The following is a 57,671-nucleotide window of genomic DNA, read 5'->3' as shown; positions in this document are numbered from 1 at the left end:
CGATTTTCCAGGCACGGCTCCACCCCGTTCCCAAGTCTCCACGTGACTCTAACGTTCTTTTTGCCGCATCTGCATATTTTGCATCTTTATAGTAAGATATCTGATTACCCGGATAGAGAGCTATCAATTGAGAGAGATGCCGGTGGGGATTTCCTATGGTATCAAGTTTCTGACTATCTTCCCGCCATTCACGTATTTGTCCCCAGACACCTAGTGTGACACCATTGTCCAAGCGTTTCAACTTCTCCGACAGCTTCCCTACAAAATCTTCATCCATCGGAATACCTGCCCCTTGCAGGACACGTACAGCCTGCATGGTTTCACTGAAAAGTTGCCAAACCAATTGTTGTGCATATGCCACGCCATCTTCCCAAGGCCCATGTTCAGGCGACCACTCTGCCGGAGCAATCAGTATGCTGTCAGCCGTTAATTGAAGCCTGTCAAACCAATATTCACAGGTACTACGCATGACCGGATAGGCCACAGAACGCAGATAGTTGATATCTTGTGTATAAGCATAATGCTTCCACAGATGCATGCAGTACCACGCATTCGCAGGACGGTTGATATTCCAATCCATGTAACCGAATATATTGCTTTGCGTGTTTACAGTCCATCCTCTGAGTCCTTCACTTCGTGCCAATTGTTGCCAGCTACCACCCGGGCGAAGAGCTTCAGTGGCAATATACCGGATGAAAGGTTCGTGACATTCGGAAAGATTACAGACCTCAGCAGGCCAATAATTCATTTGTATATTGATGTTACTATGAATATCACATTCCCAAGGCGGAGCATTATCTCCATTCCATATCCCTTGCAGATTATTCGGCAAATTCATTCCACGAGACGAAGCGATCATCAGGTATCGTCCATATTGAAAATACAACATATCCAAATAAAGTTCTTCTTTATGCAGGCGTACCAGTTCATTTGTGGGAACAGAGGGTATTCCAGTTTTCATTTCAGTCTGCATTCCTGTCTTTACCCCTGTCTTTGCCGCTGTCTTCAAATCAAACCGGACGCGGTTGAAAAGAGATTTATAATCATTCAGGTGAGCGGATTTCAGTTGCTTATAACCTTTTGCAGATGCCCGTACGAGCCGGTCTGTCAGACGCTTATGCAATTGTCCGGAAGTTTCTCCCACATAGGTAACAGAAGATAAATCATAATTGGTCGCTGCCGTCAATAGGATAAGGACGGAATTGGCTCCATTCACACGTAGTTTATTGCTATCTGCCACCAAAGTGCCACCTTCATTAATGACCTTCAATTGAGCTTCATAAGATAATAAATCCAGTTTTCTACGGAACAGGATACCATCTTTGGTGACTTCTTGCCGGGTGTCCGGACGTCCGTCGGCAAGGCTGACGGAAAAATTAAGTTTCTTCCCGGCTTCCGGTGTACTAAGCATAATCACAATTACCTCATCGGGGCGACTGGCAAAATACTCCCGTAAATAATGCGTTCCGGCCGACGTATAACTCACTTTGCCTATAGCCTCATCCAAAGAAAGTTCACGACGATAATCCCGGACATCTTCCTGTCCGTCAAAATGAATCCATACATCACCAAATTTCTGATAAGCCCCACGAGTGGTAGTGCTCCCTGTCCACAAGGTCTTTTCGTTAAAGAGTATCTGTTCGCACTCTACACCTCCAAAGAACAAAGCTCCCAATTCTCCATTACCAATAGGCAAGGCAGAGGTCATCCAGTTTGTTGCGGGACGGTCATACCATAGTCGCATGGGAACAGTTTCTGCCTTTTGTTCAACGCCCGCAACTGGTCCGGCAAAAAGCAGAAACACACAAATACTCTTGATAAAATTTCTATTCAGTAACATAAGCTACATAACGATTACTACAACAACTTTATTTTATTCGCACACAATCCCCCTTACTGTAACCTCCGCAATAACTGCCGGTGACTTCTCTACAAACCGAATACGTACAAAGCGTGCATGAACCCCGGTATCTGGGAAGTCCACAGTAATATGCGGTTCTTTTCTCCTATTAGCCTGCTTGTCTGATACGACTGTCCAATATGTTTTATCTCCCGACACTTCAAGAACATAACGATATATGCTTTCTTTCGGAAATTGAACCTGAATATTCTTCAATTCAAGTTCTTTCTCCGTATCCAATATCCAAAAAGGAGCGAGATCATCTTTGGATGCCTGCCAATAGGTCTGCAAATTGCCGTCTGCCGCAAATCCCGCTACTTGATTTTCGTGATGACTACTGGCAAAAGTAGGATTGTTCCGACCGAACTCCTGTACCGCTTTCTCTTTCTTCTCCCTTACAAACCGTACATAAGAACGTTCTCCCACTTCAGGAGTCAGCCCTTTCTTATAATCTTCATTTCCTTGAAAAACAATCTCTATGCGTGCCGGCTTCAGTCCCGGAGAAGTGGCTTCGAGCACAGAAGTTCCCGCATAATAGGAACGAAAAGCAATAGCCGCTTTCCCGTCCATGATACGGATATCACTGTCCGGTTCGAAACGAATCATATTTCCCGTTGGAAATTCTCCCGGACCGGAAACAAGTCTCAGTTCTACCGCAGGGGAATTACTAACAGGATTTCCCGTTGCATTCAGAACCGTAACCATTAATTGCACATCATCCGTACCGTCAGTAAGGACATCATTAGTGCGAGATGCCTCTAATCGCAGTTGTGCAGGAGTACCTTCTCCCGCCCATTCCGGTGGTGTCACCCGGGCATATTCGTTCCGATACCAATACCAGGAGCGTTTGGGAATACGGAAATAGTCTACAATCCCCATCTTTCCCAATTGGCTGCCGGCAATGCTTCCATGATCAAAGCCACACCATATCGCTTGCCCGCTGCGCCACGGAGTTCCTTTCCATCCATCGTTCATTTGCAGATCGCCCCATCCAGGACTATATTCCCCCGGACGTTCGGCAGTTACACTGCCATATTCGGACACTACATTTGGAATGCCCGGATTTTGAAAATCCGGCTGCGTTGCTCCATCCCCGTTGTACCCTCCGATATCACCTATCTTATCTATTCTCTCATCTCCCAACGGGCGTTGCGCGCCCCCAATGGCTGCGGGACGTGACGGATCGAGCTGATGAGTCAAATCAACCATTCTCTTTAACAGGCGACGTACCCCTTTCATCGCCTCCGGTGCAGAAAAAAAGGCTTCGTTGCACATGCTCCACGCCACAATAGAAGGATGATTACGATGAATACGTATCATCTCCTCCAACTGCTGCAAAGCACTTGCCTCAAATGCTTGTTCATCTTTCCTGTCCACCGGATAAGCACTTGAGTCCCAGTAACCATCCGGTCTGAAACCTCCAATCCCCCAGAAAGGCGCTTCCGACCAAAATAACATACCTTCCTCATCACAGGCTTGCGAAAAAGCAGGTGCATGAGGATAATGCGAACCACGGATGAGATCAAAGCCAGCCTCTTTCATCAACAGAATATCCCGCCGCATGGCTGCTTCCGTCACGGCATCTCCCCAACCAGCCTGATCCTGATGTACATTTACTCCTCTAAAAAACAAGTGTTCTCCGTTCAGGAAGAAGCCTTTGTCGGCAGTCCACTCAAACCAACGGAACCCGAAAGGAGTTTCTACCCGGTCTATCAATGTCTGCCCCTGAAAGACTGAACTGACTACTCTATACAGATAAGGATGACGAGGATGCCATAAAGTAAGATGATTTATCGATTCAGTGGTTTGTTCAAGCTTCTTCGTTGAATCAGCTTCCACTTTCTCCTCATTCTCCACAGAAACAAGTGTTTGGCCCTCGGCATCTTTTACTTCCGTCAAAAGTTTGAATACCACCATTTTATCCGTTTTGTTACAGACATCCGTACAAACCCTGACCACCGAGGATTTACCTTGATTCGCCGCCAAATCCGGCGTCGTCACAAATGTACCGTACCAGTCAATATATACAGGCGACTTTCTCACCAGCCGGACATTACGGTATATACCTCCACTAAACACATGTTCACCTGCCCTGGGTGCCACATTCGCTTTCCAAATATTATTTACGCGTACGGCAATCACATTATTTCCCACATGGGCTGCTGAAGATATGTCAAAATAGAAACCTGTATAACCACCCGTATGTGCACCTGCCTTTTTCCCGTTCACAAAAACTTCCGCTTCCTGAAATACTCCGTCAAACTCCACGAAAAGCTGTTGTTTCAAATCTTTCGCAGTTAATTCAAAAGACTTCCTATACCAGCCATAGCCTGTATAAAAGTCTTTCGACATAAAATAAGGAATACTAAAGGAATGAGGTATTCCAACTGTCTCCCAGTTACTATCATCATAGTCCGTCCGTTCGGCACCTGTATAATCACCTCGCATATACTTCCAATTCCGGTTGAAATTGATACTCTGCCGGCATAGTTCGTCTGCCTGAACATCAGCACACAGGGTACCACATAATAAACACAGTAAAAAAAGAAGAATTAATCTCTCTTGTTTCATATCCAATTCCTATTATAATATTTTATCCAAATCCTATTATAAATACAGATGTCATCTCATTCCTTTATCCAACCCATATATTGGCAGTCCTGATACACACGCTCACTATCAACGGGATAAACCTTATCAATTAACAATACCCCCTCCAAATCATTCGCTACCCGAACCGACTTGTCACTGTTCGAGACAGGTAAATATTCCGAATGTTTATTGGAAACAGAACCTCCCAAAATCACTGTGCCCAATCGTTCTCTCAACTGCTTACGGAATTTCCGTACATACAAGGCGGACTCACTTTCTGAAAGATGGTTGAGATTCAAAGCTATCCCGATATTTCGCTCTCCTATCTCCCGTATCATTTTTATTTGTTTATCCACTGTATCCGCAATCCTGAACCGCGTGTTAGTCAGCAGCAACCGAACTCCCCTCTTCTCACCATATTCCGACAAATAACGAAAAGTCTTTTTCATCCCGTCATATACCTTTTGTGCAGGATACTTGTCACTTTCAACCGTTCCATGCGTCGTAAATAATGCCACACCTATTTGTAATTCCCCCATTTTATCCAGTATCCTCTTATAATAATCCATGCTTTTCTCATAATATTCGGGAACGGCATCACATAAAGTCAAGCCCGGGAAATGGTTTATCTCCTCTATGAAACTGACCACCATAGATATACCACGCTCATCAAGTAACTTCTTCTCTTCACGAAGTGCGTCTAATGAATAGTTTGCCAAGTATTCCGCGCTCACACAGACTCCGCCGAATGCGTCATAAAAGCAATCAATTCCGTCTATATCTTTAAGAATCCCTTTGGAATATCTGTCCAACGCCAGAATATGATTTCTATTATCGGGCAATACATACCGTTGCGACGATTGCTGTCCACCGGATATATTCTGTGCGTCAGGTAACTTATTTTTCAGAAGTCCATAAACTGTTTCCCAATCCAGACTCGGTGTATCAAGCAATTCATAACCGTCGCCAGCCACCTTGAGCATACCTTGTCCTGAACTTTTCACTATTTGAAAATTTAAATCTGCCAATTCAGAGGGAATGGAAAAACCTATCGGCATTGCCGGTATAAACAGTACATCTTCTCCATAAAGGAGCGAGAGTTTATCCGCTATCTCCTTCAGCTCAATCAAGGTTTGCTTATACTGCGGCAGACTACTGTCGAACGTCCAGCGCCCTGAAACAAATCCTTTCCGCAAATCCGCAGTAATCTGTAATTTCTGCAAGCAGAACCACTTGTTCTGTTCCTTTAAAGCGTAGCTGTCTGCCTGCAGCAGCTTATCGCCCTCAACGGATATTCCGCTAAAATAATCGAAAAAGGTAGGCATATATCTGATTGTTTCTTTGGTGAACAAGATATCGCCAAATACCAACAACCGATGATTCACAGGGGGCGTCTGCTGTATTTTTTCTGCTAATTCTACCCCCTCTTCATCAACAGATACATCAAACAAACGTATATCCCCTCCAAAAATATACGAATCATTATCTTTTCCATCTATATCACCCCGTTTTCCATTCGGCCAATATCCCTGAGCCTGAAACTGTTTGTCTCCTGTCGAAAGTTCATCTATTGATTTTATCCTTCCAATCTTCGAACGTATTGCAAAAGGCAGGCTCTCCAGCGTATTGTTATAAATTGCCAGCCGATATTTACCTTTTTTCAAATAATTCACTATCACTCCAAGCCCCTCGCCCACTTCAAATAATTGTACAGATCTAAATACTGCATCTACTATCGTCCGGAAGTGATTCAGTAAAACATATGGCCTGCCTAGAAAAGTATTGAAACCACCTTGCATCCATGTAGGTGGCCTATTGTATTCCAAGGGAGCAGCATTCAGGCCATAAGCTGTAAGCGAAAGTACAATTTGCCCCTTGCCCACAAGAATATCAACGGCTACCGGCTCTCCGCCAACCGTCGCCAAGACATGAGCTCCATCGGGCAAAGAGGCACTATAAAGCTCAAAGTTCCCCCGTTCTACAAGTTCATTCTCTCCTATCCTGACTATTCCACCGGCCGAAACGGTTCTACTTTTACCGATTCCCCATTCCGGCCAAATACGTGCGGCATTTTCTGCCGTAACTATAAAAGTACCGCCCTCGTGAACATACTCTTTCACTTTATCCGCCAACTCCGTTCCACCACTGAAAAGGTTTCCGGCAGCCACCATGACAGGGTACTGCCTCATCACTTCCACACGTGCATCACTGTGTAAAACATCGGCATTCTCCCCATAAGGAGTCGCACACATCGCTCCCGTTTCATCATGAAAAAAGCCACTCCGTTCATAGTTCGGGAAAAATAGACTTATCATCGCATCTGTCAGAAAATCACCTGCGCCATAATCCATCCCGTTCCAAACCTGAAACCGGCCTGCGATATGGTCTGCCGGCATCCAACCTGAATAGAAATCATTGAGTAAAGCGATTTGTGTAACCATACAGCCCGGCTGCCCATACTTCTCTACAAAGTTCGCACAATCGGTATGCATCTTGCCAATAGGAGTCAGTTCTCCCTTGTTATTGGCAAAATTACCTTCGCACCATCCCGACTCCATACTGAGTATTGTTGCATTATACATATATTGTGTATAATAAGAACGTTTAAACAACGATAAACTTCCTCCTTTATTCACACGCTCGTATTTCTCGTCCCGGGAATAATTCTTATATCCCCATGTATCAAACACCGATACATCACCGAACCACAAGATACCGTACTGCTTTCCCGCTCCACGCAAATGCATATATTGCACCTGTCCGTTGGTTATCTTATTCTGTGTTTCCGCTCCTGCAAGAATCGTATATCCTTCTTTCAGAATGTAATGCCAATACCACAGGACACTCAATGAACTGCACCAGTTTCCCAAATCGGCAGCGACACGGTCAAAATAAGGCTGGGAAGCAAGATACTGCCTTCTGCGATCCGGAATGTATGGTTCCATTATCTGTTTATAGGTAAAGTTAAACCGGCCATCCTGCTCTCCTATATCAAATCCGGTAAACCGATGTCCCAAATACTTCTTGATTTGCTCCTTTTGCCACTCCGGCAAGATATATTCACCAAAACTTCCATGGAAGGGACTTCCCGGTCCATACCCACCTATGTTATGAAGATACATACCATGCTTTCCTATATATTGCAGCCTTCCCGTAAACTCCTGATTCTTTAGGAATGAAGCACCAGGACGATATACCAACCCCGGAATATCAGCCAGTTCAGCTTCGTTTAACGGAACATTCCTCCCGGCTACAAATTGAGTCCGATGACCAAAATCACTCCAGGAAAGAGCCGGATAAGGACGCCTGGAATATTCAGGGTATTCCATCGGCTCAACCGGATAAGGGTAGATGACCGGATGTATGGTAAAGAGCTGTCCCGATGCACCAGTATCCGGAACACAGGATAGAAGGAAAACTATAAATAAGAAATAACGATATAATATTCTCATGTCTGTATCGTCTTATTCTTTTACGTATTCTATCGACAAATTATCTACATAGAGAATACCGTCATCCTCTCTTGAATCTATCACCATCTTGAATTTATCTCCGGCTTTCAGCAGACCGGTCCGATAGTTATATTGTACCCATTCGCCCGTACCCTGAACCGTATCATCAATGCCAAAATCCGAATAAAGTTTAAATGGGCCGGATGCCTTATAAGTCATGAAACTTATGATATAGTAACCGTCATTCCACACTCCACCCCAGTCGAACATCAATTCTATTTTTCCCTGTTTGATGCTTAATGATTTAGTTCCCTCGAAAGTTTTTTCGTCGGTTACAACCGGATTCCCCTCTGTATAATATCCGATGCGGTCTTGAATAAACGTCCAAGGCTCAATCACCTTCCCTGTCTCATACGTTTCATAATCGTCGAGACACTGATAAGCCTTTTTGCCAGTCACGGAAATACCTTTCGACATACCATTGCGGTTGACCGAATATACAGTATATTCAGCACCCGTCACCGAAGCTGTATAATCCAGAAACTCCTTGTTTGTCACCTCTTTATAAAACGCGCCATTTTTATATACTTTATACGAAGTGGCAAAACGCCCTGCAGTCCAGGATAACAAACAGCCTTCAATATTAGTATCGGATGCTTGTAACTTGGCAGGAACACGAGGTTCAATGCCGTCAGGGATTCCCAAATAGCCCGAATCTACTGCATAAGTAGCTGAACGCCATCCTTGACTGTCCACAGCATAAATGCGATATTCAGTCAATGTATCAGGAGCAGAATTGTCTTCATAAGATTCAACCGTCAAACTATCTGCAATCACTTTCAATCCTCTGACCAATGTATAAAAAGCAGCATCTTCCACTTTGGTCCATTTCAGGAAAACCGAGGTATCACCGCGACTGGCAGTCAATTGTGCAGGGGCATTCAAACGCTGAAGAGCATAATCTTCCTTTTCACAGCTTATGTATACAACTGTAATAACAGCCAAAACTATGATATGTATAATATGTTTCATTATTTACTTACTATTTACTGGTTTACTTCTTGTTTCAAATTAATATCCTTCATTATTAGGAAGCAGATTAGGATTAGCATCAGTAGCTTCCTGCGGCAAGGGCCATAGATAATTGGCAGGTGCAACAAAGACTTTGTGCGAACCAAAATTATACAGTTCGTCGGAAGTGATCGAATTAATCACATCGGCAGCTATCCCCCAGCGACGAATGTCAAAGTATCTCAACCCTTCAAAAGCAAACTCCCATTTCCGTTCATCCTGAATGATTTTCATCATTGTTGCCGGATCTGTTGTATGAGCCACGTGTGCTATTCCGGCACGGTCTCTCACCGCGTCCAATATATCAAATACAGACTGGTCTATATCCCCAAGCATCGTTTTCGCTTCGGCATACATCAACAGCACGTCGGTATAGCGCAGAATAATGAAATCGGATTCGTCTTCTTGCAACCATTCTGTCTTTTTATCTTCATTCATATATCCTTTGTTGATATTTAACGGATAATCTATCGCACACTGCGCATCAATGCCGCACACATGTTCAGAAGTGAAAGGTATACCGTTCACAACGGAATAACCACCAATATAAAACGTACTTTCAAACCGGGGACCACGGTTGGCCCACTTATTCTGAGAATCATATACCTTAGATCCTTCAGCTACCGTCTTGCCGTCAGTCAAAGGATAAGAGTCAATAAACTCCGGCAAGATAGATACGGTTGCCCATGAACCGTTCATGCTTCCTGTCGGCAACCCGGGGATTTTGCTTCCGAAAGGAGTATTGAATGTACTTCCCTGCTTGGTTCCGTTAGCTACATATTTCAGGCTGAACAATATTTCAGGGTTATTCTCATTCGAGTTGGCGAATATGCTTTTATAATCGTCCAGGAACATGGAATTTTCTAAGGTTTTATCGAGTTCCATCAATTCTTTTGCGGCTTCCACCGTATTTTCATAATCCTTATTATACAAATAAGCGCGTACTTTCATCCCCATAGCCGCTTGTTTGGTGGCAAGTCCCCATTTGTTATTATAAGGAGTCATCTCCAGGCAGCTAACAGCTATTTTAAGATCCGGGATAATCAACTGGTTCGTTATATCATCGACCGAGCTTCTCGGCAACTTTGATTCGGAAGGAAGATAAAGACGGTCGATCATTGGCACCGGCCCCCAAAGACTTGTCAGACGTATATAACATATAGCCCTCACGAAATGCGCCTGTCCTTTTACATAATTCACAAATTCCTCGGGAAACTCCGATTGCTTGGCCTCTATCTGTTCAATAATCGTATTCGACCAGGAAACAGCCGCATACACCTTCTGATATAAAGATGCGACATAGTCGGTCACGGATTTCAATTCCCCCCGTGATATATCAAACCAGGGCTGCGTCCAACTATTCTTATACATGCATACGTCTGCACAAACTTCCCAATATAGATTTCCAAAATACGCTCCGTCTTTGGCTTCATCATCCAACGGACGAAGCATGGAATACAAACCGGTCACAGCCTGGTCAAAATCATCTTTCGTTTTAAAGAAATTCTCATTAGCCACCGTATCCTTCGGTTCCAGTTCAATCCAATCATTACACCCGCTCAACATAATAAATGAAAAGGCGGACAAAAGCAATACATATATTTTTTTCATACTGTTTCAGTTATTAGAAAGTTAAATCAATACCCATTTTCACTGTCATCGCTTGCGGAATACCACCCCGTTCACCTGCACCGTTGGAACGTTCCGGATCCAGTCCCCGGTAATCTTTCTTCGTCCAGGTGAATAAATTGGAAGCGGAAACATATACTCTCATTTTCTCCATTTTCAGCGTACGGATGATGTTCAACGGCAAGTCATAGCTCAAAACCAGATTTTTCAAACGTAGATAAGTTCTATCCATCAGGAAATAGCTGTTGGCGTAGTCAACATTAGGGCCACTTTCAACCCACAAACGTGGGATTGTCTCACTCGGATGTTCCGGAGTCCAACGTTTCGTCCAATATTGACCAAAATTGGAACCTTGGAATGTCGGAGTATAATATTCGCATGTTCCATAGGTATAGGCATCTGCAATCCCTTGAAAATCGGCACTGATATTTATACCTTTATACCCAAATGATAAATTTGCGCCAAATGTCCATGCCGGATATTCCGTTCCCAATATCTGTCGGTCATTGGCATCAATCACTCCATCCGGTTTTCCTTCGGGACCGCTGATATCTTCAAATACCAAGTCACCCGGCCCTGCTCCTTTCACATGGGGAGAGTTATCCACCTCTTCCTGAGTCTGATAAATCTTGCCGGTCCATTTCAACATATAATAGGAATTCATCGGTTTATTACGAGTCGTAATTTTATTACCACTGATATGGCGGTCAGTCTCTCCGGTCATTCCCGGGTCTATGGCATTGACCTTATTTTGAATATGTGACATATTACCACCAATGGAGAAATGAAAGTCTTTCAACCTCTTCTGATAAGTAGCCGACAATTCAAAACCGCTGTTCTGCACTTCTGCCAGATTGGTCAACACCGATTTGAATCCGGTTTCATACGGCAATGGCGTATCGAATAAAATATCTTTTGTCTTACGCATAAAGTAATCACCTTCCAGCACCAGTTCCGAATTGAACAGATGAAGATTAAAACCTACATTCGTCACATTGGTAGTCTCCCAGTGAATATCCGGGTTTCCATAAGAGGTAGGAACAACGCCCGTTGCCACCTCATTCCCCCACACATAATTACCGTCATAACCGATCTTGGCAATATAAGGGAAATTATCGCTGCTATACTGGTTGCCGAGCTGCCCCCAGGAAGCACGCAATTTCAGAAAGTTAATCATAGGAATCTTCTTCATGAAATTCTCCTGCGTCAACACCCATCCCACAGAGAAAGAAGGGAATATACCATACTTGAAATTGGAACCGAACCTGGAGGAACCGTCACGACGCAGATTGAATTCGAAAAGATATTTGTCGGCAAAATCATAGTTCACACGTCCGAATTGGGAAAGAATGGCATATTGGGTCATACTACTGCTATTTTGCACCGTTGAAGGATCTCCCGAATCAAGAATATGCACATAATTGGAAATATACTTACCCCTGGAGGTATCAAAATAGTCATAATTGGTCGTTTCATAACTGGCAGCAACCATAGCTCTCATATGATGTTTGCCGATTGACTTGGAATATTCCATCTGAACATACGGATTAATCCGGTAATCCCTGGCTGACGACATCTTCAAACTTCCGTTTCCATAATAACCGTCACTAATCACATCATCCATATTTGCACCTTCCGCAACCAGTTCCTCATACCGCCAGTTTTTAACCTCCGGGCAGCCCTTCCACTCGCTATAATCTCTTAACTGTACATTTGCATTGAGATATGCATACACTTTCAGTTCCGGAAGAATGTCCCAACTCAAGAAAGCATTACCGTAAATGTTATTGTTTTTCTGATGAATCTCATTGTAAAGCATCTTGGTCAACGGATTCTCTCCTTGCACCTGTCCTGTATAGGACAAAGTCGTATTATCGGGCATCGCAATCGTACCGTCCGAATTATAGGCCGGGTTCAGAGGATTGGCACGCATCAGATCAAGCGCAAATACCTCGTCCACACTTCCGTTCGGAGTACGCTGATCGCCGTAAGTATAACCGATAGATGCTCCGATCTTTAATTTGGGAAGTACATAAGTATCCAGGTTCAGACGGGCAGTAAGCCGTTTATAGTTACCACTGGATGCTATGGAGCCCTGGTCCATATAACCTAAAGAAAAGTAATATTTGGTCTTATTATTCCCGCCGCTTGCACTCATATTGTACTCCTGGGTAGTAGCCGTGCGGAAAATCTGATCAAACCAATCGGTAGAACACGCATCCCTGAATTTGGGTGTACGGTATCTTTCAATTACTTCATCCGGAAAAGCTGACTCCAATCCGGAGTTGATTCGCGCCTCATTCATCAGGAGCATAAATGTTTCCGGGTCCGTCACCATGTCCGGTTTACTCTGGCTGGTCATTTGAGACCAGGAAAGACCTGCACTTACATTAAAAGTTGACTTCCCTTCTCCTTTTCCTTTCTTAGTGCTCACCAATACAACACCATTCGCGGCCTGCGAACCATAGATAGAAGCCGACGCAGCATCTTTCAAGACAGATATACTTTCGATATCCGCAGGATTTACCACATCCATACTCGGAGAAATAACCCCATCAATCAAAATAAGAGGGGAGGTATTATTCAACGTACCAAGTCCGCGAATGGTGATCTGCGCACCATCGGCACCTGCCATACCGGACGATTGTGCGATATGTACGCCTGCTATCTTACCTGCCAGGCTCTGCGAAGCACTGGTAATAGGTCTGCTCTCCAATTGTTTCACGTCAAGACTCGCCACCGCTCCGGTCAGATTCACCTTTTTCTGTGCACCATATCCCACTACAACGACTTCATCAAGAAGCTGCGAATTCTCTTTCAATATGACTTTTACATACTTCCGCCCTTTAATGGCAACTTCTTGCTCCTCAAAACCAATATAAGATACAATCAGGATATCTCCCGATACATTCTCCAAGGAAAAGTTTCCATCCACATCAGTAATAGTTCCCTGATTGCTTCCTTTCAACTTTACATTGGCTCCAATCACCGCTTCTCCGTTTGTGTCGACGACTCGTCCCTTAACTATGCCGCTCTGCATAACCTGCAACTCCCCGTCTACCCCCAACATTGCATAGGAAGGTTGCGCGTTTCCTATTAATAAAAAAAATGTCACCGTCAGGAATAAAGTCTTCCTCAACGAAATAAAGAAAAAATGTTTTTCCATAAAACTGATTTTAAAATTAACTATTCAAGGCATTGCACCCTCGTTTTGTCGCAAAACTAAGCAGGATGCATTGCCTGAAAGGGGGGAAATTCGTCTTTTTTAGGGTGAAATTCAGCTATTGGACTATTCGGAACAATCCGCCGTGAACAAGTGAATCAAATAACCAGATCCGGCTATAAACTAAGCACATATTGCTTGGGAGTCATATTCATCTTACGTTTGAAAAGATCACGGAAATGTTTCACATCATTGAATCCGCATTTGGCGCATACCGCACCGATATTCGTCTCGCCTTCCTTAAAATATTGGACGGCTTTGAACAGCCGGTATTCATTTATAAATTCAACAACAGTCATTCCGGTCATCCCTTTTATTTTACGGTACAAGGTGGAATGACTCATCCCCATGTGTTCCGCAAAAGCCATTATCTCAAAACTAGAATTATTCAGGTTATTATCAATAATCTCCCGGCACTTCAACAGGAACTTCTGTTCTTCTTTCGAGTATCTCTTTTCCGTTTTCGTCAATGAGTTCACCATCTCTGTCGATTCTACACGCGCCAACAGTTGATCGATACGTTTACGGAGATATTTTAATGAAATCGGTTTGGTCAGATAAGCATCCGCACCGCAATCAAAAGCCACCATTTGGTCTTCCTCTGAAGTTTTAGCAGTCAACATAATGACAGGAATATGGGCCAGCTTCTTATCTCTCTTCATTAATTGCAAGAAATCCGTCCCACTCATTTTAGGCATCATCACATCGCAAATTACGATATCAGGTAATGCGGTCTGCACCAAAGAAAGCCCGTCCATACCATTACTTGCCTTCACTATCTTAAAAGCACCGCTTAAAAAGCGCTCCAGCATATCGAGTATCTCACTCTCGTCATCTATTATTAATAAGGTGTAGGGGGCTGTCGGTGAAGAGGCCGGCTCTGCCGCCACAGGCATATTCTCTTTCGTAGATCTCGGCACAATGATAATTTCTTCATTCGAAGAAACAGGTTCATCCACCCTTTCTTTTTTGGGAAGTTCAACTATAAATTTAGCCCCTTTGTTCAGTTCACTTTCTACGCGTATCGTCCCGTCATGCAATTCGACCAAGTGCTTCACAAAGGAAAGCCCGATACCATCCCCCGTAGAAAATATTTCGGTATTTTCTACCTGGAAGAAGCGGTCGAATATAGCATCCTGAAATTCTTTTTTAATGCCGACGCCATTGTCTTCAACCACTAACGTTACTTTTTCGTCCGTATCATCAATAGATAATACGATTTTCCCTCCTTCAGGAGTATATTTGAAAGCATTGGAAATGAGATTGGACAAAAGAATCTCCATCTTTTCGGGATCAAATTCGACACGAATGATCGTCCGTGACGGTAAGAAATGAAAAATAATATTCTTCTGCTGGCACAGAGCTTCATAATCCACAATCAAGTCTTTACAGAAAGCAACCAGGTTCAGTGATTGCGGCTCGAGTTTCAACTTTCCGGACTCCAGTTTACGGAAGTCTATAATCCGGCTAATCAGCTTATTCAGTTTCATAGCATTTCTGTACATACCCACCAGAAAAGATTTAGGAACCGAAACCGGGCCTCTGCCCTCCCTGCCCGTCAGAAGTTCCTCCAAAGGAGAGGTTATCAAAAAAATAGGCGTACGCAGTTCATGCGTAATATTCGTATAAAAGCTCAGCTTTGCTTCGTTGATATTTTTAGCCGCTTTCTTCTCTATCTCATTCAAATGTACCAAATGTTTTATATTCAATTCATGACGGTACAGCCAAAATATAAAAATGATTAGTCCTAAGATCAACAGCCCCCAAAGCGACAAAGCCCAAGTGGTTTTCCACCAAGGGGGTGTGATAATAATCTTCAGGCAAGATGCCTTATCAGTCCATTGACCTTCATTGTCGGAAGCCTTAACGTAAAAATAATATTCTCCGGGGGGAATATTAGTATAGGAGATCTGCCGGGCATGGGAGATTTCTGACCAACCGTTCTCGAAATTCTCCATATAGCAAGAGAACTGCACCTTGTCAGGGGAAATCAACTCAGGTGTTGAGAAATGAATCGTAAAGAAGTTCTGATCATATGGCAAGTGTATATCCTCTGGTTGCATACCATAGAGATTCACAACTTTATTTTCATGATTCAACAGCTCAAGATTGGTGAAATACACATGATTGACCTGTTCACCGTCATATTTAATATCTTCCGGTTTGAAACTGAACAAACCTCCCGTACTTCCAAAATACATTGTATCCCCTTCCTGAAAACACGCGTTATAATTGAATTGGGTAGAAGTAAGGTTGTCTTCTTTACCAAAACGAATAAACTTTCCATTGACAGGATTATAACGGAACAAGCCATTGTACGTACTCACCCATAAATAACCGGACTTATCTTCCAGCATCCCCACTATATTCGTATCTGTCAGGCCGCTTCCAACCCCATACGGAGTGACTTCCCCAGACGTTTGGTCTAATCTGTATAGCCCGGCATATTCTATCGAGAACCAGACCTGATTCCTGGAATCAATATACATATACCGTATCATATTACCGGGTATTGGAGTCTTTTCGGACTCTTTAAAGTAATGTTCAAGAGGTTCTGTCGTTTTCCGGTCAAATTTATAAAGTCCATATCCCATCGTACAAAGCCAAATGGCATCCTCTTCAAATATTATATTCAAAGCATTCAGGTTGCTCAGATTGTCAACCACAGTGAATGTCTCACTCTTTTTATTGAAACAATAAACATCTTCGGCTATAATCCAAATATTACCCTCACCATCGTCCTTTATCTGCCATATTCTATTTGCACTCTCTTCACCATTAACCGATGGCAACGCATAATTCTTAAATGTATGATCGGACAGTGAATAGCGGCTGAGCCCCTTGCCATATATTCCCAACCAGGCAAAATCGTCATCCACTGATAACGACAAAAGATTGTCACCCGAAATACCACTATTACGAGTCGTATATTTCAGAAGTTGGTCATTCTTTACATCATAAATGTTCAGTCCTCCGCCGTCCAGTCCCACATACAACCGTTCCTTTTGAGAAATGACAGCGGTCACCATATCATACGATAGCTTTTTATTCTGTACGCAGAAAGACTGAAACCAGTCATAATGTTCCGAACTTGCATTCAGCCCCCCCCGGTACGTACCAATCCAAAGATTCTGTCCCCGATCTACAAATAATGAATAAATGGCATCACTGCTCATATCGCTTTCTCCCGAAGAAATGCCGGAGCATCCTTCTTCATTAAAAACCATCAGCCCGTTTCCATCTGTTCCAAACAATGTTTCATCTTTATAGTCGACAATTGTCTTTACACTTGACGGTACCCTGACTTCCAACTTTTCAAGGCTATTCTCCTTGTTCATCCTAAAAACAAGACTTGGATAGCCTATGCCAAAACCAAGAAAAATCATATCTCTATTCGCACTGTAATACAGACAGTCACTCAGTACTTTTGAGTCAAACGGTAAATGAGCCCGAATCCTCATTTCGTCGGGATCAATGACATACAAACCATCTGTGGCATGTCCAATCAGTAACCCCTCTTTATAGTTTGAAATAGACAACCATTCTATTTTCTTTTTATAATCACACGGTTCAAAGACACATCCCTCTTTACGCACCAATAGTTCGTGCGAAAAGGTCAATACAAAGACTTTTCCTTGATTCACTACAATATTTTTGATGCTTTCCGTTAGCCCTTGTCTTTCACCTGTCGGAAGAATCCATTCACACAAATGAAAATTATTCTCTTTATAAGAATAAAGTTCCAATCCCTGTTCGGTTCCTACCCAAAGTTCATCTCCCACCGAAGCCACAACTTCCACATAGTTATTGACTATAGATAAACTGTCTTGAGAGTCATGTCTAAAGATGGTAAAATCGACTCCGTCAAATTTACACAGTCCGTCGAACGTTCCCAACCAAATAAACCCTAAGTGATCTTGGGTGATAGACTTCACTGTATTATTGGATAGTCCGTCCGACATATCCCAAAGTTTAAAATGCTCATAGCCGGCAAAAACACGGAGAGGGAAGATGATAAGCAGTATAAAAATTATTCTTTTCAAGTTCTTCATAGTATAGCTATATCTTATAATACCACATTACTGTCCCATTAAAATATAAAAAATTGTTCCTTGGAATATTACAGTTTCTTAGTAGACAGGGCATTAATGAGAGATTTCATAGATTAACGTAACAAATGTAGGAAAATTCTTTGTAATCCGACTATAAATAGCGTATAAATTAAAAGAGAAAACAGCCTATCATAAAGAAATATTTATATTCGTATGCGATATATGCCTGCATCATCCTTGCTTTATTGAAATAAAAGCTTTTATTTACAAAGAATAATGTATAACTTTGCAATTTTAGTATCCTCATTTAACTCTAATGTTCAATATTTGATTAACATGATAAGAAAACATCAATTATTAGTGCTAAGCACTTTACTGATATTTACATGTACAACTATGAATGCTCAAAAAATTATAAAACTGTGGGAAACGAATCCACCGACTAATAATGAAATAACAGATGCTGAAAAGTGCGAAAGAAACGGCAATTGGGTAACAAATGTTTCCTCACCCGAACTGGCTATTTACCAGACCGATAAAACAAAGAACACAGGAATGGCAGTTGTGATATGCCCTGGCGGCGGATATGCCGGACTGGCTATTCTGCACGAAGGGGAACAGTTTGCTAAATGGTTGAACGGACAAGGAATAACGGCTTTCGTCCTCAAATACCGGATGCCGAACAAACATAAAGAAGTACCGTTGGATGATGCACAGCAGGCAATACGTTATGTACGCAATCATGCAAGCGAATTGGGTATAGACGTAAATAAAGTAGGCATCGCCGGTTTCTCGGCAGGCGGACATTTGGCTGCCACTGCTTCTACTCACTATACCACAGAAGGGACAAATACAAGACCCGACTTCTCCATTCTTTTTTACCCTGTCATAACTATGGAAACAGCCACTCATGGCGGTTCCCGCTCTAATTTACTGGGTAACAAACCGCAGCCTGAAGATATTCAGTTCTTTTCTAACGAAAAACAAATTAATGCAAATACTCCGCCTGCCATCTTGCTATTAAGTGATGATGATAAATCCGTACCGACTGCCAATAGCGTACTCTATTATGAATCATTGAAGAAAAACAATGTCCCCGCAACCATGTATATATTCCCAAAAGGCGGTCATGGCTGGGGGATGAATATAGACTTTAAGTATCACTCACAGATGCTTGAGTTGCTTGGTATGTGGCTGAAGTCTACTGACACTCAATTAGGTAAATCCCCTAAATGATGCACAAAATAGTTTATACTACTTTACTTGGTATCGATACATCACAAAGTCATTTTTCTGAGGTAGAGCAACTTTGATTGTTCCTTTTCTGCCAGCAGTAACCGTCATAGCCTTACCATTGCCAAGAACGGGGGTACATACAACATCAGTACCTTCAGGCAACCATGTCTCTATCCATGTCTCATCCTGTGCGTTATCTTCTCTATAAATCAGAAGATAACCACTTTTTACATTACAGTCATCCGAACCATTACCCACTTGATTACAAATAGACTGGAATCCCGTCCAGGAACGTCCTGAAGGTTTATCACCAATCGGAAGAATAGTCCCCTGATGAAAGTCATATTGCACTTTTTTATATTGTTCAATCAAACTTCTTATTGAGAAAGCCTCATCCGGCAGATTGGAAGCTTCCAGCCAAGCCAAGGGCTGTCCCGCCATAGTAGTAGCAAACAAGTATTCGAATGAATATTTATCCGGTGCAAAAGGTTCGTCACCATATTTCTCCTTATTCCTCCATTTATTCAGAAATTCAATCTGCAATTTCTCTGCCGGAACATATTTAGACAACATCCACAAATTACGCAACGTCCAATATGGATAGTAATTCCGCCAATCCGTATAACGGTTTTCCAAGAAAATATTTCCATACTCGTTGAACATATGATAACCACCACGGCGACTGGCAGTTGCATCCAAGTTGAACATAACCTTGTTTTTCGTCTGTACCAATACTTTATCAAACAACTTACGAAGATTACTCTCTGCTTTCTTCGTCGGAATGCTCAATCCGTCTATCTTGAAAATACGGATTCCATATGTATGATAAAGCCCAATCAGAGTTTCAGCATCTTTTTCCCAATCAGCAAAGTCATTTTGCACACTCGGATTGAACCATAATCCAATTTCAATGCCCAGTTTCCTCCCTCTCTTTACAATAGGGGCTAACCCACGAGGATATTTTTCTTTATCCGGCTTCCAATAATCCTTATTATCCCAAATATTCCTGAACGAGCCTTTGGCGACCGCAGAGTTAGGGCTTTTTCCTGTCTGCCAGCCGTCATCAATCTGAAAGTGAGTAATTCCTAACTTAGCAGCACGTTCCAACTCCTGCAGACAGAATGATTCGTTCACTTTTGCATCCTGACTGCGGTCGCCCCAAGTATTCATCATAATCATCTCGTCACGGTCACGGAAATGGCGACGGATATTCTTCTGATAGTTCCGAAGTGCAGTCAATGCCTGCAACTCTCCCCCATCATAAACTCCCGTCACACAACCATAAGTTCGTATCCATTCATCTTTCTGGAGTTCCTGCCCTGTAATGCCAAGACCAGCAACCATAAATCTTCCAAATTCCGCCATGAAATCTCCCTCCTTATTAGCCAGTTGCACACTGGAACAAGGTGCTTCTTTCAAGAAGAAAAATCCATTGCCGTCTTCTCCGTTCTGTACAAAGAAAAGGTTTCCACGATAGTTGTTTTTACGATAGGTGATAATATCTTGTTCTGCCACTAAATTGTTATTCCAGTCTGTTACATCCCAAAACTCTACCGCTTTGGCATGCCAATGCTGTCCCTTGAAATTTAATTGGTCGATAATAGCTGTTACAGCCTTAGACTTCATATCTTCGACAAATTCGATATTCTTACGATCGGCAGCATTCTCCTCCCTTCCGCCAAATACATTGTTTATCGTGCCTTTCAGATAGGTGTCGCATGCTATTGCAGGACAGTTATCATAAATCCGATAAATACGCTGTATATCCAGGGCTCCTAAAGAGAAAGTTACCGTTGTTTTCAAATAGTCGGGATGAATATCAGTAGCAGCTATTTTCTCCACGCGGCAAGTACCACCAGTTCCTGCTTTTACATCCTTAGAGATAAAAAAGTCTGGTGTCAGTGATGCTGTCAAATTTGTTTTCCCATTTTCTTTATCACTCAAACTATACGTCATCAGGTTTCCACCGTTCCAAACGAACTTACGCTCTAGCAGATTGTTTCCTATGATTAATGTATCTCCTTTCAATGTGCTATAGCACGATTCTTGAGCACACCCAGAAGCAACAGTCGTACACACTGTTACTAATACTGTAAATAGTTTCTTCATAGCAAGTCCAGACTGTTATTTATTTCATTAAAGCCCGCGGAACCTGTAATAGCTTATCCGCCTTGTTAAAACGTTGATTGTCCGGCAATCCAGCTTCTTTACCCACTCCCCTTTGCATCCACTCCTTGAGCTTATTCAAATACTTCTGATAAACGCCACGTGGAGAAGTCTGATATTTCTTGCACAAAGAAGCAGCGATTCCCACTACTTCACCCATCATACCGGTAGTACGCATCACCCTGACTGTTCCCAAGGCAACGTGAGTCACACTGATATTACGTCCCGCCATGAACAAATTCTCTATATTCCGAGAATACAAGCAACGATAGGGCACTGCATAAGGATATATATAAATGTGATTGGTTGCCGCCTTGAATTCTGCATTGGGAAACTTCTTTGAATTATCCGGGTCGGGAAAATGTAAATCAATACTCCAAGTAGCAGTGAAGGAAGCATCTTCGTGGAAAACATTCTTGTCAATATCATCTTGTTTCAAGATATAGTCACCCAGTAATCTGCGGGATTCTCTTTTTCCGGCAACATACGCCACCCATCCCAACGCACGGTTCTTATATCTATCATTGTCCTTAAGGTGGTTTTTCAGGAAACTCCAATTGGAATAAACAACCTGTAAACCATAATCACGGATACGTTCGGCATCATTCACTTGATCCAAGTTCATGCCTGTCTCCCATTTCCATTCCCCCATAGTTACCTTTTCACAGTTACCTTCGTTGAACTCTACTCCATAAGAAAATTCAGGAAAAAGCACCTTTTTCTTTTTATCAATCGAATACCACTGGACAGAGGTTCCCATTGTCATCTTGTCAGCAATCTCCGGAGCCAGTTTCTCTCCAAACTCACTGCGTGCTTCACGTCCCATTTTATAATGGGCACCTGCCAGATAACCGATTGTTCCATCGCCCGTACAGTCGGAAAACAGCAAAGCCTTCAGACATTGTTCTTCTCCGGTCTCAATATGCTTGATTACGATTGATTCTATCCGGTCACCATTCATCTTCACTGATACGGCACGATAACTGGCAAAAAGCGTGACATTCTTCTCTGCAGCAATAAACTTATCCTTCTTTTCATCTTCGTAATAATCTTCAGGTTGCGCATTTCCTTTGCGTGAATGTCCGAACTCACGAATCATGCGCCCCAACCCTTTGTTGGGACCGACCTCAATATGTCCGCCTAAGTGTACACGCACTTCAGCACTATTGTTACCACCCAATACAGGACGATCATTGATTAACGCAACCTTGCATCCCAAGCGGGAAGCTGTCGCAGCTGCACACATTCCGGCGATACCGCCCCCTACAACAACCAAATCATATTGTTGCTGTACGGCAGGGACAGCTGGCAGATTCATCATTTTACGACGAAACAGATTCAATTTTGCCATATCCGTAGGAGGGACATCGTTCTTTTCCGTTGTCAGATAGATAGCGTCACAACGACCATTGAAACCTGTAAGGTCCACTAAAGAAAGAGTCGTTTCCCCCTGTTTCAAATTAACCTTCCCGGCATATTGCCACATCCATTGTTGCCCTTTCGTTCCCAACACAGAGGATAAGTTCTTTCCGTCCACTTTTAGTTGGAATCTTCCGGGTCCTTCTCCCTGATACCAGGGAGAAGTCCAGTTAAAAGTACGGACATAAACATGATAAGTTCCTTTCTCCGGTATCTGCACCGATGTGGATGCATCCGCTACAGGAGTCCCCATACCGTGAGCCATCAAATAAGGAGAACCCATCAAGTCCATGAACTGCTGGTCGACAACCCAACCGCCCTTATCCTTGAAATTCTCAGTCTCTACCCACACGCCTGCCGCGCTCATTGAAATACTGTAAAGAGACAGAAAGAAACATATTAGTAGTCTACTTGTCATACGGCAAAATATATTTATTAGTTGTAAGAAACCTCTTTGTTCATTCAAAACAGTTTCCAAGCTTCTCATGGATTTAATTTGTACTCTCAGTTATTCTTTGTCTATTTTGACTTCAGCAACAGACGCTTTTCCAGAAGTGATAAGAATACGTATATCACTTACTGTTGTTTTGTTGAATTTATAGCACTGCATATGTTCCGTATTCATGGCTTTTCCGGAGAATACGGTCAGAAACTGCCCTCCACCACTTGATATTTGTATCTCGAAATGTACCGGTTCTTTCTGCAGCTCCATCCAGCGGATAAAAACCCGGTCAAGCGCATCAGCATCTTTCACAGGAATAGTAAGATAATCCCCCTTACTACCCGTCCATCTGGCATTTGTATTCTTCTTGTTTCTGCCGGATGCCTTACTGTCCTGATAAGGTATCACCGTAAGGGTATCAGACAAGCGGATATCAGTAGAAGAAGCTCCAACCATAATTCGAAAATCACCGGGTTCCACTACCCATTTTTCTTCTTTATTGTATAAGGAAAGTTCTTCAGGTGTAATGGTAAATACTACTTCTTTAGTCTCTCCCGGTTGCAAATTGATACGTTCGAATCCACGAAGATTTTTCTCATACGTAGTCACCGAACTGATAATATCGCGGACATACATCTGAACAATCTCGTCCCCTTCTCTGTCACCAGTATTGGTTACATTGAAACATACCGTCACCTCTTGTTTAGGAGTAATGACAGAAGGCGTTACAACAAGGTCTGAATACTTGAAAGTCGTATAACTCAATCCGTATCCAAATGGATACAATGCACCGTTCACCCGGCTCATATTTCCTTTCAATCCTCCCACGCGGCCTCCGTCTACCTGAGAAGCCGGTTTGGAAGGGAAATTAAATGGAATCTGCCCTACTGTTTTGGGGAATGTCACTGTGAGTTTCCCCCCAGGATTATAATCACCAAAAATAACATCCGCCACCGCCGTTCCACCTTGCGACCCAGGATACCATGCTTCCAAAATGGCCGGAATATGTTTGTCTGCCCAATTAACGGAATTAGGACGCCCGCTGATAATAACCAATATCGTCGGCTTTCCGGTAGCATGTATCGCCTTGAGCAAATCAAGCTGACGTCCAGGCAAATCAAGGCTCGACCGAGACTTATTCTCTCCACATGTACGTCCATTCTCACCCAAAACGACAATAGCCACATCACTTTCCAATGCATTAGCCACAGCTTTGTCAATCTCTGCCTGTTCCGTATCAGTCAGTTCCGCAGGCAGAATTTCCGATTCAGGCCAATTGGCATCTACAATGTCACATCCTTTAGTATAAAGAACTTCCGCTTGACCTTGCATCTTCTCTTTTATACCTTGCAGCACTGATGTAGCCTCAACAGCTAATGGGCCATAGTGAGAAAGAGCGTAAGACACATCAGCAGCATTAGGACCGCATACGCTAATCTTCTTTATTTGTTCTTTAACTAATGGTAATGTCTTGTTCTCATTTTTCAGCAATACAATAGATTCCCGAGAAGCTTGCAAGGCCACTGCCTGGTTTTCCACACTGTTCACTTCTTTGTCGGCCGCTTTCAGGTCTGTCTGGTAAGGGGTATCAAACAATCCGACCATAAATTTGACACGTAGTACATCGCGTACTCTTTCGTCTATCGTTTCCATCGAAAGTCCTCCTTCAGCTATCAATTCGCGCAAAGGCAATACATACGAATCGGGCGAACGGAATGTACATCGTACGTTCAACCCGGCTTCTACCGACTGTCTGACCGATTCTTTCATATTTTGAGAAGTCCCGTGTTTAGAATGAAGATATTCTACTGCATCACTATCGGATACAACATATCCCTTGAATCCAAAATCCTTCCGCAAACGTGTCATCAACCAGTAATAACTACTTTGAATAGGGAAACCGTCATAATCATTGTATGAACTCATTGCTCCCAATAATCCTCCTTTCTTAATGACTTTTTTCCACGGATAGAGATGTATGTTTTCAACCTCACGCGGTGACATTTGCGGGTCTACCCGAGCCAGTCCCTCACGTCCTCCTTTATTGTTGCTATACGCTACAAAATGCTTTGCCGTAGATGCAACCTGATAATCTGTCTGCATACCTAATGTCATTGCTACTCCAAGTTCGGACACCAAGTAAGGGCACTCACCATATATCTCTTCGTAACGGCCCCAACGCTGGTCGCGCCCGACATCAAGAATAGGAGCATAAATATTAGTATATCCCAACAACCTCCCTTCACGACCGGTGATATAGCCGACCTTCTTTATCAAATTTCTATTCCACGTATGTCCCAGCCCTAGTTGAGTTGGAAAATTGGTAGCTATATAACTTTCCACACCTCTAATGCCCTCATTCGTAAAATCTACTGGAATCCCAAGCCTTGTCTCTTCTACAAAGAAACGTTGCACCTCATTCAAGGCCCAGGCATGTCTTGATGCCGGCCAGACAAACGCATTGTCTGAAGGTGGTAGTCCCCACTGGCGAAACCCATTGAGATGCTCGTCAATGGCTCCCATACCATCCTTCCACAATTTATTCTTCCATTCGGCAGTAGGCAATTCGTCATCAAGCACACGCTTATAACCATACAACGTCACCATCTGGCAGGTCTTCTCTTCCACCGTCATCTGGCTGAGGAGATCCTCTATCCTGTCTTCAACAAGCGCATTGGGGTCTTCGTAAATATCTTTTTTGCCATTTTTATTAAAGTCTATCCATCCGTCTTTATAGATTGGATTTTTGGATAATCTGTATGTTACCAAATCTTTTTTATTTGGTATACGCGGGTCATCTTGTTTTTGCTGGGCACATACTGCAAAAGTTGTACCCAACATTAACATGGAAAAGAATATTGTTTTCATTATAAATAATATTTTAGTCAAGATATATTAAAACTACTTTGTGATGTTTCACCAAATTCTTCCTGTTGGTTCTCCACTTCGCGCAGACGATAACGATTTAATTCCTTTTTAAGAAGTTCATTTTCTCGCAGCAGTTTTTCATTACCTTTAGGGGTAAGGTGTTTATTTCTAATCACGTTTTGTTTTTCTCCAGCCAACCGCTCACTCTCATTCCAAAGCATCGGTATGGATTCTTTGCGGGACTCGATAATAAGTTCTGCACTCAACGGCACCTCAAGCCCTTCTTCCAACACAGAAGCCGTCACCTTTATCTTACCGGGACGGGTAGTAGAACAAAGCAAAATGGGCGCTGTCCCCCATACTACCGGACGGGGATTTGCTATTACATCATTGCCACCCACTATCCTGGCTTCACCTTCAATGGCAAACTTCACGAAGTAGTTGTTCAGTCGTTTGATATTTCCGTCTTTGTCTGCTATACCAGCCACCACCGTTACCAGATCGGAGCCGTTGGCAGTGAGTCCTGTACCTTCATCATCCAACCACAAAACTATTTTTTCGGGCCGCAATGACGGCGACCGTCGATGCGTAGCTACAAGTTTGCCGTCAATATATCCTTCAGCCAGCATAAAGACTTCCTGCTGCCGATGAGAGCGCAAAAGCTTTTTGCAATCCATAAAATGAAACACATCGGGAAAGATGATTATCGGCGAAGCCATTCCCGATAACCGGTTTTCTTTCCTATATATATATTGCTTTCCACCTTTAAGTACACTCAAGCGTACCTCATCACAATTAGAGTAAACAGTAACATCCTTTGGTGAAAACGGTGACATTTCATGAGCAATAAATACCATTGGCCCCGTTTGTGCCAGTATATCCGATTGGAGCGGCGAACGCTGCGACATAAACATCCGGTAAGAATACTTAGGTTGCCTGAACACGTCCATCATACCACCATAGAAAGGATCGGGATGATATCCACGCTGATGATCGAAGGAGTGCCAGAAAGAGCCGCCCACATGTTGTCGCGGAGCAGCGTTCAATTTCTCCAAACAAGTGAAATCGTAAGAGGGGCAGGCATAATGCGCTGCTTGTATCAATTGGGGTATCTCTCCCCATGCCAAGTGTACCCGACTTGTTGAATTATGCGCATTCCAATCATCAACATTATCACCCCACTCGCGGGTGAAATAACATTTTGTCGGTTTCATATTATCGGTAGGATGAGAAAACAGAATATCAAAATATTCATTACCACGCGCTTCACTGTCACACCCCGCATAACAATATGGATAGGGATATTCTTCTTTCACTATGTGATATGAGTTTCCGGCAAAGTCGGCAGGATAATGAGTTTCATTCAAAACGGGCTCCCATATCCATACTGAAGGATGATTACGGTCACGTCTCACCATATTGCGTATATCCGCATATACCCTCTTTCCAAACACCGGTTCATTGTTCCAGAACTGCCAGCCCGGAGTATTTACGATTACAAACAATCCCAATTCATCGCACGCGTCCATAAAAGCTGGGTCTTGCGGATAATGGGCATTGCGTACCACTTTTAATCCAGCGTCACGTATCTTTTTCGCGTCACGCCAATGGAGAGAATTTGATAGGGCATTACCAACAACAGCAAAATCCTGATGACGGTTAGTTCCTATCAATTTCCCTTCATACGGTTCTCCATTCAACCAAAATCCATCTTTTCCCTTAAATTCCACACTGCGTACACCGATTCGACGCATGTAGCCGTCTATTACCTGTCCTTTTTTATCTTTGATATATACATTGAGATGATACAAATGAGGTGCCTCGGGTGACCATAATCTTGGCTTTCGAAGTACTATTTCCGTAGCCGTACTTCCGGCTTCACCTTTCTTCAGACAAATGTTACCCGCCGTTGCCACTACTACTTTTCCATCCGGTAACGCCAGTTCATAAATTACCTTTCCTGAAAACCCGGAAGTACCTTCATTTCTGACATGTGTTCTCAGTTTTATCGTAGCCTGCTGTTTCGAGACATTGCCATAGGCTACAAACAATCCCCCACCCGCTACTTCATTCTCATAATTAGGGTCAGTTATATATGTTGTATTATGCGTGACCAGCCAACAATCCCGATAAATGCCGCCAAAATAAGAAAAGTCCAATAACTCCTGTGCTTTCCCGTGAGGATATAAGGGGTCGTTGCTATTATCAGCCCTTACAGCTATGACATTGTCCTCTCCATAAACCAAATCATCTGTAAGATCAACGACAACAGGTAAATAGCCACCATAATGTTCAGTCCTCAACTTACCGTTTATCCATATCTTACACTTTCCCATTATGGCTTCAAAATGAAGGAATACTTTCTTGCCGACCCATTCTTTCGAAGGATTGAAATGTTTACGATACCACACCACACCCTGATAATTGATACACCCACTAGCCTCAGTCGGCAGATATTCTATTCCATGAGGAACTGAAACTACCTGCCATTTAGTGTCATCATATCTCTTCTTCTCAGCCTGAACCTCATCTCCTTTAAAAAACCGCCATGCCACATTCATGGAATAAACCTGCCTTCCGGTATGTTCTAAGGAATAGAACCCGGCAGTAGAGAATCCAGGCGAATATGGATATGCAAAGGATACCGCAAATAGGGAAAACAATAAAAGCAACAATCTGTATATTCTCATTACGAGCTAATTTTGTTTATTAATAGAGCTTACATTTTCTTCTTGACATTGGTAAGGAAGGGCTGGCTCTTCAGCCAGCCTCAAGCCTTATCCGGCATAACCCGGATTCTGTTTCACTACACCTGCCGATTCATTAATAAATTTTGCCGGGATAGGGAAACGTACTTTATACCAATCGCTCTGACTGTTCTGGAATAATTCTTGCGAGTTAGAAACAAACACTCCATGACGAATCCGATCCTGACGTGAAAGTCCCTCACAATAGAATTCGTGCAAACGCTCGTTCAATATAGCTTTATTGAAAGACGCTTTGTCGGCTGTTTGAGCAGCAGTCAAAGGATCCAGATTTACTCTGTCGCGCACTCTGTTCACCAACCCGATAGCTTCGGGAGTCGGCTTGCCATTGTTCTCATTGATGCATTCAGCCAACGAAAGCAAAACATCAGCATAACGGAACACGATGCAGTCTGTAGTTCCTGCAGAACCTGTCTGCTCAGGGTCGGCACCAAGCTTGCGGGGAGCACAACCACGAATCAGATTACCCGAGCCACGTTTCACCACTCCACCATCCTTTCGTGTATACTCTGTGATAATAGTATTCAAACGGTCATCACCTGCTTCAAAGGAGTCGTAAAACTTCCATTGCATCAAAAAAGTGCCCCATGCTGATGCCTCAAATCCTCCCATATCACTAGGGATTACTTGTGTCAGCCAGTAATTAGGATTTCCCGAACCGCAAGGAATGGCATGAATAATCTCCTTATTTTTGGCATTAGCTTTATCAAACACTGAAGCATAGTTACCCAAAAGAGAATATACACCGCTACTTTCCATGGCATACAATTGACGGGCTACCTTTTCCGCCTCTACAAAATTCTTATTTATCATATGGAATTTTAACATCAACATCAAAGCCATTCCTCTGGAAGTACGCCCCCAGTCAGTTTGCACCTCAGGCAATACCCGGCTGGCTTCATCAAGAGTCTCAATCATAATAGCTGTATATTCTTCGTCCGAAAGACGGGGAATGAATATCTCCGCTTCAGGATCTGCCAGTGCCTCATCAGTAATAAGAGGAACAGGACCGAAGAGGTCATACATAATATATCCTACCCATCCATACAGACACTGCGCCTCGGCAATCGCTTTTTTCTTTATTACATCACTCACCGAACTATTATTAATATTGCGTATTGCATTCTTTATTCTCGACAATTCGTTATATTGCGGATATATCTTCCCTGCAAATTGAGTACCAAGATCGGTGCCGTTCTCACGCCACCAATGCTCATAAAAATGATTGTACCCTTCATTGGCATATTTACCTTCCAACATGCCGGTTGTAAAATCCGAAATAATAGTATACCCCCACTGGTCAGCACAATAGAACTTTCCCCATCCTGTCCGGAAAGGTACATACAGGGCCGTAAGCGCCTTGTTCACATCCTCCTCGTTCCGATAAAAGTTTTCCGGATAAATCTCGTTATATGACGTTCGTTCCAAGGTACAACTGCCCAACATCAACAGGCTAAGAACCAACGCAAAAATATTTTTCACCATTTTCATATCTGTTAGAATTTAATGTCAACACCAAATGTGAACGAACTCGTACTCGGATAGAGGTATATATCATATTCAGGATCCGCACCCTTGTAAGGAGTAATGGTAGCAATGTTCTTCATAGAACCATAGAAACGTACCGAACTGAAAATTCCTCTTATCCATTTCTTGGGCAACGTATAACCTAAAGTAATATTATCGATCCTGATATACCATGCTTTCTCAACAAAGAAGTCGCCATACCCCACACCACCATGCTGCCAGAAACGGAACGACGGCACTTGAGAGTCGAGGTTATCATAGCTATACTGATCTTTCACGTATACCAGTGTATTACCCCCCGAAAGCAAAGTCTCCGGATTTGCTCCACTCTTCTTATCATTACCTTTCCACTGATGAAACTTACCATACATACTAATACCCAAGTCAAAACCTTTCCAACGGAAATTGTTAGTCCAACTGAACGGGATAGGAGTATTATTGTATTTCATCACAAGGTCTGCATTATCAATAATTCCATCGGGCATATTAGAATACATAGGTCTGCCATTTTCATCGTATATCTTATTACCCATCTTATCACGCAAATAACCATTGATGTCTTTAATCTTCACTTCACCGGCACGGCGGTCAGTTTCCAACTGTCCGGGATTAACCTCTCCGGGTTGCAACAAACCGTCAGAGATATGAAACCATCTATCATTCCATGTATATTGTGGCGCATCCTGAATATCCAGTACTTGTGACGGATCACGCTTGGTAGTCTTATCACGGTAATAAGTCAAGGTAAACCGGGTGTTCCACTCGAAGTCGGTGGTACTGACAGGTACCGCATACAAGGTAAGATCCATACCTGTTGTCTTATCGATACGCTTCGTATTGTAGTTCAACTCTCTCACCTCCTGAAACGACATTAGCGACTTATTGCCAATACGGTTTTTTATGGTACGCTCGTACACATCAATACTACCCCCAAAACGATTATCGAATACGCCGAAGTCAAGTCCTATATTCTTATCATATTGTGACTCCCATGACAAATTCGGATTTCCGATGACTGCCAAACGAACACCACTGTTTGGCTTGTTGTTGAAATAATAACTATAAGCAGATTCCGACTTATAATAGGTCAGAGTACCTGTCAGGCTACCGGCATTACCAGTCACACCATATCCTGCACGCAACTTAAGATTATAAATCCAGTTTATATCTTTGAGCCAAGGCTCATCACTTATACGCCATGCAAGAGCCACACCGCCAAAGTTACCCCACTGCTTGTTGGGAGCAAAGTTGGAAGAACCGTCACGACGGAAATTGGCCGTAAGCAGATAGCGTCCTTTGTAAGCGTAGTTTAAGCGGCCAAGGAATGAAGCCGACTGGCTTGTATTTTTAGACGAACCGACTTTGGGACGCTCATTAGTACCCAGTCCAAGGTTATGCCACAACACACCATCGTAAGGGAATCCCGTATTCCACCCCAACAGACTTTCTGAATTCTGATGTTGATATTCCCATCCTAACATCACAGATAAAGAATGGTCATTGGCAAACACTTTATTATAAGTAGCCCTCAAGTTAACATACATATTGGCTATATCTGCACGATTTATCTGGGCAATTCCGTCATAATCGGCGCCTTGTATAGTGGTAGACGCAAAATGGCTACCTGTTTTGGCAAACTTACGATCATACCCCAATGTCCCTAAAACAGTCAGATCCTTGACCGGTTTTAACTCCAAGTATCCAGTGGTGAGCAAACTTTCTTTCTGGGTATCCATCGTCACATCCAGAATAGATAGAGGACTGATCCCCTTGACACCCTTCATCATTACCGGATTAGACCAATTACCGTCAATATCACGTGCAGGCACTGTAGGGTCATACCCTCTTGCAGCCTGGAACAGTACGGTAGTACCAGACGAGCCTTCAAGAGCTACATCCGAAGAATTAACTGATGAGTATGAAGCCGATATACCTCCCTTAATCCAGTTGTTGAATGTATGATCAATATTCATACTGCCCGAAGTACGAGCATAGCTGTTGTTGATAGCAATACCTTTATTGCCCATGTAGCTTAATGACACACGGAAAACAGTCTTTTCCGATCCACCTGATACGGAAAGGTCATATTTCTGGATTTGTCCCTTACGGGTCACTTCATCATACCAGTCTGTTCCACCAGGGAAATTATCAATGCCCGCAGGATCAAATATAAATCCTTTGTTGGGTTCACTTGCATATTTCTGCTGGAATTCAGCCAACAGGTCGGCTTCGGACGGCAACGGCCTATCTCCCCATGGATAATAGTTCTGCTCGTAAACATACTGTTGAAGCTGGTAACGGTTTACCTGCCTCATATAATCTTTTGCACCAAACACTTCCGGTTTCTTGGCTATCCATTGTCCGGTGTATGAAGCCTTGAATGATACATTAGTCCTACCTGTCGATCCTCTTTTGGTAGTAATCAGAATCACACCACCAGCCGCACGCGAACCGTAAATAGATGTAGCACTGGCATCCTTAAGTACCTGAATGTCTTGTATATCATCAGGATTGATATTATCAAGTACACTCTCCTTTGATCCCTTACGATAATCCAGTTGGGAATTTGCATCCGGTTCCCACATAGTCTGCACGGGTATGCCATCAATTACAATCAACGGTGTTGCATTTGTGGCTGCTCCACGTATCTGTATAGATACCTTTGCACCCGGTTGATCACTTGTCTGACTGAAACTCATACCGGCAATCTGACCTTTCAATGCTTGTGTTACAGTAGTAGTGGCTGTTGAGGGAATCTCCTCGCCCCGTATAGATGCGATTGCTCCGGTAAGGTCACCTCTACGCTGTGTACCATAACCAACTACTACCACTTCATCCAAATCGTTAACATCTTCCTTAAGCGTAATTTGAAGAAAACTGCCTGCACCGGCTCTTGCCTCCGCTTGCCTATAGCCGATATAAGTTACTATCAGCGTTGATTTTACCGGTGCTTTCAATGAGAATTTACCATCTATATCAGTGGTAGTGCCTATAGTCTCATTTTTCACTTTAACAGTAGCTCCGATAATGGGCTCCCCAGCTTCATCTACCACTATCCCGTTGACAGCAGTGGCAGTTTGCTGCGAGTGCACTGTGCTTACCAGAAATAACAAGCATAGTGAAAATAGAATCGTAAACAGGCGGAATTTGCTATGAATGCGGCTATTCCTTTTATCTGAGTTGATATTATTCATATTCTAACTATTTTTATATTATGATTATTCGAGTTCAAAGCCCAGTGCATGGAACCATATACCTTTATCGCTCCCTCGTGTGGCGCGAAGCCCTATGCTGACTTTACCACCAGTGACAGTAAGTTGGCGAGTGATAGTTTTCCATCCGCCGCGAGCTTCCGCAAAGATGCTCTCTACCGTCTCGTTCCCCTCATTATCGATAATCACGAGCCATAGATTGCTTCCATCAGTGCTCGAACCACCAGCATATGCAATGAATGTCAACGTGTAAGTACCGTCCGGAATTCCGTTTACAGTCTGGAAGATAGAACCTTGGCTGGCACCACCTGTATCAATTTTAATGGCACGGTAACGGTTCTTTTCAGGATTAGTAATTGAACCAGGAATCCAAGTACCTGCAACGAAGACTGTTGCAATCGACCGCTCAATCACCCACGGTTCAAAATTGCCGTCAAGGAAGTAGGGGTTTTTCAGAAGCGGCTCACCATTCTGTTTTACCAGAATCTCAATGTCGTCCATTCCTTGGGCACGTACCAACAAGATTCCCTCACGTCGAAAGTCTGAATTGGCCTCTGCTGTTATCTTGAAACCTTCATTTGTCTTTTCGGAAATAGTACACCATCCAAGTGGAATCACTTCGTAATCTTCCAGATTGGTTTGAAGGGCAACGGTCTGTGTACCGCCTTCCTGTGCAAATTGTTTAGCCTTTTCACTATCATCCATCCGGAAGAAAAGCTCACCAGCTTCCTGTCTTACAGTCAAGACTACAGGAGCACCAATATTCGATTCTATAGTTATTTTATTCTCCCTTTCCCTTACCGTTGTGTTTTCATTGACTTGTATTTTAAATCCGATAGGCTGTTTGGCCAAGACGATACACCAATTGTTTTCTGGAGTGACCCGATAATCTTGAGTGGTTCGCATAATCACTGATATCATGTCACCCTCTTTAGTAACGGAGAAATTTCTTTCGCCTTCCACTATAAACATATCTTTATCTTCTTTTTCGCATGCCGACAGTCCCAGCAGCATGATTGCGAATAAAAAATAATTCAATAAATATTTCATGTTATATTAGAATAAAGTTAATTAATTACTCTGCAAATGCACCTAGGTAACCGATTCCAATAGCAGGATTGCCCGCAAAGTCAGTATTCAACATACCGTCAAACAGGAGACCTTCAAGGAATACGTTAGCTTCAGTAGGACGACAAAAAACTCCCTTATCATAGCCATCCATATCACTGGGTACGGTAATACCCGGATTGTACAGAAGCGCACCGGCATCCATCCCGTTTGCCTGGAAGTTACCAAGATTGTAATACAAGTTATTCAAAAAGACACAGTTGTCTATATATGAATCATCGAAAATGCCGATAGTGGGTGTAGTAGACATAAAAATGTTGTTACGGAAAGTAATGTCATGAGATTTACCCTTTTTCCCCCAGTCATCGCTGAATAACACGCGTTTGTTCTTGTTATCAGTAATTACGATATTATTATATATTTCCGTACGTCCCACATTGGTCGAGATAGATGCTAAAGAACCTTTTTGAGCTCCACCGTTGAAAAGAAAGATATTATTGCGCACGATAGTTCCGTCATGGTTTTCAGTCTCATTGTTACATAAAAGAATACCACCTCCCACATTATGGTGAACATAATTGTACTGTACAATGGTATTTTTACAGGCAATGTCTACATCAAGCCCTTCACCGTCTGCGCTGCCATTACACCATTGTGTATAAGCTGATTCATTATACTGTACTACGGTATTACGGCTCGAATAAGGCCAGATGCCTACGCTCGCCTGGTCTGTACGCCCTAAGAAGTTGGCATAGTAGCATACGTTATGATCGAGGAAAGAATTGTCAGCACCACCGAGGACGATGCCATCACCACCAATATAATGAAGTTTATTGCCTTGAACCACCACGTTAGTGTTCGGATACCAATTATGTTCATCATCTATATATTCGTTGTATCCCTCGCCTACACCTGTACGGCTTCCCCAACGGTTAATAAACATGATGCCGGTACGGGATACCTGATAGAATTCATTGTTGGTAATAAACATATCTTCATACCATCCGGGGCCTTTCTCTTTTGCAACTGTTTCGATAACGAGACCTCCAAACGCTTTGTTGTAATTGCCATCAGAACAGATAGCCCTGACGTCAAGCTTTGTCGGGCTCACGCCTACAAAAGCTGCATCACCAGCCCAGTTGATTTCTTCAAAGCGGCAACCTGTCACTTCGATGTTTTTCTTGGCTCCCGCTTCTATCGCCCTAATATACATACCCCGCTTACCAGTCTTGTTAGTTATGAAGATATTCCGGAAGCGGATATTATCATCTTGTATCAATACAACTTGTTCTCCTCCAGTACCTTCGAAACGAGCACGTTCACTGCCCCCATATACATCGACAATGAATGGCTTCTCCGGCGTACCCTTCAAGTCTTTCAAAGTAAGGGTTCCTTTAAAAACAGCTCCACTCTTGAATAATACCTTAGTAGCCGACTCTTTGACCATAGTAGAAATCTTATCCAATGTCTGGAAAGGTGCTTCGGGAGTCAGACCATTATTGGCGTCACTACCGGTTTGGCTGTCTACATAATAGGTTTTATAACCGCTCTCATCTATTTGAGATATAGATGGCGGCGTAATCACTTCCGAATAAACCACATTTTCCGGTCTTGGTCTTTTGCCTGATGTTTCTTCGTCTTTGTTATCACATCCGCCACTACTCAGAAGCAGAAGGATTGAAATCAATGCATAAGTCATTTTTCTCATAATTATTAAATTATAGTTTAACATTTCACCGTTCAAAATTACATATTAAGATTATAGCGACATTCTCTCAAATCACCTATTTATAAGGGCTGAACAAACGTAGCACCAGAAACGAACATTTAGCACATATGGCGTAGGAGAAGCGTATACGATTCCTGTTTATTCGAATACGGATTCGTTCATATCCGGCTCCGGCACAGATGATTCTTTTCGATATTCAGAAGGTATCAGACCATACTTCTCCTTAAAGTTCTTACTGAAATATCTGGCAGAAGTATATCCTGTCCGGTACGCTATCTCCGAAATATTGAACTCGGGATTATTCTTAAGCCAAAAGGCAGCTTTCTTAAGCCTGATGTTTGATATAAAATCAGAAGGAGTTTGCCCTGTAATAGCTTTCAGTTTATGAAAAAGACGTGTGCGTCCGATAAGCATTTCGGATACAAGGATATCTACATTAAACTTACTGTCGCTCAGATGCTTTTCTATAATCTCAATCACTTCATCCAGAAATTCCTTATCCAATGGATTGGACGCAAGTGCTTGAGGGCCGACCAATGGCTGTTTGCTGAATTTCTCCTGAAGCATAAATCTGTTTTTTACGATATTGTTGCATCTGGAAATGAGAATAGGCACGTTAAACGGTTTTGTGATATAATCATCAGCGCCAATCCGCAATCCTTCCAAATTGTGCTCGACCCCTGTCCTGGCCGTCAACAGGATAACCGGAATGTGACAAGTCTCCATATTATTCTTTATCTCTTTACAAAGTTCGATTCCCGAAAGCCTCGGCATTACAATATCGCTAATGACAATATTGAAAGATTCCGTCCTTACCTTTTCAAGCCCTTCCTCGCCATCTTCTGCTGACACCACAGAGTAAAAAGGAGTAAATATCTGTACCAACAACTCCCTGAGCTGTTTATTGTCTTCAACAACCAGCATTTTTAAATCATTCTCCTTTTCTTGAACTATTTCATCTTCAACCGTCATATCATCATCCAGTAGCAAAGGCAACGGCATTTCTTCGTTACGATAATCTTGCGAATAGTCACCCGTAACATCTACAACCGGATTTTCCTCCTCCAATTGTTCGGGCATGAAATGCTCCTTACCTTTTCTAAGACAAATGGTAAATGTCATCCCCTCTCCTTTTGCACCCTCAGCCTTGATTGTACCGCCATGCAATTCTACGATTGATTTAGTCAGCGCCAATCCAACCCCTGTCCCCGTACCAGAATCATCGGGATTCGATTGATAGAAGCGGTCGAATATTTTCTCCACCTCTTGAGAGTCCACGCCACATCCATTATCCGCAATTTCTATTACCACCTCATTCTCATCCTCACGAACCGATAGTGTGACGGCTCCTCCACGAGAAGTATATTTCAAAGCATTTGAAAGTATGTTATTGACTACTTTCTGCATTTGCTTGGCATTATACCAAAGGCAAACAGGTTTATCCGGCTTTTCAAATATCATCTTAATGCCTTTTGTGTCTGCATATTCTTTAAAAAGAAGATAATTCTCATAAAGGAAACCGGCAATATCGTTTTCACAAACTTTCATCTTCATATATCCCTGCTCTTGTTTTCTGAAATCAAGCAATTCGCTTATCAGTTCTTTGAGCTGAATACTATTCTTGTATATACTGAAAAACTTCTGGTAAACAGGCGGCGAAAGAAGTTTGCCCTGCAGAAGCGTCTCCATCTGCCCAATAATAAGAGTCAGCGGAGTTCTGAACTCATGCGATACATTCGTAAAGAACCGGAGTTTCGACTGGTTCAGCTCTTCGACGTCATGCGTATGCTGCCGTTCATACTTGAGCGATTCCTGCAATTGTATCCTGTTGTGATATACGCGTATCAAATAATAGGATACCAACACGGTAACGGCCACATAAAACAAATAAGCCCATATGGTAAGATACCATGGCGGGAGTATTTCTATCCCCAACAAGCTCTCCGGTATCATATCACCGGTCGGAGCCACTGATTTTACTATTAAAGTATAATTTCCGGGTTTCAGGTTTGTATAAGTAATCTCTCGGCTATCCCTAAGTGGAGTCCAAGTGTCCGAAAAGCCTTTTAGCTGATACACTAAATGTTCAGGTTCACCGGGCAAATAGTTTGAAGCGGCATAGCCTATAGTAAACACAGACTGTGAGCTTTTCAATACAACCTTTTTTGCCACAGTGATAGATTCTTCCAATATTCCCGTATCATCCCCTACTTCTACCTCATGCCCGTTCACAAGCAAACGATATGGAAATATATGGAAATAAATAGACGGATGCAGCAAATCCGATTCTTTGAAAGAAATCATCCCATCCGCCCTGCCGATATATATCGTACTGTCTTCGGACTGGTACACGGAATTTTCATTAATCGTTTTCATCGCCCATTCGCTAAGTACGACTAATCCTATGTCTTTCTTAAATTTCAAAAGTGAAAGTCCCCTATTAGTCAAAGCCAGAAGATTGCCTGAATGAAGTTCGCACATTCCATAAACACAGTTGCCAGACAAGCCGGAAAAGTTCTCGAAACTATCCGTTTCATAATCATACAAATCCATGCCGCTATCAGCGGAACATACCCACAGATTATTCTGGCTATCAAGATAAAAGCTATGAATATGCGGGCTACATAACGTTCCGGGTTTCAACGGGTCTGATTGGTAATAGGTCATTTTTCCATCTTCGAACCGATAAGAATATATACCGTCGCTACCTACTATCCATAAAATATCACGATGGTCTATCAATAGGTTATTCACCCGTTGGATAGTGGATATCCCGTCAGGGCCCGAAAACAACTGCTCATAACTGCCTGTAACCGGATCGAAAAGCATTACACCACCCTGCGTAGCCAGTATGAATTTCCCTTTATAAGGTACTATGGTTGATATTATGTTCGTTCGCAAATCCCCTTTTCTCGATTCCTTTGCATAATAATTGGCGAAAATACCGGTTTTCAAATCCAAGCGGCTCAAGCCACCTAGATGCGTTCCTATCCACAATACATCCTTGCCGGAATCATACCAAAATGCTTTTATATTATCATGTGATATAGAGTTTCGTGAATCACTGTGGAAATACCATTTAAAATTTCCCGATTGAGGATCATACATATTGAGCCCGCCGCCGTCAGTACATATCCAGATATTATTCCGGTTATCTTCTATCATTTTCCCCACAGTCGGGAAACTTAAACCTTTTCGTTCCTGCCGGGATGTATGGAAATGGTGAAATATCTCCTTTTGGGGATTAATGCAACATAATCCTCCATAGTATGTTCCTATCCAAAGAGTCCCCTGATGGTCACAAAGTAAACTCCAAACCGAAGAATATATACTTTCCGACTCATTCTCACGACGAAGATAACTCACAAAAGTCTTGGTCTTTTCATCAAAACGGTTCAGTCCATTGAAAGTGCCTATCCATATATGCCCCTGGCTATCTTCGCAACAGACGCGGACAAAATCGGAACTTATCGAACCTGCCTCTTCAGGCTGATGGCTGTAATGTACAATACTGTCGTTTGAGATTTGGTAAAGTCCGGAATCCCAACTTCCGGCCCATAACCTTTTACGGCTGTCTCTGAAAAGTGACCCTATTTTTCCTTTTTGAATAGGATGCTGAAGTTCTCCATCATCCACCAGGATATAAAGGCCATTACTCTCGGTGCCTATATACAATCGACCGTCATTTCTGCTCAAGCTCACAATTTGATTTGTTCTGTCCGGCAATTCATAATGCTGTTTTATCTTACCACTTTCATACGTGTATATGATATTGTTACAGGCAAAATAAAGCTGGTTGTCATAAAGCATGGCCGAAACCTCTCCTTTGAACAGTACCGAAAACTTATCCAAAGTCATATCAAACAAAGCTATGCCCAATACGGTATGCAGAAAAACGTGTCCGGCACGGTCACCGGTAATAGCGGTAATTGTATTACAGAAAAGACTGGTTGTGTCTCCTTTATGATACCGATATTCCTTAAACTCCCTGCCATTATACAAGCTTACTCCGTTCCGTGTACCGCACCAGATGAAATCCCGTTCATCCTGATAGAGTGAAATTACAGAGAAATGGGTTAGTCCGTCCGCGGTAGACAAGTGCCTGATTTCAATGTCTTGCGCATTTACATCTGATGATATAAAGAAATAAAGACATAATAAGGTAATATTAAAAATGTGTTTCATGTACTCTGAAGCTAATAGGCTATGATTAGACTTTTTGGTGATATACAAAAATAAATATTTGTCTAAAAAGAGTATATCAAGAGAACGTTTTTTTCAGGTAGGTGAACAGTTTTCGCACCTTAATCGAACAAATCACACACATAGTTCAAAGCACTCCACAGAATACAGTACTTACAATTATGTATTTTCTTCAAGCATTCTCATTATAATAAAGAAAATCCTAATAGATTCAATGTCATGCCTAAACATAACAATGCTTTGGACTCGTACGCACGAATACAAAAACATCAACTGAAAAAGATGAATATAGACTTTAAATATCACTCACTAATATTTGAGTCACTCGGCATGTGACTGGATGCAATGAAATGCATCTGATTGCCCCGCCCTTCTCTTTTGATGATTCCTTCAGATACAAAAGATTTGAGGTCGGCAAGTGCAGTATTCTTCAACCGCCCCGTCAATTGTGTATAAGTAGACCGTGTAATGAAGCCATGCTGTCTGATATGTTGCAGGACAAGTCTCCTCAAGGTTTCCTTATCCCATTCCCGTGAAGTTTTGAAATCAACGGACTTCTTACGTTCCAAATCCCCGCGAAGACCTTCCCGGAAGCTCTTGGAAGCACGGAAGTTCACCCCATTGAAAGCAACCGAATTGGCACGAAGATCATTCTTGTTTGCCACCAGACGGGCAGTTTTCACCTTGGCGGAAAAGAAACCAAACTCTCCCAGTTCGACACGGTATCCTTCGCCCAGATACTGCAAAACGTCATCTTTCAATTCCGTGAGGATGCCGTCTATCACCCCTTCCTTAAATCCGGTTCTCTTGGCAACCATGCGGATCAACCGTTCTGCCGTAATCGTTCCATTATAAACAACATCGGCATACATCGTTTCTGTTTCCCCTTCTTTTGTAGTCAAGGCAGGTTCCTTTTTTAAATTGTAATAAGCCATAATCTTATAGTTCTATTTAAGAGTTTTCAGTGCAGCGAATAAGGATTTTGAGTGCAGTAAACTATAATAGTTTATGCATTCGGGTAGTTGTCCCGTTGCAAAGTGACAATGGTCACTGCATAAGGTGCCCACCTGTGTCTAAAGAAACAAAAACCTGTAAAGATACAAAATTAACCAGCGAAAAGCAAGAGCAGGTATAATAAAGCAATAGTAAATCTGAAAGTTATTAAAGACCAATAGAGGATTCTATACGAACGACCGGTACATTTGCCTACACCTATATGATATACTTATTCATCCCTGAACTTAATCTTCAGAATCTTGCCAATAGCCGGTTTATACTTCTTCAGCATCCGGTCGAATCCCAAATCATTGGGGTGAGTTCCGTCAATCGTTCCCTCATGGTCTGTCCCCAGGAAACGGTCTTCTTTTATGAAATACAGGTTCTTCACACCCCTCTTACGCAGTACTTCCACCTGTTCGGCAATGGCTTCATTCTGCCGTCTTACATTCTCGCGGGCTTTCAGATTGAAGTTTCCTGTTTCGCGTATCAATGTCTGTATCACGATAATAGGAGTATCAGGATGCTTCTGCCGCAATGTCATTACAAAATCAACGGCACGTTCGGTTATCTCTTTCGGTGAAGGATTGGGGATACAGTCCAAGATAAAGGCATCTGCGTCGATATTCGCCAGCATTTCAGCAACTTCTTTCTCCATCTTTCCGTTACCGCTCAATCCCAAATTGATGAAATTATATCCGCTGCTACGGGACAAACGTGCCGGATAAGCCATACCGGGACGACTGGCTGACGCTCCCTGCAAAATGCTCGATCCATACACCACTATTTTCTCTTTGAAGGGATTCTGCCCTTTATGTATGTACGAATCGGTAGGCACTCCTATTTCAAGGCTCTTCAATTCATCGTACAAAGGCAAATATAACAGGCATTCTTTCTCTCCGGTACCCATATTGTCAACAAGCACTCTTTCCGTAGTTACGCCACCCGGCATCCCTACTCCGGCAAACTGCCATTTTCCATCCCGTTTAATGTACAAGTCCAGCCCTTTCTGAGCAATACGTGTCAAATTGGGTAACTGCGGGTTATCAGGAACAGTCCATTTAGCTTTTATCACCGGGCTGTTCGTAGTAAAGGCGATTGCCAATCCGGCAGAATTTGTGAAAAGTTTCTTCACTCTGGGCGGCATTGAATGATACTTCGCCGTATCTACCCGATGGAAATATTCACCTTCTGATGTTGCCTTACCTACCAGCAGGAGTTCCTGAGCCGACGTGTAGGTAAAATTGTTTTTCTGTTGTCCGGCCACGGCAAGAGACAGCATCAGCCCAACCAGGCAAATCCGGACTTTTCGTGTTAAGTTTTTCATGGTCAATTTAATATTAGCAGTTCATTAGTGGTCCTGTTATATCATAGTAACATCATACGCTATTTGTAAACCAACGTAGACAAGTATTCTTCTGCAAACATCTCATTGGCTACTTCCAATAACTGTTCTGCTGTCAATGTCTCTATACGTTTAAAGACAAGCTCGGGCGATTCGTACTTGTGATAGTGCAGGTATGTTTTCGCCATTCCCAACGCATTATTCTCAAAATTGTCGGATGCCACTCCTATCTGCCCGATGAGTTGTTTCTTGGCTGCGGCAAGCTGGGATGAGGTCATCTTTGTGTCACGCATCCGCTTCAACTCTTTATAAGTCAACCTCAGGCAAGTATCCATGTCTTCAATATCGGTTCCGAAGTAAATGCAGAAAGCCCCTGTATCGGTGTAAGAAGTCAGGTTGGATTCGACATTATAAACCAGTCCCCTGCGCTCACGAAGGGCTACATTCAGTTTGCTGTTCATGCCGGGACCACCGAGGATATTATTCAGCAGATAGAGAGCCGTACGCTTGTCATCATAGGCATTATACCCACGGCTGCCAATCATTACATGTGCCTGATGCGTATCCTTTGCAATCGTCAAATGCTCGGGGACATAAAGCGGAGGAGGTACACGACGGTTGTTCACTTCCACTGCGGGAATATCCGACAGATATTTTTCCGCCAGGCGGATTATCTTCTTGAAGTCATATTGCCCCTGCACGAAGAATACCATATTCCCCGGCTGATAGAACCGGCGGGTAAACGAAAGGACATCTTCAGTGCGGAAACTCCGCAACAGCTCCGGTTTGCCCAAAATATTCCTTCCCAACGGATGATTGCGGAATATCATATCCTCGAAATCGTCAAATATCAGCTCTGAAGGAGTATCTTCATATGATTGGATTTCATCAATAATGACTTCTGTCTCTTTTTCTATCTCATGCTGGGGGAAAGTAGAATGAAATACAATATCCCCCAACAACTCGAGGGCCCGTTCCAAATGTTCGGTCAAGAAAGCGGAATAAACGACCGTCTCTTCCTTATTAGTATAAGCATTCAGGTCCCCCCCAACATTCTCCATCCGGTTGAGGATATGCCAGGCTTTCCGTTTCTCCGTCCCCTTAAAAATGAGATGCTCCACAAAGTGAGCCATACCCTGCTCGTTCTCCGCCTCATCGCGTGTTCCGGCATCAATGGCAAAACCACAATAAGCTACTTTTGAGAGAGTCGGTTCATGGATAATACGCAAACCATTGGGGAGTGTATATTCGTTAGATTGCATTGTTTTCTACTTCCTTATTGAATTTTTATACAAAGTTACTACAAAAAAGTGGAATAAGGAAGAATGAAGTAATAGAATTGATTTACAGAGGTTTCATTTAAGCTGCCGATTATCTCCAACGCCACCACAATCCTTGCCGAAGCCAAGTCAAGACGTCGCTACGTTACTTGTTCGTAACCACACCATATAGGTAACAAAATGGGTACGAATGGCAAAACAAGGCATTGTGATATAGTGAGTTACTGACAACTCACGCAACAAATCCGGTTACGGAAAAAGATTGCGCCGTTCCTCCGTGTTTTGCGTACCGACTAAGGATTCTTCACCGACTAATTTTGAACCTAAAAAAATTAAGGACGATGAAGAGTACATTTTCAGTAATCTACTACCTCAAACGTCAGGTAGTGAAAAAGGACGGAACAGTACCCGTCATGGGACGCATCACGGTGGACGGCAGCCAGACGCAGTTCAGTTGCAAACTGACCGTCGATCCCAAGCTGTGGGACACCAAAGGAGGACGTGTCACGGGCAGAAGCACGGCGGCACTCGAAACGAACCGTATGCTCGACAAAATGCGTGTACGCATCAACAAGCACTATCAGGAAATCATGGAGCGTGACAACTTCGTCACTGCGGAAAAGGTGAAAAACGCCTTTCTCGGACTGGAACACCGCTACCACACGCTGTTGCAGGTGTTCCGGCAACACAACGAGGACTATGCCAAGCAGGTGGAGGCAGGCATGAAAGCCAAAGGCACGTTTGACAAGTACAAGATCGTTTACAAGCACCTGCAAGAGTTCCTCACCATCCGCTACCACGTGAAGGATATTGCCTTGAAGGAGCTCACTCCCGCTTTCATCTCCGACTTCGAGATGTTTCTGCGAACGGACAAACATTGCTGCACCAATACCGTGTGGCTGTATGTCTGCCCGCTTCGGACGATGGTGTTTATCGCCATCAACAACGAGTGGCTCACACGCGATCCGTTCAGGGAATACGAAATCAAGAAGGAGGAAACGACCCGCAGCTTTCTGACGAAAGATGAAATCCGCCTGCTAATGGAAGGCAAGCTGAAGAATGCGAAGCAAGAACTGTACCGTGATCTATACCTGTTCTGCGCCTTCACGGGCTTGTCGTTCGCCGATATGCGCAACCTGACGGAAGAGAATATCCGCACCTACTTTGACGAACACGAATGGATAAACATCAATCGCCAGAAAACGGGTGTGGTGTCCAACATCCGTATGCTTGACATAGCGAAGCGCATCATCGACAAATACCGGGGGCTGTGCGAAAACGGCAGGATTTTTCCTGTTCCCCACTACAACACGTGCCTTGCCGGAATCCGTGTCGTCGCCAAGCGTTGCGGCATCACCAAGCACATCACATGGCATCAAAGCCGTCACACGGCAGCCACGACGGTGTTCCTCTCCAACGGCGTACCCATCGAAACGGTCAGTTCCATGCTGGGACACAAGAGTATAAAAACAACGCAGATATACGCGAAAATCACCAAAGAGAAGCTCAACCAAGACATGGAGAACCTTGCCGCAAGGTTGAACAGTGTCGAGGAATTTGCAGGTTGCACCATCTAAAAACAGAGACGCCATGAAACGTGACACAATCATTATAGAAGACAAGACCGTCAGCGTAACCGGTAACGAAGTTTGGATGACCGCCGGAGAAATCGCCGGATTGTTCCACACGGGTGTCCCGGCAGTGAACGCCGCCATCAAAGCCGTCCGCAAGACGGACGTGCTGAGCGATTACGAGGTGTGCCGCTACATACAGCTTGAAAACGGTCTGTACGGGGATGTTTTCTCGCTTGAAATCATCATACCCATTGCTTTCCGGCTGAACACCTACTGCACGCACGTGTTTCGCACGTGGCTTGTGAACAAAGCTCTCTCGAAGGACAAGCGACAGGCATACGTGATGTTCATACAGAACGGGAAAGCCGGGTATTGTTGAACACGCGTACATACCGACAAAAAGGAAACGGACAGCCCAATTTGAGTTGTCCGTTTCCTTTTTTCGTTTTCATGCTTTCTTTATTCCAGCGGCTTGCGGTAATTCGCCTCCAACAGTTCACGCAATCCCGATTCGGGGTAAAGTACCTTTCCTCCCAAAAGGATAAAGGGCAGCACCCTGTTGTTGCGGTATTCCTGTAAGGTACGGCGGCTCACGCGGAGCAGTTCCGCCACCTCCCTGTCCGTCAGGTAACGTTCCCCGTCCAGCGGCGGACGGTAGTTTTCCAAAAATGCAGAGAGCCATTTAGAGCCTTTGCGCATATTCTGTATCGCGGTGGCAAGCGGCTCGTCCTCCATCGTAAAAACATCGTTGTTCTCGTTCATCATAATTTTGGATTCAGTGGGTGAATAATAAGATTATCTGCCGCCGGGATAGAGCGTACCGATAAGCGGAATCAGCCGTCTGACCTCTTCCGGCTTGTAATAGAACCTGCGGTTTATCTGCGAGTAGCCGATAAGCCGCTTGTCGCGCAACGTCTGCAACGTGCGCGGGCTGATTCTCAACTGCCCGCAGACCTCCTCGCCTGTGAGCCACCTTTCCAACCGTCCGCCGTCGCTTTTGCGCCTCAGGGCGGCCACCTTCTCCGAAAGGGCGTTGAAAGACGCCACCATCATCTCGAAGGTCTTTTTCTCGATAGATACAATTTCCATATTCAAAACATTTCAGGTTTGCCGCAAAGGTAACGCCATCCTCATGAACGCATATCGTTTCCCGCTGAAAGGCTGTATGTTGCGCCGTCTGTCCGGGTTACGGAGCCATTTCGGATAAAAATCTTACGTGAGACACGTAGTGAGCTGTTAAAGCCCCTTTTGTTTATTGCCGAATTTTGCCGCAGAAACCAAAAGAAAGGACTGAATATGAAAGTGATAACAATGGAGAGTTCCGCCTTTACCGCATTGACGGAACAGATAGCCGAGATAGCGGCACACGTGCGTGCCGTTTCCGGCGAAAGCAAGGGAGAATCCCCCGACAGGCTGCTGACCACCCGTGAGGCTGCGCACCTGCTGAACGTGAGTTGCCGTACCCTCCAGCGTATGCGCAGCGAACAGCGCATCGGCTATGTGGTACTGCGCGGCAAATGCCGCTACCGCCAGTCTGAAATCGACCGCCTGCTTGCTGACTGCACCGTTGTGGAGGAGGAGGCTACACCGACGGAACTGAAACGCAACCACACACTGCGCACAGGCGGCAAACCCAAAGGAAGGAGGACGTGACGTATGGAACTGCTTACCCGAAACAATTTCGAGAGCTGGATGCAGAAACTGATGGAACGGCTCGACCGTCAGGACGAACTGCTGCTTTCCTTGCAACCGTCCGGCAAAGCCCCGAACCCGATGGAACGTATCAGGATGTTCGACAACCAAGACCTCTGTATGCTGCTCCAAATCAGCAAGCGTACCCTGCAACGCTACCGCAGCATCGGCGCGCTACCGTACAAAACGCTCGGCAAAAAGACCTATTACAGCGAGGAGGACGTGCTGACGTTCCTTTCCGGACACGTAAAGGACTTCAAAAAAGAAGATATAGCCTTCTACAAGGCTCGTATCCATAACTTCTTTCAAAAATAACCCATTAAAACATTTTTCAGATGGCAAAGAAAAAAAGCGAAAAGGATGTGCTGATAGTCCGTGACGAGAAGACGGGCGAAATCAGCGTGGTAGCCGGGCTGGATGCCGACGGTTCCCCAAAGCGTACCCCCGCGAAAGCGGAGAACGCGCAGAGTTTCCTGCAATTCGACCGCCACGGCGATGTGCTGGACAACTTCTTCAAAAACTTCTTCCGGCAGTGCAAGGAGCCGAGCCGCTTCGGTTTCTACCGTGTCGCGGCAGACCAAGCCGACAAACTGCTGGAGGTAATGAAAGATCTGCTGAAAGCCCCCGAAGCCAACAAGGAACTGCTCGCGCCCCACAAGGTGGACACCTCCGGCTACGAAAAGCAGGTAAAGGAAGAGCAGACTACCGAAAAGGCGGAACAAACGGAGCAAAAACAGGAAGAAATGGAAAAGAAACAGGAACAGAATCAGGAAAGCCCGCAACAACAGGCGCAAGGCAGACGGGGCTACCAACCCATCGACGAGAGCAAAATCAACTGGCAGGAGCTGGAGGAGAAATGGGGCGTGAAACGTGACGACCTTGAAAAGTCCGGCGACCTGACCAAGATGCTCAACTACGGCAAGTCCGATTTGGTGAAAGTGTCGCCCAAGTTCGGCGGCGAGGCTTTTGAACTGGATGCCCGCCTCTCCTTCAAGAAGGACAGCGAGGGCAATGTCAGCCTCGTGCCGCACTTCATCCGCAAGGAGCAGAAACTCGACGAGTACAAGGAACACAAGTTCTCCGACGAAGACCGTAAGAACCTGCGCGAAACGGGCAACCTCGGCAGGGTCGTGGACATCGTGGACAGGGAAACGGGTGAAATCATACCCTCGTTCATCAGTATAGACCGCAAGACGAATGAAATCACGGACATTCCTGCAAACAAGGTGCGCATACCGGAGAGTATCGGCAAGACGGAAATCACCAAGCAGGAACAGGATATGCTGCGTGCCGGGCTGCCCGTGCGCGACAAGCTCATCGAACGGAACGACGGCAGGAAGTTCGTCACCACCCTCCAAGTAAACGTGGAACAGCGAGGCGTGGAGTTCGTACCGGGAACAGGCAGGTCGCCCCGTACCGCACAGACGCAAGAAGCCAAGAACAATCCCACACAGGGACAGGCGCAAGGCATGGAAAACTCCGCAGCCCCACAGAAAGAGCAACGCCGCAACACGTGGACGAACGCCGACGGCAGCATCCGTCCCATCAGCAAATGGAGCGGTGTGAATTTCACGGAGCAACAGAAAGCCGACTATGCGGCAGGCAAAACCATCAAATTGGAGAACGTGACCGACAAGCAAGGCTTCCACGCCACGATGTACATCAAGTTCAACCCGGAGAAGGGACGCCCGTACCGCTATGACACCAACCCCGACAATGCGCAGAAGGTCGCCCCGTCCAACGAGAGCCGCACGCAGGTGGCCGTGAACAGCGAAGGCAAGACCAACGAGGCGACCAAGAACCTGAAAGAGCCGTTGCAAAAAGGGCAAACCGCCCCGAAAGACGACAAACAGCAAAAGCAGCAGGAGAAGCCTCAGAGGAGAAACAACAAGGGCATGAAGATGTAACATCCCGTGTCCGCCACTAAATCCAAAGTAACCATTCATAAAAAAGTAATCAGCATGAAGACAATCATTGCAGAAAAGCCATCCGTGGCACGTGAAATCGCCCGCATCGTGGGCGCGACAAAAAGAGAGGAAGGATATTTCGAGGGAGGCGGCTATGCCGTGACATGGGCATTCGGACACCTTGTCCAGCTTGCCATGCCCGACGGCTACGGCATACGCGGCTTCGTCCGTGACAACCTGCCCGTCATTCCCGAAACCTTCACGCTCATTCCCCGTCAGGAAAAGACCGAGAAGGGCTACAAGCCCGACAGCGGCGTGGTGTCGCAGATAAAAACCGTCGCCCGTCTTTTCAAGGAAAGTGAACAGATCATCGTAGCGACCGATGCAGGGCGCGAGGGAGAACTTATCTTCCGCTACCTCTATCATTATACCGGATGCGCCACGCCTTTCGTGCGCCTTTGGATAAGCTCGCTCACCGACAAGGCTATCCGTGAGGGATTACGCAACCTCGAAGACAGCAGCAAGTATGACAACCTCTACCTTGCCGCCAAAGCACGGAGCGAATCTGACTGGCTTGTGGGCATCAACGGCACGCAGGCACTCTCCATCGCCGCCGGACACGGCACGTACTCCGTCGGACGGGTGCAGACACCCACACTGGCGATGGTGTGCGCACGTTACTGGGAGAACCGTCGTTTCACGGTAGAACCTTTCTGGCAGCTCCATATTGCCGCTGACGATGGCAACGGCGAGGTGGTGAAATTCTCTTCTTCCGAGAAATGGAAAGAGAAAGAGCCGGCGACGGAACTATATAACAAGGTAAAGGAAGCAGGCACAGCTACTGTCACGAAAGCAGAACGTAAGGAGAAGACGGAGGACACTCCGCTCCTGTACGACCTGACCACGCTCCAGAAGGAAGCTAATGCCAAGCACGGCTTCACAGCGGAACAGACGCTTGAAATTGCGCAGAAGCTCTACGAGAAAAAACTCATCACCTATCCGAGAACCGGAAGCCGCTATATTCCCGACGACGTGTTTGCGGAAATTCCCAAGCTGCTCGCCTTCATCGGCAACCTGCCCGAATGGAAAGACAAAGTCAATCCGAAGGCAGTGCCGACACGCCGCAGCGTGGACGGCGGCAAGGTAACAGACCACCATGCCCTACTCGTCACGGGCGAGAAACCGCTGTTCCTATCCAAAGAGGACAATATCATCTATCAGATGATAGCCGGACGCATGATTGAGGCTTTCTCTGAAAAATGTGTCAAGGACACCGCTACCGTCACGGCGGAGTGTGCCGGAGTGGAGTTTGTGGCAAAGGGCAGCATCATCAGGCAAGCCGGGTGGCGTGCTGTCTATGGCGAGGAAGACAAGGAGGAAACCATCATCCCCGGCTGGCAGGAAGGCAATACGCTGGCACTGAAAGCCGCCTCCATCACGGAGGGAAAGACCAAACCCAAACCGCTGCATACCGAAGCCACCCTGCTGTCCGCTATGGAAACGGCAGGCAAGGAGATTGAGGACGATGCGCTGCGTCAGGCTTTGAAGGACTGCGGCATCGGCACGCCTGCTACCCGTGCAGCGATCATCGAAACGCTCTTCAAACGCGGTTACATGGAACGCTGCAAGAAATCGCTCGTACCCACAGAAAAGGGGCTTGCCCTCTACTCGGTTGTGAAGACGATGCGCATCGCCGACGTTGCCATGACGGGCGAATGGGAGAAGGAACTGGCACGCATTGAGCGCGGGGAACTTCCTGCCGATACCTTCCGCAAGGAGATAGAGGCGTACACGCGGGAAATTACCTCCGAACTGCTCTCGTGCGACAAGCTGTTCGCCCGCAGGGATTCCAGCTGCAAATGTCCCAAGTGCGGAACGGGAAGTATGCAGTTCTACGGCAAGGTCGTCCGCTGCGACAACGCGGAGTGCGGACTGCCCGTGTTCCGCCTGAAGGCAAACCGTATCCTCACCGATGAAGAAATCAAAGACCTGCTCACCGACGGACACACGAAGCTGCTCAAAGGCTTCAAGAGCAAGCAGGGCAAGAGTTTCGATGCCGTGGTTGCCTTTGACGAGGGCTACAACACGACTTTCGTGTTCCCCGAAAGGAAAACGACCAAGAAATTTTCAGGACGGAAGAAATAGTGTTAACTTTGCCACTGATTCAGAGTAATGAACTGTTCTTCGATACCGGATTACACTCATACTTTGGATTTAGTGGTGGCACTCGGAGGGATACCGAGTGCCTTTTCTTTCTCCTTTCGGACAATTATCCCGGTCATTATCTACTAATCCACTAAATTCCAAAGTAATGAACAACAAGAAGAAAAACGAGGGGCAGACCGACTTTTCCTACTACGGTCTGTACCTGCTGGACTATCTCAGAACGAACAAATTTGAACAGGCGACCGACGAAGCCTTCATTCGTGAACGCGCCGACCGTGCCGCAGGAACGTATGAACGGGCAAGGCTTGAAGGCTATCCTGCTGCTGGGGCGCAGGAACTGGCGATGAACACATTGCTGGAGGGGCTTCGCTACTCCAAGTACGCCATACTGCGCGAGGTCGTGGAGAACGAGTTTGCCGGCGACGTGCCGGAAACGAAGCGTGAATCCTTTACCCGAAAACTGCTGCCGCTTGTCGGAAACGTATTCTCCATTTATGACCTCTCGGACGACAATTTCGCCCTGTCGCCCGATTATGACCTGCTCTACACGGAGCTGACGGGGGCTGCTGTCCTCTATATAGAGGAGTATGGCGTTTAACCGCAAACAGAAGCTGCGGGACAATATCGAGGCGATACGGACGGCATTCATCCTTGAGAGAGAGCAGAGAACGGCGACAGCCGAAGAACGGGCAATACTCCGGAAGTATTGCGGTTTCGGCGGTCTGAAATGTATTCTGAATCCTGCAAGGGAACTGACGGATGCCGTCCACTGGGCGAAATCCGACCTCGAACTGTTTGCCCCTACCGTGGAACTGCACAGGCTGATACGGGAGAACAGCCGGGACGACATGGAGTACAAACGGTTTGTGGATTCACTGAAAGCGTCCGTGCTGACAGCTTTCTACACACCGAAAGAGATAACCGACACCATAGCCGATGTGCTGGCGGATTACAGTGTCCGCCCGTCGCGTGTGCTAGAGCCGTCGGCTGGTGTCGGCGTGTTCGTGGACGCCGTGCTGCGGCACAATCCCGACGCGGATGTGATGGCGTTTGAAAAAGACCTGCTCACGGGTACGATCCTGCGACAGCTCCACCCCGACAAGAAGATGCGCATAGACGGTTTTGAGAAAATCGAAAAGCCGTTCAACAACTATTTCGACTTGGCGATGTCCAACATCCCGTTCGGTGACATAGCCGTGTTTGACGCTGAATTTCAAAGGAGTGAATCTTTCGGCAGACGCTCGGCACAGAAAGCCATCCACAACTATTTTTTCCTAAAAGGACTGGACACGGTGCGCGACGGCGGCATCGTGGCTTTCATCACGTCGCAGGGAGTACTGAACAGTGCCAAGACCTCCGTGCGCAACGAACTTTTCAGTCAGGCGAATCTGGTATCGGCAATCCGCCTGCCCAACAACCTGTTTTCGGACAACGCGGGGACAGAGGTGGGCAGCGACCTGATAATCCTGCAAAAAAACCTGCACAAAACGGAACTGTCGCAGGATGAACGGCTGCTGACCGTGATACAGACGGATACGAAGACAAACCTGACGGACAACGCCTATTTCATACATCATCCCGAACGTATCGTGCATACGACCGCAAAACTCGATACCGACCCTTACGGCAAGCCCGCTATGGTCTATCTGCACGAGGACAAAACCGCAGGCATCGCCGGGGATTTGCGCCGTATGCTTGACGAGGACTGCCACATGAGGCTTGTCATGCGCCTGTATTCGGGTGCAATCGGGCAGGCACGGGAACGGCTTGCCGTTGAAGCAAAGGTGGAAACCCAAACTGCAAAGCTGGAAACGGTATCTTCGGCACGGGCAGAAGAAATCCACGTGGATAAACCGCAGGCGCAACCGATAAAGGAAAAACCGGAAATAGAGCCACGCCAACAAAATCACTCGGCAGCCGTGCAGCTCACCCTGCTTGACCTTTGGGGAATGCCCATAGAAGAACCTGTCAAAAAGAAAAAGACGGCGAAGAAAGGAAACACGACAAAACGAGCTGTACCTAATCCCAAGCCGCAGGTTACGGCTGCTCCTCCTGTTGAAATTGCCAGACCTGTAAACGGGAACAAGGAAACAAAGCCGGAGAATACCGTGAAACAAAGCGACCCTGACGATATTTATGCCACACTGGACTGGGAAACCAATCCCCCCATCAACGGCTTTTACGAGATGATGATGGGGCTGACACCTGAACGGCGCAAGGAACTTCGCCGGCTGGCTGCGGAACATCAGGAAAAACAACGGGTGGACGGCACGGATGTAAAAGCCGCTCCTGACATGCCGGAAAAAGAAGCGAGGAAACAGCCCGAAGCACAGCAGGAAGTCACCCCCGATCACGTTACGGACAATAATGCAAGTGTGAAACCGGCGACTTCCCTTTTCCCGGAATTTGAAATGGAAAAGCCGAAGGATGAACCTCTCGACCTTTCTCCCCGTCCGTTCAACGGTCTGCTGGAGTCACACCACCGTGACGGCTCTATGGTACTGGATACTTCGCGCAATCTCGGCTATTTGAAAGACCTCACGCCTTACGGCGCGACCTTCCAACCGCTTGACCTGACCGGCTACCAGAAGGAGAAAGCGATATTGTATGTGTCACTCCGTGATTCATACGAGCGGCTTTACCGCTATGAGGCGGAGTATCACGATGAAGGGTCTGCGCAACGCGAGGCGTTGAACACCTGCTATGACGAGTTTGTCATGCGCTACGGCAACCTCAACGCCAGACAGAATGTGAAACTGGTGATGATGGATGCCGGAGGGCGCGACATCCTTTCGCTGGAACGTGCTGAGGACGGCAAGTTTGTCAAGGCGGACATCTTCGAGCGTCCCGTTTCCTTCTCGGTGGAGAACCACGCCAACGCAGGTTCTCCCGAAGAAGCCTTGTCCGCTTCGCTCAACAAGTTCGGCACGGTCAATCTCGACTATATGCGGGAGATAACCGACAGTACGGAAGAAGAGCTGCTCAATGCCCTCAAAGGGCGTATCTTCTACAATCCCCTCGTAACCGGTTACGAGATTAAAGATCGCTTCATTGCGGGGAACGTGATAGAGAAAGCGGAACGCATAGAGGCATGGATGGGAAACAATCCGGAAAGTGAAAGGTTGCCGGAGATAAAGCAGGCGTTGGACGCGCTGAAGGATGCCGAACCGCAGCGCATCGCCTTTGAAGACCTCGACTTCAACTTCGGGGAACGATGGATTCCAACAGGCGTGTATGCCGCCTACATGAGCCATCTTTTCGGCACGGACGTGAAAATCGCCTATTCCGCCAGCATGGACGAGTTTTCCGTGGCGTGCGGCTACCGCACCATGAAGATTACGGACGAGTTTCTGGTGAAGGGCTATTACCGGAACTATGACGGTATGCACCTGTTGAAACACGCCCTACACAACACCTGTCCCGACATGATGAAGTCCATTGGCAAGGACGAACACGGCAACGACATCAAGGTGCGTGACAGCGAAGGTATCCAGCTTGCCAACGCCAAGATTGACGAGATTCGCAACGGGTTTTCCGAATGGCTCGAAGAGCAGTCGCCACAGTTCAAGGAACGGCTCACGACGATGTACAACCGCAAGTTCAACTGTTTCGTGCGCCCGAAGTATGACGGCTCGCACCAGACCTTTCCCGACCTCAATCTGAAAGGGCTGGCAAGCCGGGGAATCAAAAGCGTTTACCCTTCGCAGATGGATTGCGTCTGGATGCTCAAACAGAACGGCGGCGGAATATGCGACCACGAAGTGGGAACTGGTAAAACGCTGATAATGTGCATTGCAGCGCATGAAATGAAGCGTCTGAACTTGGCGCATAAGCCGATGATTATCGGTCTGAAAGCCAATGTCGCGGAGATTGCCGCCACTTATCAGGCTGCCTATCCGAATGCCCGCATCCTCTACGCTTCGGAAAAGGACTTCTCGACTGCCAACCGCGTGCGTTTCTTCAACAACATCAAGAACAATGACTATGATTGCGTCATCATGTCGCACGACCAGTTCGGGAAAATACCGCAGTCGCCGGAGTTGCAGCAGCGCATACTGCAAGCGGAGCTTGACACGGTAGAGGAAAACCTCGAAGTCTTGCGGCAACAGGGCAAGAACGTGTCGCGGGCGATGCTGAAAGGGCTGGAGAAACGTAAACACAACCTTGAAGCGAAGCTGGAGAAGGTGGAACACGCCATCAAGTCGCGCACGGATGACGTGGTGGACTTCAAGCAAATGGGTATCGACCATATCTTCATTGACGAATCGCACCAATTTAAGAACTTGACTTTCAATACCCGGCATGACCGTGTGGCGGGGTTGGGAAACTCGGAAGGGAGCCAGAAAGCCCTGAATATGCTCTTTGCCATACGCACCATACAGGAGCGTACTGGCAAGGACTTGGGGGCGACATTCCTCTCCGGTACGACCATATCCAACAGTCTGACGGAATTGTACCTGCTCTTCAAATATCTGCGTCCGAAGGAGCTGGAACGGCAAGACATCCGCTGCTTCGACGCATGGGCGGCTATATTCGCCAAGAAGACGACCGACTTCGAGTTCAACGTGACAAATAATGTGGTACAGAAAGAGCGTTTCCGCTACTTCATCAAAGTTCCGGAGCTTGCCGCCTTTTACAACGAAATCACCGACTACCGCACAGCGGAGGACGTGGGTGTGGATCGTCCGCACAAGAACGAGATACTACACCACATACCGCCTACGCCCGACCAAGAGTATTTCATCAAACAACTGATGGAATTTGCGAAGACGGGCGACGCTACGCTGTTGGGCAGGTTGCCGCTGTCTGAAACGGAGGAGAAAGCAAAGATGCTCATCGCCACCGACTACGCGCGGAAGATGGCACTTGACATGCGCATGATAGACCCCAATTATGAAGACCACCCCGACAACAAGGCTTCACACTGCGCCAAGACGATAGCGGAGTATTACCATAAATACGATGCGCACAAGGGAACGCAGTTCGTCTTTTCGGATTTGGGGACATACCAGCCGGGCGACGGGTGGAACGTGTACAGCGAGATAAAGCGAAAACTGACGGAGGACTACGGCATACCGGCAAGTGAGGTGCGCTTCATTCAGGAGTGCAAGACCGACAAGGCTCGCAAGGCGGTGATAGATGCCATGAACGCCGGGACGGTGCGTGTATTGTTCGGTTCCACAAGTATGCTCGGAACGGGCGTAAACGCGCAGAAAAGGTGTGTGGCTATCCATCATCTTGATACACCGTGGCGACCGTCCGACCTGCAACAGCGTGACGGACGTGGAGTTAGAGCCGGCAACGAGATCGCCAAACATTTTGCCGGGAACAACGTGGATGTCATCATTTACGCCGTGGAAAAGTCACTGGACAGCTACAAGTTCAACCTGTTGCATTGCAAGCAGACGTTCATATCGCAGCTTAAAAGCGGAGCGATGGGCGCACGTACCATCGACGAGGGAGCGATGGACGAGAAATCGGGCATGAATTTCTCGGAGTATATGGCATTGCTCTCCGGCAATACAGACCTGCTCGATAAGGCGAAACAGGAAAAGCGTATCGCCTCGCTCGAAGGGGAACGCAAGTCGTTCAACAAGGGTAAGCGCGATTCGGAGTTCAAGCTGGAATCCAAGACGGGAGAACTGCGCAACAATACGGCATTCATTGATGCCATGACGGAAGACTGGAATCGTTTTCTTTCCGTTGTGCAGACTGATAAGGAAGGTAGCCGCCTTAATCTTGTAAAGGTGGACGGCGTGGATTCAACAGACGAGAAAGTTATTGGTAAGCGTTTGCAGGAAATCGCTAAGAATGCCACGACGGGCGGACTGTACAAGGCTGTCGGGGAACTTTACGGTTTTCCGATAAAGGTGGTCAGTGAACGGATTCTCAAAGAAGGGCTGGAGTTTACTGACAACCGCTTTGTGGTGGAGGGAAACTACAAGTACACCTACAACAACGGGCATCTTGCGATGGCTGATCCGATAGCCGCCGCACGCAATTTCCTGAACGCATTGGAGAGGATTCCGTCCATCATCGACCAGTACAAGGCGAAGAATGAGGTACTGGAAAAGGAGATTCCGCAGTTGCAGGAAATAGCGGGCAAAGTGTGGAAGAAGGAGGACGAACTGAAACAGTTGAAATCCGAACTTGCTGC

31 protein-coding genes (2 of these 31 running past the window's edge) are annotated in these 57,671 nt (G+C 45.3%); 10 read left to right on the top strand and 21 right to left on the bottom strand.

Features of this window, described 5'->3' with window-relative positions; genetic code table 11:
* From ACGHVY_RS16055 to ACGHVY_RS16025, 7 genes are all read right to left on the bottom strand, one after another.
* Positions 1-1,840, bottom strand: the 5' portion of a protein-coding gene (locus ACGHVY_RS16055) for a glycosyl hydrolase family 95 catalytic domain-containing protein (RefSeq protein WP_390599870.1). The gene continues 500 nt to the left of window position 1, outside the view; the window shows 1,840 of its 2,340 coding nt (coding positions 1-1,840); the start codon lies at positions 1,838-1,840; its stop codon lies off the left edge, out of view.
* Between the two features lie 33 nt (positions 1,841-1,873).
* Positions 1,874-4,471, bottom strand: coding sequence for a glycoside hydrolase family 2 TIM barrel-domain containing protein (locus tag ACGHVY_RS16050; protein WP_390599868.1), 2,598 nt, complete (start codon positions 4,469-4,471; stop codon positions 1,874-1,876).
* Positions 4,472-4,527: 56 nt separating this feature from the next.
* Positions 4,528-7,944, bottom strand: coding sequence for a sugar phosphate isomerase/epimerase family protein (locus ACGHVY_RS16045; protein ID WP_390599867.1), 3,417 nt, complete (start codon positions 7,942-7,944; stop codon positions 4,528-4,530).
* A gap of 12 nt (positions 7,945-7,956) precedes the next feature.
* Positions 7,957-8,976 carry a hypothetical protein gene (locus tag ACGHVY_RS16040; protein ID WP_390599865.1) on the bottom strand — a complete coding sequence of 340 codons (1,020 nt, stop codon included), beginning with the start codon at positions 8,974-8,976 and terminating at the stop codon, positions 7,957-7,959.
* A 39-nt stretch (positions 8,977-9,015) separates the two neighbouring features.
* Entirely contained in the window at positions 9,016-10,626 is a 1,611-nt protein-coding gene (locus tag ACGHVY_RS16035) for a RagB/SusD family nutrient uptake outer membrane protein (RefSeq protein WP_390599863.1), read from the bottom strand.
* A gap of 13 nt (positions 10,627-10,639) precedes the next feature.
* Positions 10,640-13,810, bottom strand: coding sequence for a SusC/RagA family TonB-linked outer membrane protein (locus ACGHVY_RS16030; RefSeq protein WP_390599861.1), 3,171 nt, complete (start codon positions 13,808-13,810; stop codon positions 10,640-10,642).
* A gap of 173 nt (positions 13,811-13,983) precedes the next feature.
* Positions 13,984-17,919: an ATP-binding protein gene (locus ACGHVY_RS16025; protein ID WP_390599860.1), complete on the bottom strand. Its 3,936-nt coding sequence runs from the start codon at positions 17,917-17,919 to the stop codon at positions 13,984-13,986.
* Between the two features lie 396 nt (positions 17,920-18,315).
* Here ACGHVY_RS16025 and ACGHVY_RS16020 point away from each other — a divergent pair, with 396 nt between their 5' ends.
* Positions 18,316-19,155, top strand: coding sequence for an alpha/beta hydrolase (locus ACGHVY_RS16020; protein WP_390599858.1), 840 nt, complete (start codon positions 18,316-18,318; stop codon positions 19,153-19,155).
* 18 nt (positions 19,156-19,173) lie between these two features.
* Here the strand turns inward: ACGHVY_RS16020 and ACGHVY_RS16015 are convergent, their stop codons facing one another.
* The 12 genes from ACGHVY_RS16015 to ACGHVY_RS15960 all read right to left on the bottom strand — a co-directional run bounded on the left by ACGHVY_RS16015 (position 19,174) and on the right by ACGHVY_RS15960 (position 44,157).
* Complete coding sequence (locus ACGHVY_RS16015; protein ID WP_390599856.1) at positions 19,174-21,264, bottom strand: alpha-galactosidase; 2,091 nt, start codon at positions 21,262-21,264, stop codon at positions 19,174-19,176.
* Positions 21,265-21,283: 19 nt separating this feature from the next.
* Complete coding sequence (locus ACGHVY_RS16010; protein ID WP_390599854.1) at positions 21,284-23,158, bottom strand: FAD-dependent oxidoreductase; 1,875 nt, start codon at positions 23,156-23,158, stop codon at positions 21,284-21,286.
* Between the two features lie 90 nt (positions 23,159-23,248).
* Positions 23,249-26,050 (bottom strand): glycoside hydrolase family 3 C-terminal domain-containing protein, encoded by a 2,802-nt coding sequence (locus tag ACGHVY_RS16005; RefSeq protein WP_390599852.1) that lies wholly within the window; start codon positions 26,048-26,050, stop codon positions 23,249-23,251.
* A 17-nt stretch (positions 26,051-26,067) separates the two neighbouring features.
* Positions 26,068-28,740, bottom strand: coding sequence for a glycoside hydrolase family 2 TIM barrel-domain containing protein (locus tag ACGHVY_RS16000; protein ID WP_390599850.1), 2,673 nt, complete (start codon positions 28,738-28,740; stop codon positions 26,068-26,070).
* 87 nt (positions 28,741-28,827) lie between these two features.
* Positions 28,828-30,300 carry a RagB/SusD family nutrient uptake outer membrane protein gene (locus tag ACGHVY_RS15995; RefSeq protein ID WP_390599848.1) on the bottom strand — a complete coding sequence of 491 codons (1,473 nt, stop codon included), beginning with the start codon at positions 30,298-30,300 and terminating at the stop codon, positions 28,828-28,830.
* A gap of 11 nt (positions 30,301-30,311) precedes the next feature.
* Positions 30,312-33,536: a SusC/RagA family TonB-linked outer membrane protein gene (locus tag ACGHVY_RS15990; protein ID WP_390599846.1), complete on the bottom strand. Its 3,225-nt coding sequence runs from the start codon at positions 33,534-33,536 to the stop codon at positions 30,312-30,314.
* 24 nt (positions 33,537-33,560) lie between these two features.
* Positions 33,561-34,604 carry a hypothetical protein gene (locus ACGHVY_RS15985; protein ID WP_390599844.1) on the bottom strand — a complete coding sequence of 348 codons (1,044 nt, stop codon included), beginning with the start codon at positions 34,602-34,604 and terminating at the stop codon, positions 33,561-33,563.
* A gap of 25 nt (positions 34,605-34,629) precedes the next feature.
* Entirely contained in the window at positions 34,630-36,330 is a 1,701-nt protein-coding gene (locus ACGHVY_RS15980) for a right-handed parallel beta-helix repeat-containing protein (protein ID WP_390599843.1), read from the bottom strand.
* Between the two features lie 159 nt (positions 36,331-36,489).
* Positions 36,490-40,536, bottom strand: a complete 4,047-nt coding sequence (locus ACGHVY_RS15975; protein WP_390599841.1) for an ATP-binding protein — start codon at positions 40,534-40,536, stop codon at positions 36,490-36,492.
* A gap of 320 nt (positions 40,537-40,856) precedes the next feature.
* Complete coding sequence (locus tag ACGHVY_RS15970) at positions 40,857-41,489, bottom strand: HU family DNA-binding protein (protein WP_390599839.1); 633 nt, start codon at positions 41,487-41,489, stop codon at positions 40,857-40,859.
* A gap of 290 nt (positions 41,490-41,779) precedes the next feature.
* On the bottom strand, positions 41,780-42,877 hold the full coding sequence (locus ACGHVY_RS15965; RefSeq protein ID WP_390599838.1) for an SGNH/GDSL hydrolase family protein: 1,098 nt from the start codon (positions 42,875-42,877) through the stop codon (positions 41,780-41,782).
* A gap of 59 nt (positions 42,878-42,936) precedes the next feature.
* Positions 42,937-44,157, bottom strand: a complete 1,221-nt coding sequence (locus ACGHVY_RS15960) for a M16 family metallopeptidase (RefSeq protein WP_390599836.1) — start codon at positions 44,155-44,157, stop codon at positions 42,937-42,939.
* Between the two features lie 359 nt (positions 44,158-44,516).
* Here ACGHVY_RS15960 and ACGHVY_RS15955 point away from each other — a divergent pair, with 359 nt between their 5' ends.
* Both ACGHVY_RS15955 and ACGHVY_RS15950 read left to right on the top strand, forming a co-directional pair.
* Positions 44,517-45,752 (top strand): site-specific integrase, encoded by a 1,236-nt coding sequence (locus ACGHVY_RS15955; RefSeq protein WP_390600950.1) that lies wholly within the window; start codon positions 44,517-44,519, stop codon positions 45,750-45,752.
* Between the two features lie 13 nt (positions 45,753-45,765).
* Positions 45,766-46,128 (top strand): RhuM protein, encoded by a 363-nt coding sequence (locus ACGHVY_RS15950; RefSeq protein WP_390599834.1) that lies wholly within the window; start codon positions 45,766-45,768, stop codon positions 46,126-46,128.
* An 80-nt stretch (positions 46,129-46,208) separates the two neighbouring features.
* On the opposite strand, the gene ACGHVY_RS15945 is transcribed toward ACGHVY_RS15950, so the two are convergent.
* Entirely contained in the window at positions 46,209-46,514 is a 306-nt protein-coding gene (locus ACGHVY_RS15945) for a helix-turn-helix domain-containing protein (RefSeq protein WP_390599832.1), read from the bottom strand.
* A 30-nt stretch (positions 46,515-46,544) separates the two neighbouring features.
* Positions 46,545-46,802, bottom strand: a complete 258-nt coding sequence (locus ACGHVY_RS15940) for a helix-turn-helix domain-containing protein (RefSeq protein ID WP_308245285.1) — start codon at positions 46,800-46,802, stop codon at positions 46,545-46,547.
* Here ACGHVY_RS15940 and ACGHVY_RS15935 point away from each other — a divergent pair.
* The 7 genes from ACGHVY_RS15935 to ACGHVY_RS15905 all read left to right on the top strand — a co-directional run.
* Positions 46,714-46,956: a hypothetical protein gene (locus tag ACGHVY_RS15935; RefSeq protein WP_390600992.1), complete on the top strand. Its 243-nt coding sequence runs from the start codon at positions 46,714-46,716 to the stop codon at positions 46,954-46,956. The two genes, ACGHVY_RS15940 and ACGHVY_RS15935, sit on opposite strands and share 89 nt — an antisense overlap.
* A gap of 89 nt (positions 46,957-47,045) precedes the next feature.
* Positions 47,046-47,402, top strand: coding sequence for a helix-turn-helix domain-containing protein (locus tag ACGHVY_RS15930; protein WP_390600947.1), 357 nt, complete (start codon positions 47,046-47,048; stop codon positions 47,400-47,402).
* 3 nt (positions 47,403-47,405) lie between these two features.
* Entirely contained in the window at positions 47,406-47,756 is a 351-nt protein-coding gene (locus ACGHVY_RS15925; protein WP_072546577.1) for a helix-turn-helix domain-containing protein, read from the top strand.
* Between the two features lie 20 nt (positions 47,757-47,776).
* Positions 47,777-49,348 carry a DUF4099 domain-containing protein gene (locus ACGHVY_RS15920; RefSeq protein WP_390599830.1) on the top strand — a complete coding sequence of 524 codons (1,572 nt, stop codon included), beginning with the start codon at positions 47,777-47,779 and terminating at the stop codon, positions 49,346-49,348.
* 54 nt (positions 49,349-49,402) lie between these two features.
* Positions 49,403-51,493 (top strand): DNA topoisomerase, encoded by a 2,091-nt coding sequence (locus ACGHVY_RS15915; RefSeq protein WP_390599829.1) that lies wholly within the window; start codon positions 49,403-49,405, stop codon positions 51,491-51,493.
* A 166-nt stretch (positions 51,494-51,659) separates the two neighbouring features.
* A complete protein-coding gene (locus ACGHVY_RS15910; RefSeq protein ID WP_390599827.1) occupies positions 51,660-52,112 on the top strand; it encodes a DUF1896 domain-containing protein in 453 nt (150 codons plus the stop codon).
* Positions 52,102-57,671, top strand: partial view of an N-6 DNA methylase gene (locus tag ACGHVY_RS15905; protein ID WP_390599825.1) — the 5' portion only. 259 nt of this gene lie beyond the right edge of the window; the window shows 5,570 of its 5,829 coding nt (coding positions 1-5,570); it begins with the start codon at positions 52,102-52,104; its stop codon lies off the right edge, out of view. The genes ACGHVY_RS15910 and ACGHVY_RS15905 overlap by 11 nt, the downstream gene beginning before the upstream one ends.

Source organism: Bacteroides sp. f07, from assembly GCF_042854785.1.
Taxonomy (GTDB): domain Bacteria; phylum Bacteroidota; class Bacteroidia; order Bacteroidales; family Bacteroidaceae; genus Bacteroides.
This window is presented reverse-complemented; position numbering and strand designations above follow the sequence as displayed.

Coding starts and splice junctions, on each gene's coding strand:
- ACGHVY_RS15925 (WP_072546577.1), top strand. CDS start 47,406: ATGGAACTGCTTACCCGAAACAATTTCGAGAGCTGGATGCAGAAACTG.
- ACGHVY_RS16010 (WP_390599854.1), bottom strand. CDS start 23,158: ATGACAAGTAGACTACTAATATGTTTCTTTCTGTCTCTTTACAGTATT.
- ACGHVY_RS15920 (WP_390599830.1), top strand. CDS start 47,777: ATGGCAAAGAAAAAAAGCGAAAAGGATGTGCTGATAGTCCGTGACGAG.
- ACGHVY_RS15910 (WP_390599827.1), top strand. CDS start 51,660: ATGAACAACAAGAAGAAAAACGAGGGGCAGACCGACTTTTCCTACTAC.
- ACGHVY_RS15990 (WP_390599846.1), bottom strand. CDS start 33,536: ATGAATAATATCAACTCAGATAAAAGGAATAGCCGCATTCATAGCAAA.
- ACGHVY_RS15965 (WP_390599838.1), bottom strand. CDS start 42,877: ATGAAAAACTTAACACGAAAAGTCCGGATTTGCCTGGTTGGGCTGATG.
- ACGHVY_RS15970 (WP_390599839.1), bottom strand. CDS start 41,489: ATGGCTTATTACAATTTAAAAAAGGAACCTGCCTTGACTACAAAAGAA.
- ACGHVY_RS15930 (WP_390600947.1), top strand. CDS start 47,046: ATGAAAGTGATAACAATGGAGAGTTCCGCCTTTACCGCATTGACGGAA.
- ACGHVY_RS16030 (WP_390599861.1), bottom strand. CDS start 13,810: ATGGAAAAACATTTTTTCTTTATTTCGTTGAGGAAGACTTTATTCCTG.
- ACGHVY_RS16015 (WP_390599856.1), bottom strand. CDS start 21,264: ATGAAGAAACTATTTACAGTATTAGTAACAGTGTGTACGACTGTTGCT.
- ACGHVY_RS15955 (WP_390600950.1), top strand. CDS start 44,517: ATGAAGAGTACATTTTCAGTAATCTACTACCTCAAACGTCAGGTAGTG.
- ACGHVY_RS16005 (WP_390599852.1), bottom strand. CDS start 26,050: ATGAAAACAATATTCTTTTCCATGTTAATGTTGGGTACAACTTTTGCA.
- ACGHVY_RS15950 (WP_390599834.1), top strand. CDS start 45,766: ATGAAACGTGACACAATCATTATAGAAGACAAGACCGTCAGCGTAACC.
- ACGHVY_RS16000 (WP_390599850.1), bottom strand. CDS start 28,740: ATGAGAATATACAGATTGTTGCTTTTATTGTTTTCCCTATTTGCGGTA.
- ACGHVY_RS16050 (WP_390599868.1), bottom strand. CDS start 4,471: ATGAAACAAGAGAGATTAATTCTTCTTTTTTTACTGTGTTTATTATGT.
- ACGHVY_RS16020 (WP_390599858.1), top strand. CDS start 18,316: ATGAATGCTCAAAAAATTATAAAACTGTGGGAAACGAATCCACCGACT.
- ACGHVY_RS16045 (WP_390599867.1), bottom strand. CDS start 7,944: ATGAGAATATTATATCGTTATTTCTTATTTATAGTTTTCCTTCTATCC.
- ACGHVY_RS15915 (WP_390599829.1), top strand. CDS start 49,403: ATGAAGACAATCATTGCAGAAAAGCCATCCGTGGCACGTGAAATCGCC.
- ACGHVY_RS16025 (WP_390599860.1), bottom strand. CDS start 17,919: ATGAAGAACTTGAAAAGAATAATTTTTATACTGCTTATCATCTTCCCT.
- ACGHVY_RS15960 (WP_390599836.1), bottom strand. CDS start 44,157: ATGCAATCTAACGAATATACACTCCCCAATGGTTTGCGTATTATCCAT.
- ACGHVY_RS15980 (WP_390599843.1), bottom strand. CDS start 36,330: ATGAGAAAAATGACTTATGCATTGATTTCAATCCTTCTGCTTCTGAGT.
- ACGHVY_RS16035 (WP_390599863.1), bottom strand. CDS start 10,626: ATGAAAAAAATATATGTATTGCTTTTGTCCGCCTTTTCATTTATTATG.
- ACGHVY_RS15975 (WP_390599841.1), bottom strand. CDS start 40,536: ATGAAACACATTTTTAATATTACCTTATTATGTCTTTATTTCTTTATA.
- ACGHVY_RS16040 (WP_390599865.1), bottom strand. CDS start 8,976: ATGAAACATATTATACATATCATAGTTTTGGCTGTTATTACAGTTGTA.
- ACGHVY_RS15940 (WP_308245285.1), bottom strand. CDS start 46,802: ATGATGGTGGCGTCTTTCAACGCCCTTTCGGAGAAGGTGGCCGCCCTG.
- ACGHVY_RS15945 (WP_390599832.1), bottom strand. CDS start 46,514: ATGATGAACGAGAACAACGATGTTTTTACGATGGAGGACGAGCCGCTT.
- ACGHVY_RS15995 (WP_390599848.1), bottom strand. CDS start 30,300: ATGGTGAAAAATATTTTTGCGTTGGTTCTTAGCCTGTTGATGTTGGGC.
- ACGHVY_RS15985 (WP_390599844.1), bottom strand. CDS start 34,604: ATGAAATATTTATTGAATTATTTTTTATTCGCAATCATGCTGCTGGGA.